General features: G+C 37.0%; 59 protein-coding genes, 1 other RNA gene, 1 pseudogene and 1 other annotated feature (2 of these 62 cut by a window edge). Of the genes and pseudogenes, 9 read left to right on the top strand and 52 right to left on the bottom strand.

The genetic code is table 11. The annotated features are described in order from the left end of the window. Positions 1 to 71 carry the 5' portion of a ComE operon protein 2 gene (locus FG390_RS05180; RefSeq protein WP_141189979.1) on the bottom strand. It extends 505 nt beyond the left edge of the window, so only the first 71 of its 576 coding nucleotides appear in the window; its start codon is at positions 69 to 71; the stop codon falls past the left edge of the window. Between the two features lie 193 nt (positions 72 to 264). Further along, positions 265 to 909, bottom strand: a complete 645-nt coding sequence (locus FG390_RS05185) for a helix-hairpin-helix domain-containing protein (RefSeq protein ID WP_141189980.1) — start codon at positions 907 to 909, stop codon at positions 265 to 267. An 87-nt stretch (positions 910 to 996) separates the two neighbouring features. Between FG390_RS05185 and comER the strand changes: the two genes are divergently transcribed. Next, positions 997 to 1830 (top strand): late competence protein ComER, encoded by an 834-nt coding sequence (gene comER / locus FG390_RS05190; RefSeq protein WP_141189981.1) that lies wholly within the window; start codon positions 997 to 999, stop codon positions 1828 to 1830. Between the two features lie 322 nt (positions 1831 to 2152). On the opposite strand, the gene FG390_RS05195 is transcribed toward comER, so the two are convergent. The 11 genes from FG390_RS05195 to FG390_RS05245 form a co-directional block, all read right to left on the bottom strand. Further along, positions 2153 to 2899 carry a class I SAM-dependent DNA methyltransferase gene (locus FG390_RS05195; RefSeq protein ID WP_141189982.1) on the bottom strand — a complete coding sequence of 249 codons (747 nt, stop codon included), beginning with the start codon at positions 2897 to 2899 and terminating at the stop codon, positions 2153 to 2155. A gap of 9 nt (positions 2900 to 2908) precedes the next feature. Next, positions 2909 to 3262: a ribosome silencing factor gene (rsfS, locus tag FG390_RS05200; RefSeq protein ID WP_141189983.1), complete on the bottom strand. Its 354-nt coding sequence runs from the start codon at positions 3260 to 3262 to the stop codon at positions 2909 to 2911. Beyond that, positions 3252 to 3836, bottom strand: coding sequence for a bis(5'-nucleosyl)-tetraphosphatase (symmetrical) YqeK (gene yqeK / locus FG390_RS05205; RefSeq protein WP_141189984.1), 585 nt, complete (start codon positions 3834 to 3836; stop codon positions 3252 to 3254). Before yqeK ends, rsfS begins: the two co-directional genes overlap by 11 nt. Continuing rightward, the gene (locus FG390_RS05210; RefSeq protein WP_141189985.1) at positions 3826 to 4398 is read right to left on the bottom strand and encodes a nicotinate-nucleotide adenylyltransferase; all 573 of its coding nucleotides are present in this window, start codon (positions 4396 to 4398) and stop codon (positions 3826 to 3828) included. The genes yqeK and FG390_RS05210 overlap by 11 nt, the downstream gene beginning before the upstream one ends. Positions 4399 to 4416: 18 nt before the next feature. Next, positions 4417 to 4713 carry a ribosome assembly RNA-binding protein YhbY gene (yhbY, locus tag FG390_RS05215; protein WP_141189986.1) on the bottom strand — a complete coding sequence of 99 codons (297 nt, stop codon included), beginning with the start codon at positions 4711 to 4713 and terminating at the stop codon, positions 4417 to 4419. After that, a complete protein-coding gene (aroE, locus tag FG390_RS05220) occupies positions 4700 to 5548 on the bottom strand; it encodes a shikimate dehydrogenase (RefSeq protein ID WP_141189987.1) in 849 nt (282 codons plus the stop codon). The genes yhbY and aroE overlap by 14 nt, the downstream gene beginning before the upstream one ends. A gap of 42 nt (positions 5549 to 5590) precedes the next feature. Next, positions 5591 to 6694: a ribosome biogenesis GTPase YqeH gene (yqeH, locus tag FG390_RS05225; protein ID WP_141189988.1), complete on the bottom strand. Its 1104-nt coding sequence runs from the start codon at positions 6692 to 6694 to the stop codon at positions 5591 to 5593. Then, positions 6694 to 7212 carry a YqeG family HAD IIIA-type phosphatase gene (locus FG390_RS05230; RefSeq protein WP_141189989.1) on the bottom strand — a complete coding sequence of 173 codons (519 nt, stop codon included), beginning with the start codon at positions 7210 to 7212 and terminating at the stop codon, positions 6694 to 6696. Before FG390_RS05230 ends, yqeH begins: the two co-directional genes overlap by 1 nt. Positions 7213 to 7501: 289 nt before the next feature. Beyond that, entirely contained in the window at positions 7502 to 8227 is a 726-nt protein-coding gene (locus tag FG390_RS05235) for an amino acid ABC transporter ATP-binding protein (RefSeq protein WP_141189990.1), read from the bottom strand. Beyond that, the gene (locus tag FG390_RS05240) at positions 8220 to 8885 is read right to left on the bottom strand and encodes an amino acid ABC transporter permease (RefSeq protein WP_373681529.1); all 666 of its coding nucleotides are present in this window, start codon (positions 8883 to 8885) and stop codon (positions 8220 to 8222) included. Before FG390_RS05240 ends, FG390_RS05235 begins: the two co-directional genes overlap by 8 nt. Before the next feature lie 31 nt (positions 8886 to 8916). Then, the gene (locus FG390_RS05245; RefSeq protein ID WP_141189991.1) at positions 8917 to 9684 is read right to left on the bottom strand and encodes a transporter substrate-binding domain-containing protein; all 768 of its coding nucleotides are present in this window, start codon (positions 9682 to 9684) and stop codon (positions 8917 to 8919) included. Positions 9685 to 10476: 792 nt separating this feature from the next. On the opposite strand from FG390_RS05245, the gene FG390_RS05250 reads away from it, so the two are divergent. Continuing rightward, complete coding sequence (locus tag FG390_RS05250) at positions 10477 to 10617, top strand: sporulation histidine kinase inhibitor Sda (protein ID WP_141189992.1); 141 nt, start codon at positions 10477 to 10479, stop codon at positions 10615 to 10617. Positions 10618 to 10753: 136 nt separating this feature from the next. Here FG390_RS05250 and FG390_RS05255 read toward each other — a convergent pair whose 3' ends face one another. Further along, positions 10754 to 10849 (bottom strand): YjcZ family sporulation protein, encoded by a 96-nt coding sequence (locus FG390_RS05255; RefSeq protein WP_141189993.1) that lies wholly within the window; start codon positions 10847 to 10849, stop codon positions 10754 to 10756. A 298-nt stretch (positions 10850 to 11147) separates the two neighbouring features. On the opposite strand from FG390_RS05255, the gene sigK reads away from it, so the two are divergent. After that, entirely contained in the window at positions 11148 to 11861 is a 714-nt protein-coding gene (sigK, locus tag FG390_RS05260; RefSeq protein WP_141189994.1) for an RNA polymerase sporulation sigma factor SigK, read from the top strand. Between the two features lie 355 nt (positions 11862 to 12216). On the opposite strand, the gene FG390_RS15725 is transcribed toward sigK, so the two are convergent. The 3 genes from FG390_RS15725 to FG390_RS05270 all read right to left on the bottom strand — a co-directional run bounded on the left by FG390_RS15725 (position 12217) and on the right by FG390_RS05270 (position 13581). After that, positions 12217 to 12369, bottom strand: coding sequence for a hypothetical protein (locus FG390_RS15725; RefSeq protein ID WP_181406383.1), 153 nt, complete (start codon positions 12367 to 12369; stop codon positions 12217 to 12219). Positions 12370 to 12512: 143 nt separating this feature from the next. After that, positions 12513 to 12665 carry a YrzI family small protein gene (locus tag FG390_RS05265; RefSeq protein ID WP_181406384.1) on the bottom strand — a complete coding sequence of 51 codons (153 nt, stop codon included), beginning with the start codon at positions 12663 to 12665 and terminating at the stop codon, positions 12513 to 12515. A gap of 685 nt (positions 12666 to 13350) precedes the next feature. Further along, a complete protein-coding gene (locus FG390_RS05270) occupies positions 13351 to 13581 on the bottom strand; it encodes a YrhC family protein (RefSeq protein ID WP_141189996.1) in 231 nt (76 codons plus the stop codon). Positions 13582 to 14038: 457 nt separating this feature from the next. Between FG390_RS05270 and FG390_RS05275 the strand changes: the two genes are divergently transcribed. Beyond that, positions 14039 to 14449, top strand: coding sequence for a DUF4064 domain-containing protein (locus tag FG390_RS05275; RefSeq protein ID WP_141189997.1), 411 nt, complete (start codon positions 14039 to 14041; stop codon positions 14447 to 14449). 43 nt (positions 14450 to 14492) lie between these two features. Here FG390_RS05275 and FG390_RS05280 read toward each other — a convergent pair whose 3' ends face one another. From FG390_RS05280 to FG390_RS05300, 5 genes are all read right to left on the bottom strand, one after another. Beyond that, positions 14493 to 15626, bottom strand: coding sequence for a bifunctional cystathionine gamma-lyase/homocysteine desulfhydrase (locus tag FG390_RS05280; RefSeq protein ID WP_141189998.1), 1134 nt, complete (start codon positions 15624 to 15626; stop codon positions 14493 to 14495). A gap of 1 nt (position 15627) precedes the next feature. Continuing rightward, positions 15628 to 16551 carry a PLP-dependent cysteine synthase family protein gene (locus FG390_RS05285; RefSeq protein ID WP_141189999.1) on the bottom strand — a complete coding sequence of 308 codons (924 nt, stop codon included), beginning with the start codon at positions 16549 to 16551 and terminating at the stop codon, positions 15628 to 15630. Between the two features lie 19 nt (positions 16552 to 16570). Continuing rightward, complete coding sequence (locus FG390_RS05290) at positions 16571 to 17035, bottom strand: S-ribosylhomocysteine lyase (RefSeq protein ID WP_141190000.1); 465 nt, start codon at positions 17033 to 17035, stop codon at positions 16571 to 16573. Beyond that, complete coding sequence (gene mtnN / locus FG390_RS05295; protein WP_141190001.1) at positions 17028 to 17732, bottom strand: 5'-methylthioadenosine/S-adenosylhomocysteine nucleosidase; 705 nt, start codon at positions 17730 to 17732, stop codon at positions 17028 to 17030. Before mtnN ends, FG390_RS05290 begins: the two co-directional genes overlap by 8 nt. A gap of 236 nt (positions 17733 to 17968) precedes the next feature. Then, positions 17969 to 18547 (bottom strand): YrrS family protein, encoded by a 579-nt coding sequence (locus FG390_RS05300; RefSeq protein ID WP_141190002.1) that lies wholly within the window; start codon positions 18545 to 18547, stop codon positions 17969 to 17971. Between the two features lie 831 nt (positions 18548 to 19378). On the opposite strand from FG390_RS05300, the gene FG390_RS05305 reads away from it, so the two are divergent. Continuing rightward, positions 19379 to 19594 carry a KTSC domain-containing protein gene (locus FG390_RS05305; protein ID WP_181406385.1) on the top strand — a complete coding sequence of 72 codons (216 nt, stop codon included), beginning with the start codon at positions 19379 to 19381 and terminating at the stop codon, positions 19592 to 19594. Positions 19595 to 19944: 350 nt separating this feature from the next. On the opposite strand, the gene greA is transcribed toward FG390_RS05305, so the two are convergent. From greA to FG390_RS05385, 16 genes are all read right to left on the bottom strand, one after another. Next, positions 19945 to 20418 carry a transcription elongation factor GreA gene (greA, locus tag FG390_RS05310; RefSeq protein WP_141190004.1) on the bottom strand — a complete coding sequence of 158 codons (474 nt, stop codon included), beginning with the start codon at positions 20416 to 20418 and terminating at the stop codon, positions 19945 to 19947. 101 nt (positions 20419 to 20519) lie between these two features. Further along, positions 20520 to 21158, bottom strand: coding sequence for a uridine kinase (udk, locus tag FG390_RS05315; RefSeq protein WP_141190005.1), 639 nt, complete (start codon positions 21156 to 21158; stop codon positions 20520 to 20522). Positions 21159 to 21176: 18 nt separating this feature from the next. Then, positions 21177 to 21833 (bottom strand): O-methyltransferase, encoded by a 657-nt coding sequence (locus FG390_RS05320; RefSeq protein ID WP_181406386.1) that lies wholly within the window; start codon positions 21831 to 21833, stop codon positions 21177 to 21179. Between the two features lie 100 nt (positions 21834 to 21933). Continuing rightward, positions 21934 to 23025, bottom strand: coding sequence for an endolytic transglycosylase MltG (gene mltG / locus FG390_RS05325; protein ID WP_181406387.1), 1092 nt, complete (start codon positions 23023 to 23025; stop codon positions 21934 to 21936). A gap of 174 nt (positions 23026 to 23199) precedes the next feature. Next, complete coding sequence (locus tag FG390_RS05330; protein ID WP_141190008.1) at positions 23200 to 23499, bottom strand: DUF1292 domain-containing protein; 300 nt, start codon at positions 23497 to 23499, stop codon at positions 23200 to 23202. 6 nt (positions 23500 to 23505) lie between these two features. Then, on the bottom strand, positions 23506 to 23931 hold the full coding sequence (gene ruvX / locus FG390_RS05335) for a Holliday junction resolvase RuvX (RefSeq protein ID WP_141190009.1): 426 nt from the start codon (positions 23929 to 23931) through the stop codon (positions 23506 to 23508). Between the two features lie 9 nt (positions 23932 to 23940). After that, positions 23941 to 24183: an IreB family regulatory phosphoprotein gene (locus FG390_RS05340; RefSeq protein WP_141190210.1), complete on the bottom strand. Its 243-nt coding sequence runs from the start codon at positions 24181 to 24183 to the stop codon at positions 23941 to 23943. Positions 24184 to 24291: 108 nt separating this feature from the next. Further along, on the bottom strand, positions 24292 to 26949 hold the full coding sequence (alaS, locus tag FG390_RS05345; RefSeq protein ID WP_141190010.1) for an alanine--tRNA ligase: 2658 nt from the start codon (positions 26947 to 26949) through the stop codon (positions 24292 to 24294). Between the two features lie 309 nt (positions 26950 to 27258). Further along, positions 27259 to 28317, bottom strand: coding sequence for an AI-2E family transporter (locus tag FG390_RS05350; RefSeq protein WP_141190011.1), 1059 nt, complete (start codon positions 28315 to 28317; stop codon positions 27259 to 27261). Between the two features lie 457 nt (positions 28318 to 28774). Then, positions 28775 to 28972, bottom strand: a complete 198-nt coding sequence (locus tag FG390_RS05355) for a YrzR-like zinc ribbon domain (RefSeq protein ID WP_141190012.1) — start codon at positions 28970 to 28972, stop codon at positions 28775 to 28777. 219 nt (positions 28973 to 29191) lie between these two features. Continuing rightward, positions 29192 to 31654: an SF1B family DNA helicase RecD2 gene (gene recD2 / locus FG390_RS05360; RefSeq protein WP_141190013.1), complete on the bottom strand. Its 2463-nt coding sequence runs from the start codon at positions 31652 to 31654 to the stop codon at positions 29192 to 29194. Between the two features lie 10 nt (positions 31655 to 31664). Next, a complete protein-coding gene (locus FG390_RS05365; RefSeq protein WP_141190014.1) occupies positions 31665 to 32330 on the bottom strand; it encodes a tetratricopeptide repeat protein in 666 nt (221 codons plus the stop codon). Between the two features lie 353 nt (positions 32331 to 32683). Continuing rightward, positions 32684 to 33817 carry a tRNA 2-thiouridine(34) synthase MnmA gene (mnmA, locus tag FG390_RS05370; RefSeq protein WP_141190015.1) on the bottom strand — a complete coding sequence of 378 codons (1134 nt, stop codon included), beginning with the start codon at positions 33815 to 33817 and terminating at the stop codon, positions 32684 to 32686. 22 nt (positions 33818 to 33839) lie between these two features. Further along, on the bottom strand, positions 33840 to 34985 hold the full coding sequence (locus tag FG390_RS05375; RefSeq protein ID WP_141190016.1) for a cysteine desulfurase family protein: 1146 nt from the start codon (positions 34983 to 34985) through the stop codon (positions 33840 to 33842). A gap of 283 nt (positions 34986 to 35268) precedes the next feature. After that, a complete protein-coding gene (cymR, locus tag FG390_RS05380) occupies positions 35269 to 35691 on the bottom strand; it encodes a cysteine metabolism transcriptional regulator CymR (protein WP_141190017.1) in 423 nt (140 codons plus the stop codon). Next, positions 35636 to 36343 carry a YczE/YyaS/YitT family protein gene (locus FG390_RS05385; RefSeq protein ID WP_258311573.1) on the bottom strand — a complete coding sequence of 236 codons (708 nt, stop codon included), beginning with the start codon at positions 36341 to 36343 and terminating at the stop codon, positions 35636 to 35638. The genes cymR and FG390_RS05385 overlap by 56 nt, the downstream gene beginning before the upstream one ends. 572 nt (positions 36344 to 36915) lie before the next feature. On the opposite strand from FG390_RS05385, the gene FG390_RS05390 reads away from it, so the two are divergent. Both FG390_RS05390 and FG390_RS05395 read left to right on the top strand, forming a co-directional pair. After that, on the top strand, positions 36916 to 38253 hold the full coding sequence (locus tag FG390_RS05390) for an AAA family ATPase (RefSeq protein ID WP_141190018.1): 1338 nt from the start codon (positions 36916 to 36918) through the stop codon (positions 38251 to 38253). Between the two features lie 145 nt (positions 38254 to 38398). Beyond that, positions 38399 to 39115, top strand: a complete 717-nt coding sequence (locus FG390_RS05395) for an RsfA family transcriptional regulator (RefSeq protein ID WP_141190019.1) — start codon at positions 38399 to 38401, stop codon at positions 39113 to 39115. Positions 39116 to 39248: 133 nt separating this feature from the next. On the opposite strand, the gene ssrS is transcribed toward FG390_RS05395, so the two are convergent. From ssrS to FG390_RS05445, 11 genes and pseudogenes are all read right to left on the bottom strand, one after another. After that, a non-coding RNA gene (ssrS, locus tag FG390_RS05400) (6S RNA) lies at positions 39249 to 39436 on the bottom strand. A 108-nt stretch (positions 39437 to 39544) separates the two neighbouring features. After that, complete coding sequence (gene aspS / locus FG390_RS05405; RefSeq protein ID WP_141190020.1) at positions 39545 to 41320, bottom strand: aspartate--tRNA ligase; 1776 nt, start codon at positions 41318 to 41320, stop codon at positions 39545 to 39547. Between the two features lie 15 nt (positions 41321 to 41335). Continuing rightward, on the bottom strand, positions 41336 to 42598 hold the full coding sequence (gene hisS / locus FG390_RS05410) for a histidine--tRNA ligase (RefSeq protein WP_141190021.1): 1263 nt from the start codon (positions 42596 to 42598) through the stop codon (positions 41336 to 41338). A gap of 173 nt (positions 42599 to 42771) precedes the next feature. Continuing rightward, positions 42772 to 42989: a binding site (T-box leader), on the bottom strand. Between the two features lie 273 nt (positions 42990 to 43262). Further along, positions 43263 to 43421 (bottom strand): hypothetical protein, encoded by a 159-nt coding sequence (locus FG390_RS15730; protein ID WP_181406388.1) that lies wholly within the window; start codon positions 43419 to 43421, stop codon positions 43263 to 43265. 56 nt (positions 43422 to 43477) lie between these two features. Next, positions 43478 to 43933 carry a D-aminoacyl-tRNA deacylase gene (gene dtd / locus FG390_RS05415; protein WP_141190022.1) on the bottom strand — a complete coding sequence of 152 codons (456 nt, stop codon included), beginning with the start codon at positions 43931 to 43933 and terminating at the stop codon, positions 43478 to 43480. A gap of 26 nt (positions 43934 to 43959) precedes the next feature. Beyond that, a complete protein-coding gene (locus tag FG390_RS05420; RefSeq protein WP_141190023.1) occupies positions 43960 to 46140 on the bottom strand; it encodes a RelA/SpoT family protein in 2181 nt (726 codons plus the stop codon). A 678-nt stretch (positions 46141 to 46818) separates the two neighbouring features. Continuing rightward, on the bottom strand, positions 46819 to 47331 hold the full coding sequence (locus FG390_RS05425) for an adenine phosphoribosyltransferase (protein ID WP_141190024.1): 513 nt from the start codon (positions 47329 to 47331) through the stop codon (positions 46819 to 46821). Beyond that, the gene (gene recJ, locus FG390_RS05430) at positions 47328 to 49691 is read right to left on the bottom strand and encodes a single-stranded-DNA-specific exonuclease RecJ (RefSeq protein ID WP_181406389.1); all 2364 of its coding nucleotides are present in this window, start codon (positions 49689 to 49691) and stop codon (positions 47328 to 47330) included. The genes FG390_RS05425 and recJ overlap by 4 nt, the downstream gene beginning before the upstream one ends. A gap of 89 nt (positions 49692 to 49780) precedes the next feature. Further along, entirely contained in the window at positions 49781 to 50065 is a 285-nt protein-coding gene (locus FG390_RS05435) for a LapA family protein (protein WP_141190026.1), read from the bottom strand. Positions 50066 to 50278: 213 nt separating this feature from the next. Continuing rightward, a pseudogene (gene secD / locus FG390_RS05440) lies at positions 50279 to 52487 on the bottom strand (protein translocase subunit SecD). Positions 52488 to 52562: 75 nt separating this feature from the next. Beyond that, on the bottom strand, positions 52563 to 52856 hold the full coding sequence (locus tag FG390_RS05445; RefSeq protein WP_141190027.1) for a post-transcriptional regulator: 294 nt from the start codon (positions 52854 to 52856) through the stop codon (positions 52563 to 52565). 395 nt (positions 52857 to 53251) lie between these two features. Here FG390_RS05445 and spoVB point away from each other — a divergent pair, with 395 nt between their 5' ends. Further along, positions 53252 to 54814, top strand: coding sequence for a stage V sporulation protein B (gene spoVB / locus FG390_RS05450; RefSeq protein WP_141190028.1), 1563 nt, complete (start codon positions 53252 to 53254; stop codon positions 54812 to 54814). Here the strand turns inward: spoVB and FG390_RS05455 are convergent. After that, positions 54811 to 55443 carry a YetF domain-containing protein gene (locus FG390_RS05455; RefSeq protein ID WP_141190029.1) on the bottom strand — a complete coding sequence of 211 codons (633 nt, stop codon included), beginning with the start codon at positions 55441 to 55443 and terminating at the stop codon, positions 54811 to 54813. The genes spoVB and FG390_RS05455 overlap by 4 nt on opposite strands. A 390-nt stretch (positions 55444 to 55833) precedes the next feature. Here FG390_RS05455 and FG390_RS05460 point away from each other — a divergent pair, with 390 nt between their 5' ends. Further along, positions 55834 to 56217 (top strand): TIGR04086 family membrane protein, encoded by a 384-nt coding sequence (locus FG390_RS05460; RefSeq protein ID WP_141190030.1) that lies wholly within the window; start codon positions 55834 to 55836, stop codon positions 56215 to 56217. 56 nt (positions 56218 to 56273) lie between these two features. Here FG390_RS05460 and yajC read toward each other — a convergent pair whose 3' ends face one another. Together yajC and tgt are read right to left on the bottom strand one after the other, a co-directional pair. Continuing rightward, positions 56274 to 56585, bottom strand: coding sequence for a preprotein translocase subunit YajC (yajC, locus tag FG390_RS05465; protein WP_141190031.1), 312 nt, complete (start codon positions 56583 to 56585; stop codon positions 56274 to 56276). A gap of 22 nt (positions 56586 to 56607) precedes the next feature. Then, positions 56608 to 57671, bottom strand: the 3' portion of a protein-coding gene (gene tgt / locus FG390_RS05470; protein ID WP_141190032.1) for a tRNA guanosine(34) transglycosylase Tgt. Its footprint extends 76 nt past the window's final position; only the last 1064 of its 1140 coding nucleotides appear in the window; the start codon falls outside the window, past its right edge; it ends in the stop codon at positions 56608 to 56610.

The following is a 57671-nucleotide window of genomic DNA, read 5'->3' on the forward strand; positions in this document are numbered from 1 at the left end:
GGACATGTGCTGCGATTGGCTAATAAATGGCTTTGCGCCATAAAATATTGGTCCCATGATAGTCTCTTCAAATTTCACTCATCACCTTTCTAAATCTCGTTTGTCCAAAAAACCTAGTCTCATGTAGTTCTAAAAAACTACGTTCTATTTTAACATAATCAACGAATGAACTTCTCCCCTTTTTCCGAGATTCGTAGCTTATCATTTGGTGATCTTTTGAACAATCTCTAAAGTCAAAAAATTAACACATCGTAAGATTTCGGCTTACTCCACACAAATGTCTGCTTTTAACTTTTCAAATGACTTTTCACCTATTCCTGTGACATTCGTCAATTCCTCTGGTGCTTTAAACGGCCCATGTTCCTCTCGATACGAAATAATCGCCTCCGCCTTTGACGGACCGATGCCATTTAAATTCTGTAATTCATCAACCGTAGCAGTATTAATGTTAATCAATTTTTTATCCTCTATAGAAGTTGATGTATCACTATTTGAGGTGGGATTGGTTGCTGTCATCACAGCGGAGGAATCCCCTTTTTTTGGAACCAATATCACCATTTCATCCTTAAGTTTTTGTGCAAGATTAATTTTATTTTGATCTGCTTGATTAGTATACCCTCCTGATTTTTGAATCACATCACTCACTCGGCTCCCATTTTCCATTTTATAAACGCCTGGATGTTTCACTTCACCCTTTAAGTCAACAGCCAAACTTGTATCGGTATTTTTATTTTCTTGATTATTAGCTTGAGCTTTAGCCACATTTTTCGTCGTCTCAACAGATTGAAAGGTTTCTTCTTTTAAAGGATCCGGTTCAATAGATGATTCGGGGTGCCTATTGATAAAAAAGATGACGACAAGAATGGTTATCACAAGACAGGCTCCAATGGCTATTTTTATCTTATTCATGGTTTTACACCTCGATTTTTTACGCATAGATTTTTGAATAAAAACATACAGTGGTATAAGGTTGTTAGGATTGGGGGAAGAAAAAAAGTGACAATTGGAGTTATTGGAACAGGCAATATGGGGACGTTACTTATTGAATCCTTTATTCGTTCTAAAGCCATACAGCCATCTGAATTTGTTATTACAAATCGCACGTTATCGAAAGCGGAATCATTAAGTAAGAAATATGAGGGTATTCAGGTCGTCCCCTCTGCTAAATCTGTATTTAAAGAAGCTAAAACAATCTTTATATGTGTTAAGCCATTATCCATTTATCCATTATTAAAAGAAGCGAATGACGTAATTGAGCATAATCATCTTGTCATTTCAATAACGAGTCCAATTCGTGTTGAGCAATTAGAAAGTTCATTGCCATGTCCTGCAGCACGTGTTATTCCAAGTATCGTGAATCAAACATTAAGCGGGTCTACGTTATTAACATTTGGCGAACGTTGTACAGAAGAAGTAAAAACCTCTTTAACCCAATTACTTCAATCGATATCAAACCCGATTGAAATTGAAGAAGAAATTACGAGAGTTTCATCTGATTTATCAAGCTGTGGTCCAGCCTTTCTTTCATATCTCTTTGAACGAATGATATCTGCTGCAGTTTCTACAACGGAGATAACGGAAGAAAAAGCAACTCAATTATTGACGGATATGGTAATAGGAGTTGGTAAACTATTTGAAGAAAAAACCTACACTCTCGACACCTTAAAGAAAAAAGTCATGGTTAAAGGCGGGGTAACTGGCGTTGGAATTCAAATCTTAGAAGATGAATTAGGTGAAGTATTTGAACATTTATTTAAAGCGACTCAAATGAAATTTGTTGAGGATCACAAGGAAGTTGACCCACAATATAGCATTAAACCATCATCATAGAATGTTTACCTCCTTTTTAGGGGTTGTTCAAAAAGTCACCAAATGATATGCTACGAATCTCGGCGCCCGCTTGTTTTTCCGGTCCTCATGTAGCAAAAACCTACATTTCGGTCCTCAAAACTGCGCCGCTTTTAGCCTCCGACGCCCAGGACGGGCTAGTACTGGCGTTTCTTGCAGGATGCCAGCGTACTTAGCCAGTAACCCTTTTCGTTTGTCACCTTTTTGAACACGTACTTTAAGGGCTTTAACTTAAAAATATACTCAATAAAAAAAGAGGGGTGTAACCCTCTTTTAAATATTCGATGCTTTATGAACTTTTCCTTCAACTATTCTTCTTTGCAATGAAAAAAATTCGCTCAGAAGTCTTGGTTGGGGGATCATTTGTGAAATCGGCACAAACCTTTAGACATTGAAAACCGGCTTCTTTTAGAAGGAATGAATAAGTTTCTATGTCAAACGTTCTTTGATAATGCGTTTCATCATGTCTAGTAAAAAGATCTTGACCTGTTTTTGTAAAGAACGTTAGATCATGGTAAACACTATGTTCTTCTTCACCAGGAAATGATTCCCATATATACGCTATATTTTCGTCATTGTATGCAAAGGTATGATTAATAAAAATTGAATGTATTTTATATAGTGAATGAACATCAAACAAAAGGGCTCCCCCTTCATTTAAATGCTCATAGACACGCTGAAATGTTTGTTTGACATCATCTAACGTTTCTAAATAATTTAATGAATCACAAAAAATAAGGATCATGTCAAACGTACTACCTAGTTCAAGTTCTCGCATATCTTGCTGAAAAAGAGGAAAAGACAGTTTCTCATGTTCTGCCTTTTCCTTAGCCATAGCTAACATATTTTCAGAAAGATCGATACCCGTAACGTCAAACTTATCTCTTTTTAATTTAAGTGCAAGTTCGCCTGTTCCACAGCCGATATCTAACACTTTAGCTGAGGGCAATTGATAATCATTTAATGTTCTATAGAAAAAATCCAGCCATTGATCATAAGGTGCATCATTCATCAACTCGTCATATAATTGAGCAAAATAATCGTAAGCCATCAATAATGCCTATAAGGGGCGTTTTTCAAGAGAAAATACGGGTGCATCTCCCCAAAGTTTTTCCAATTGATAGTAGTTTCTTTCATCTTTATGGAAAACATGAGCGATAATATCACCTAGATCAACAAGCACCCATCTTGCTTTGTCAAAGCCTTCCATTCGTTTGACTTCAATATTTTTCTCTTGAGCAGCTTCTTTTAATGCACGGGCAATAGCTTGGACTTGTTTTTCTGAATTTCCGTGGCAGATGATGAAGTAATCAGACATAATTGAAATTCCAGTCATTTTTAGCATCACAAGATCTTGAGCTTTTTTATCATCTGCAACTTCAGCGAAATATTTTACAAGTTCTTCATTGTTCATTCAAACAGCTCCTTAAGTTTTTGATATAAGTATTATATGCATAAATTGTATCAGGATAGACTTGCTGATGACGTTCAACTAAAAATATCACCGTATTTTGCAAAGACTTCCCAACTGCAGCATCTAAATTTTTTTTTGCTAAATGACGAACTTCATCTACTCCTGGAAATTCACGGCCAGGTTCAATGTAATCCGCTAAGAAGACAATCTTGTCTAGAAGCGACATATCTTGTCTCCCGGTCGTGTGATAACGTACAGCATCCAATACTTCTTTGTCCGTAATATGATACTTTTCTTCTATATAGGCAGCACCAACAGGGGCATGCCATAAAGAGTGATGAAATGTTAGAATTTCGTTAGTTATATCATGTCTTCTTTTTATGATGTCTGATAACTCTTCTTTTGAAAAATATTTTGCAATATCATGTAACATCGCAGCAAGTTTGGCTTGCTCAATATTTGCATCATATCGCTCGGCTAATTTCTCTGCTGTTTCTACAACGCCAAGAGTATGAATATATCGTTTCTTTGGTAAGATTGCTTGCACAGCCTCATTTGCTTCTTCAATCCTCATATAAAAGATTCTCCTTTATATAATCCTTGACTTCCTTATTTAATAAATACATACATGAGCGATGATGTTTCAAGCGATTTCGGATGTCACTTGATGAGATTTCTATTTGAGGCATATCAATCATGTGAACTTGAGCCTGTAATGGATGTTCAGCTATATATCCAGGTCTTCTAAATCCAATAAATGAAGTCAGTTGACACAATTCATCGATTTTATGCCAATTAGGTAGATCACGTATCATATCAGCCCCAATAATAAAGAAAAATTGGTATTCAGGATAAGCGTCTTTAAGCTGCCTTAAAGTATCTACCGTATATGATTTTCCCCTTCGTTCAATTTCAATTAGTGAAATTTGAAAGTAAGGATTTGTATTAATCGCTTTATTTACCATTTCAATACGATGATGGCTATCTGTCACTATTCGATTTTTATGCGGTGGAATATAACTTGGAAGAAACCATATTTGATCAAGTTCACATCTTTCAAGTGCTTCTTGTGCTATAAGCAAGTGACCAAGATGTGGTGGATCAAACGTACCACCTAATAGTCCAATTCGTTTCATTCTCTTTTTAGTCCTATCCTATGCTCTTGGTAATTCGATTGTCTTATTATTTTCGGATTCTTTATATAATACAAGAACATTACCGATCACTTGAACGACTTCAGCACCTATTTTTTCTGCCACTTGTTCCCCTGCTTCTTTTGGATCTTCAAGCGTATTTTGCAAGAAATTAACTTTAATTAATTCTCTTGCTTCCAAAACGGCATTTAATTCTTCGATGACGGTATGATGTAAACCACTCTTACCTATTTGAAATACAGGCTTAAGATGATGAGCTTCCTTTTTTAAAAATTTTTTTTGTTTACTTGTTAGCATGTCTTTCCTCCAATTTATTTCTTAAAAATGCGTCAATACCATTTAGTTTCGGCAAATGACCTAGCCAATGCTTATAGCTGATCGCTCCTTGAAAAATTAACATAGGTAAGCCATCTAAGGTCCTCTTTCCTTGTTGTTTGGCTAGACGAAGCCACTTTGTTTCAAAGTTATAAATAATATCAACAAAAATCGCACTAGATTTACTGTTTTCAATTGGAATTGGAATTAAAGAATCGTGTTCTGATAAACCAATTGAAGTTGCATTTACAATCACGTCATATTTTTCTAATCCATTTTCTGCTTCAGTAAGACTGATTCCATTTGATTCACAAAAAGCTTGACATGAGCGACTTAACTTTACAGCTTTTTCTATGGTCCTATTCGTAATATCTACACAACTTGCTCCGTACTTCGCCATCGTTAAAGCAATCGCTTGTCCAGCTCCACCTGCACCTATAACCAAAACTTTCGGATGGTCAGGTAAGTGTTCTTTTTGATGATGTTCCAAACTTTTTAAAAAACCAAGACCATCTGTATTATAACCGATCAATTTTCCATTTTGATTAACAACTGTATTAACAGCCCCCAGCATTCTCGCTTCATCATCAAGGTCGTCTAGAAATGGAATAATCGCTACCTTGTGCGGAATGGTGACATTACAACCACTGATGCCCAGTGCTTTAATACCCTGAACGGCCGTTTCAAGTTGATCTTTCGTCACATGAAATACGTGATAATGGTGAGCTACGTGATCCTGATGATACCAAAATTGATGCATATCAGGTGAAAGAGTGTGTTCGATTGGATCCCCTATTATGCCATACAAACGCTTCATTTCTCATTCTCCTTCTCCATAAATGCTTCTCTCTATGATTAATTATTGGATAATCGTCTTTCTAATCATCACACCGATGCCATCAGGGGCGTATGCAGTTACATGAGCATCTGTGCCTTTAACCGTTATCCACCCTAGACCTGAAAAAACAATATCCATTTCTTTATCTTTGATCACAAAGTCATGTCGTTTCATCTCTGGTAATTTATACGATGGATCACTCGGAGGTTTTAGAAGTTCTCCATATTGATTTTCATATAGTCTATCAGCATTCTCCTGCTTTGTCCGGTGAATATTTAGGTCATTTGACACGTAAACAACCAGGGATCTTCTCCCACCACGAACATAGTCTAAACGAGCCAAACCACCAAGAAATAATGTTTGTGCCTCATTCAATTGAAACACTTTTGGTTTAATTTCTTTTTTGGGCATCACGATCTTATATTCTTTATCTTGAATATAGTGGGCGACCTGATGTTGATTTACAACTCCGGGTGTATCATAAAGAGTACAACCGTCCTCTAATGGAATATCAATAAAGTTTAAAGTAGTTCCTGGAAAATTCGAGGTTGTAATGACTTCTTCCTCGCCCGTTATTTGATGAATAAGTTGATTGATAAATGTTGATTTCCCAACATTTGTACAACCGACAATATAAACATCTTTTCCTTGACGATAGTAGTCAATCGCTTCAGCGACTTCTTGAATTCCGATCTTTTTTTCTGCACTCATCAGTAAAACATCTAAAGGCTTTAAACCCAACTCTTTTACTTCGTGCCGCATCCAATTTGTTAATTTATTTTTATTTGTTGACTTCGGTAATAAGTCGACTTTATTGCCCACCATAAGAATTGGGTTCTTACCAACTAGACGTTGAAGTCCAGGAACCCAACTTCCGCTAAAGTCAAAAATATCAACAATATTAACAACGAGGGCATTCGTTTGTCCAATCTTAGATAACATCTTTAAAAAATCATCATCTGTAAGCGAAACATCTTGGATCTCATGATAATGTTTTAATCGAAAACAACGCTGACAAATGACTGTTTCCCGCATGAGAGCCGATTGTGGAGCATAGCCTAATTGATTTTTATCCAATGTTTGAATGGGTATTCCACAACCTGCGCAAAAAATAGTTTCCGACATTATTTTTCCTCCCAAGTAATCCAACCTCTACGTCGCATCTTTGTTAGTATAAATCGTTCAATAAGACGATTAAATCGCGTGGCAAGTCCATCTGATTTAGCAACAGGTACTACAAGGATGGTATAAATGCCGAGTCGATTTCCACCAAAAATATCCGTGAGTAATTGGTCTCCTATAACAACAACTTCATCATTTTTTAGATTCATGGTTTGAATAGCACGTGTAAATGAATGAGTCATTGGTTTTCGCGCACGGAATATATAAGGTGTCGTAATGGGATCGGCAAACGCCTTTACTCGAAGTTCACTATTATTGGAAACGATGGTAATTTTAATTCCGTATTCTTCCATATTCTTAAACCATTCAATGAGTTCAGGCGTTGCATCAGGTGTATCCCAAGACACCAAGGTATTATCTAAATCTGTAATAATTCCTTTTATTCCACGTTGTTTTAATTCATTAGGATGAATATCAAAAACACTATTTACATGTTCATTCGGTAGAAATTGTTTTAACAATAAAGACACCCCATATCTTCATCTATTTTCTCATATAACCATAACTTTACCAAGTCAAAAAATTTTACGTTGAAAGTACCTAACCTTCTTTTGTAGTATAACCGATCACTCAATTTTTGCCGAAACAGGTTTATGACAAATTATAGATATATATTCACCCTATAGAATGAAGTGAAACTTTTAACAAAGGAGTTACTTATTTCATCTCTCGTTTGACTATTTGGAAATTATAGCATGTGTTCTAAGTTCATATTGTTATGTAAAAAGAGGTTGATAAGAAAATCAACCTCTACAATACCTTCTCTAAAAATTCTTTTGCTCGATCAGTTTCTGGATGACTAAAAAATTCATTTGGTGGAGCAACTTCGAGAATTTGACCATGATCCATGAAGATCACTTTATCTGCAACCATTTTTGCAAATCCCATTTCGTGAGTGACCACAGCCATCGTCATGCCCTGTTTAGCTAATGACATCATAACATCAAGCACTTCTTTAACCATTTCTGGATCAAGCGCAGAGGTAGGTTCGTCAAAAAGTAAATACTGTGGATCCATGGCTAACGCTCTCGCAATCGCCACACGTTGTTTTTGTCCACCTGATAGACGACTTGGATAACTATCGGCTTTATCAGATAACCCAACTCGTTTAAGTAATTCAATCGCTTTTCTATGAGCTTCATCTTTTGAATTCTGCTTTACTTTTATCGGTGCATACGTCAAATTATCTATCGCGGTTTTATGAGGGAATAAATGAAAGTGTTGAAAGACCATACCCACTTTTTCCCGGATTTTTATGACATTCCGTTGATTTAATGTTGTGATATCATCATTATCAATATAAATTTTTCCTTTTGATGGGACTTCTAATAAGTTAATACATCTTAAGAGCGTTGATTTCCCAGAACCAGAAGGACCAATAATAGCCACAACATCGCCTTTATTTATTTCTAATGAAATATCTGATAAAACTTCATTATTACCAAAGGATTTATATAAATGATCAACCTTAATCACTTCTGCTCATCCTCCTCTCAAAGAGACGTCCCAGTATGGTTAGAATCATAACAAGCACATAGTATATGGCGAACGAAACGATGAGTGGCGGGAAATAGAGACTATTTTCTGCAGCAACAACTTGAGCACGACGCATGAGATCGAGTACGCCAATGGTTGAAACAATCGCCGATTCCTTGGTGAGTGTAATAAATTCATTCATCATAGCGGGAAGGATTTTCTTAATAGCTTGAGGTAAGATGATATCCTTCATCATTGACCAATATGGAACCCCTAGTGCCCCAGCTGCTTCAAATTGACCTTTGTCTACTGCATTAATTCCAGATCGGATGATTTCAGACATATAAGCTCCAGAGTTAAAACCAAATGTTATGATAGCAGCTAAGAAAGCTGAAATATCATAGCCTATAAGCTGAGGCGTCGCAAAATAAACAAGCGTTAACTGTAAAATTAACGGTGTTCCTCTGAAAATGGACGTGTAAAAATCAGACATCCAAGCTAAAATTTTTATATTTCCAATTTTGAACAAAGACAAAATAACCCCAAGGACAAACCCTATTATTGCTGAAACAAGGGCAATCTCCAAGGTTGTCCATACACCATTGATGATGTATGGGATAGAGGAGGCAATTAATGAAAACCCACTAAATATGCCCAAAACCTACATCCTTTCTATTAAAAACCATTCATTATTTATTGTTCTCAAACCATTTTTTCTCAAGTTCAGCCATTTTTCCATTTTCTTTCATTTTTTTGATTTCTTTATCAAATTTTGCCCTTAGTTTGCTGTCTTTTGGAAATGCAATCGCTACATCACTTGGAGCTTCAAAAGGTACATCGAATTCTACTAAGTTGGGATTATTAACTACATAACCTCTCGCTACCGTATTTTCTGATAGAACGGCGTTGACACGATTTGATTTTAATAACTCAACAAGCTCATTTAATTTATTCAATTGTTTTTGCTCAATCTTTGTTTTTTTATTGATTTCGTCAGCTATTTTTTGTTGTACTGAGCCTAGTTGAACACCAACTGTTTTTCCTTTCAAATCCTCAATTGTTTTTATATTATTATTTTTCGTTGTGAGTACAACTTGTTTTGTGCTGTAATAAGGGACTGAAAAGTCGACCACTTTTTTACGTTTTTCATTCGGTGTCATTCCTGAAATGACAAAGTCTGTACGATTTGTATTTAAAGAGGCGATAAGCCCGTCGAAATCCATATTTTTAATTTCTAATTTGTAACCAAGTTGTTTCGTTATATATTTAGCAACATCAACATCAAAGCCTTGAACGCCATTTTCACCTTCCTTTGAATTAACAAATTCAAATGGTGGATAATCTGCACTCGTCCCCATTGTTAATGTTTTCTTTTTTGTTGCATCTGTATTTGATTGACCACAAGCACTTAATACAAGAAGCATCATGATTATTGCAAAAACCATTGTCTTTTTCATGTTGTATATCTCTCCTTTAGGATTTTACTATTAATATGGTTTCATAAATCTATATTATGACGAATTTCGAGTAATTTTTCAATGATTATTTGATAAAAGTGATGAGATGAATACATTTTAGAGACAATTTGTACAACAGGAAAAAAATACACTATGAATGGGATCTCTGATTCAAGGCATCTCTTATAAAGGTTGTTCAAAAAGTCACCAAATGATAAGCTGCGAACCTCGGCGCCCGCTTGTTTTTCCGGTTCTCATGTAGCGGATACAAAGGTCCTCTAGCTAAAATCGCTCACGCTGGCGCCTGAAACTACCAGAAAGCGAGGAATGACGGTATTAAGGAGCTGTGCCGCTCTTTGCCTCCCGACGCCCAGGATGGGCTAGTACTGGCGTTTCTTGCAGGATGCCAGCGTACTTAGCCAGTAACCCTTTTCATTTGTCATCTTTTTGAACACACCTTTATACTCTTTTATATCCTTTAGAACAAAAATCGTTCGACAAATTTAGACACAACTTTTTTTGTGGATAACTTTATTCACATATCATTTAGTCATATTTCATTCTTTTTAGCAACTTATCAACAAAATAATCACATGATATCCACTTTTCCTGTGGATATCAGAACGGTTGTTCCATAAACTATTTCGTGATAAAGTCAAAGAGTGATAAATAATAAAAAGAAAGCCTAACTCTTGCAAGACACCACAGACAGGCTGACTCTTTAACTTTTTAACCTTTTAAACTTTTTTGGAGTGAAATTAAAAGGAGGTGCGGCTGGAAACCAGCATATGTATGGAAAAATTATCAGATGATCTCCTTATTGAATCTTATTGGAAAGCCATTGAACTTGAACTTAGTGTAGAATTTATAAAGCTTATTGAACAAGAAATCCATAGACGCTCAATTGAACAGAAAGTTAAATTCATTAACTGAAAGAAAGTTATTTAGTCAGAAACCAAACCATGTAATTGCGCTTGTCTTGAACCTAGGATAACTTATATTTTTGTGGGAAGATGAAGAAGGCCTTTCTAAATGAAAGGCCTTCTTCAACCTATTTACATCGTAAATATTAATAAACGTATGCTGCACCAACAATAATTAAGAGGATAAACAAGACAACGATTAACGCGAAGCCTGCTCCATATCCGCCAGCTCCATAACCCATGATATCAGCTCCTTAAGTTTTATTTCTAACTACATATTTAATATATGAATCATCCTCTTAAGTGACTGGGCTAATGTATTAAATGAGATTAAAAAACCATTCAATCGTTAATGATTTGACCTAGTTTGCCCAGGAACAGGGTTATATCACCAGACATGTTCATTCTATTTCCATTCTATTTTTCTCCCTCTATTTGATAGAACTTTGTTGATAAAAATTCACTTGGACAGACACCGTACAGCCCCTCAGACACATATTATTAAAGAGAAGTGCCTAAGCCCAGAAAAGGGGGGAGAACATGCTATCCTTGTTTGGAGGTATAGTGTACTTATTTAAAGAATTTTGGTTGTTTGTTTCTTATGTAAAGAATAATGCCTTTCCTCATCCTCTTTCTGAACAGGAGGAAAGAGAGTGCCTTGAAAGAATGGCACATGGGGACCCAGAGGCAAGAAATAAGCTTATTGAACATAATCTTCGTCTTGTTGCTCATATTGTTAAGAAATTTGAGAATACAAAGGAAGATAGCGAAGATCTCATCTCCATTGGCACTATTGGCTTGATCAAAGCGATCGAAAGTTATTCTTCTGGTAAAGGCACAAAACTTGCGACTTACGCTGCTCGTTGTATTGAAAATGAGATACTTATGCATCTTCGAGGTTTAAAGAAAACAAGAAAAGACGTTTCTTTAAATGATCCAATTGGACAGGATAAAGAGGGTAATGAGATTTCGCTCATTGATATCCTAAAATCTCAAAATAAAGATATTGTGGATGAAATCACGCTCAATATGGAAAAGAAAAAAGTATATGAATATCTTCATATTTTAGATGAAAGAGAAAAAGAAGTTGTGATTGCTAGATTTGGTCTTGACCACCAAGATGAACTTACCCAACGCGAAATTGCTAAAAAATTAAATATTTCAAGGAGTTATGTTTCACGTATCGAGAAAAGAGCGTTGATGAAGCTATTTAATGAATTCTATCGTCAACCACATAAAAGATCAAAAACATAAGAAATCCGGGATTGGCTTGAACCTAATTTTCAAGCAATCCCTATTTTTTATTCGTTTTTCATATATTTGGCTTGTCATTCATTAAAACCATTTTTAGGACGTTAAATAAGGTCATGTCATTATGACTTAAAGAGGTTGAACACACACTTAAAGATGAGTGTAAATAAAAAAAGTCTTACTGTACTTTTATATGAAGCACAACAAGACTTTTTTATATGGTTACTTTTATGGATGACGTTTCGTCATAACCTTTTTCAGCTCATGCATGATAACCTATAGACAATTAATTATTTAACCGTTTCTATTATGATGATATAAGCCAAAAAGTTAGATCAACGACCATCCAAAAAAATTTTTAATAAAAATTTTGGAACCCATTTCTCAATTGTTTCTGAAGAACCTCTTCTTTCAATTCTTTCATTCTTTTCTCATCTTGATATCGTTCTACAGCGTTACGGTGCTTTATAGAAATGGTAAGGGTAACGATAAATAAGTGAAGTTTAAACATACCGATCCCTCCCTTCTTTACTTTGATTTAGTCATAAAAAATGTGTATCCTCTACAAACCAAGGTTTCATCCCTTTGTTTAGTTCGTTTAATTTCATCATTTCATGATTTCCTCCTTTTTATCTCGATAGAATGACGGTCAAATTAAATATGTGGCATTTGTTTTAAACGTTTTTGAAGCATTTCTTCTTTTAACTGTTTGACACGTTGGTCATGATGATACTTCTTCGTTAGATCAGTCTTTTGTTTATTCACTGTTACCGTGAGGGTGATCGCAAATAGCTGGATTTTATACAACGAAATCCCCTTCCTTCTTATTAATTTGTTACAAGAATGATTGTTTACCTTTTTTTACTTTAGTCGATAGTCTTGTTACAATTGGGTCCATAGTTATGTCCGCTCCTTTTATGAAGATTTATATATTTATATAAAAGGAAGGCCGGCTAGGGCTACTCCACTTTATATACTCGGGTAAGAAAAAAACGATCAACGAGAAGTACAACCTCATTGATCGTCTTTTATTAAAAAAGGCGTAAAAAGACCGCAGGCGTACTACGCGACCTGCGGCTTTTATTTAACAGTTAAATGACTGTTGGTTACCGTTCAGTTTGATCACAAACAATAGCCATCCGCGAGGTGGTCAATGAAAAATGATATTCAGTTGCTAAAAGTATAGACATTCTGTTTACATTATTTAATAACATTTTCATTACCTCCTTTAGATGAATTAGTGATCTTTCAATTAAAGTATACCTTTGTCATTTTCGAATGTAAAGCCCATAAATCGATTTTTCCCATTTTTTTCTGAAACCTGCTTTCTAATAACATCATGTTTGGTTATAGACTAAAGAAACTTGCCTACTTAGGAGCCGATAAGGCGCAGACAGCGGCCTAAGCCCGCACTCATACTTTGTACCCTTAAATTTTTATACTTTCTTAAAGTGCAAAAAGCACTTACTCTCTAGCAGTAAAGTAAGTGCTTTTAGATTTCATTTAATTTATTTTTAGCGACTCTCATACGCCAATATGTGAAAAGGGCCAATATAATGCCGACTAGACTGCTAACCATTAATATTTCAACTTTACCTTCGGTCTTCCCTTCAAATGGGATAACAGTTCCCGAATATAAAAATGCACTGAGAAAGGTAAAGATAAAACTTAGACGTTGGTAATCTAATACTTTTAATTCTAAATTTCGACGCTCTATATTCATATCTCTATCCCTCCAGACCTACTTTAACATGATTTTGAAAAGGTTAAAACTAGTAAATGTTACTAGCTTGTGTTCCAAACTTTTTAGAATCATGGTAACATGAGATTGAAGTTCAATAATTTGCATACATAACATATGAATAGTTATAAGGTCATTTTATAAGAGGTTGTTCAAAAAGTCACCAAATGATAACTTACGAATCTCGGCGCCCGCTTATTCTTCCAGTCCTCATGTAGCGAATACAAGAGGATCGCAAGCTACAAACGTTTACGTCCTGTTGCTGGCGCCGAAGCTACCACAACGCGAGGAATGTCAGTCCTAAGAAAAACTTGTGCCGCTCTGCCTAGACGCCCAGGACGGGCTAGTACTGGCGTTCTGGCAGGATGCCAGCTTACTTAGCCAGTAACCCTTTTCATTTGTCACCATTTTGAACACGCACTATAAAGGAGGTTATAATATGATCAAGAGAACAGGTGAATTGACGCTAACGATACTGGGCATGATTATCGCCCTTATGATCTTTATTTTTGGTATTTTTGCTAAAACACTTAAAAACACACAAGAATTACAAGACCTGATCAAACAGAGTAATGCGACAAACAATGCATCCATTACAGCTGACGATATGGTTCAAGCTGTACACATGCTAGGTACTTCATTAATTCTATCAGGTATTCTTGGGTTTATTATCGCACTTGTTGCTATTTTCTTTATTAAAGGTAATAAAAAACCAAAATTGGCAGGAACACTACTTATTATCGCCGCTCTTATTACAGTCATCTTGTCTGTTGGTATTGGGCTATTGGTTGGAATCTTATTTTTGATTGCGGCTATTATGTGTTTTGTTCGGAAACCAAAAACAATTTAAGTTTAATCCTTCCTTCATTTGAAGGAAGGATTGCTTTTAAATTTTAATCAAGTGCTTTGGAGAGATCTTCAATTAAATCATCCCCATCTTCAATGCCGACTGATATCCGGATGAGACCATCAGTTATTCCGAGTTTATGGCGAATATTTTTTGGAATAGAAGCATGAGTCATTTTTGCTGGAACTGAAATTAAACTTTCAACTGCACCAAGACTTTCAGCTAATGTGAAATATTTAAGTCGTTTTAATACATGATTAACATGCTCCTCGGATCCAACATCGAAACTGATCATACCTCCATACCCCTGGGCCTGTTTAGTCTGTATATCGTGACCTATATGATTTTCCAAACCTGGATAATACACTTTACTCACTCGTGGATGTTGGTCAAGGTATGTGGCCAATTTTTTTGCATTCGCTTCAATGGCTTCCATTCGAATGCCAAGTGTTTTGATACCTCGAATAAGGAGCCAGGCATCTTGAGGACCTAAGATGCCTCCAACTGAATTTTGAATAAAATGAAGATCCTGTGCAAGTTTCTCTGAATTGACAACGACTAATCCTGCAACAACGTCACTATGGCCTCCAAGGTATTTAGTCGCACTATGAACAACAATATCTGCTCCGTGAACTAGCGGTTGCTGCCAGTATGGTGTACTAAATGTATTGTCTACAATTAACAGTAAATCTCGTTCATGAGCGAGATTAGAGACTGCTTTTATATCTGTAATTTTTAGTAACGGATTCGTCGGTGTTTCAAGATAAATGGCCTTCGTATTTACCTGAATGGCTGAAATAATGGCTTTTCTATCACTTGTATTAACAAATGTTGCATCGATGCCGAATTGACTAAATACTTTTGAGATCACCCTATAGGTTCCTCCATAAACATCATCCGTTAAAATAATATGGTCGCCACTCTTAAAAAGCATCATTACGGCACTTATGGCTGCCATTCCAGATGCAAAAGCATAACCCGCACTGCCACCTTCAAGGTCTTTTATTAAAGTTTCTAAAGCAAAACGTGTGGGATTTTGTGTACGAGAATACTCATAGCCTTTATGCCTTCCAACTGCTTCTTGTTCATATGTGCTCACTTGATAGATAGGTACGGATACAGCCCCAGTTAATTTATCTCCTGTAATTCCTGCATGAATCATTTTCGTTTTAGGTCTCATTTTATTTTTCTCCTCGATAAATATTTTGACTTAAATAACGTTCACTTGAGTCTGGAAAAACAGTGACAATGTTTGTTCCTTTAGGAGACACTTGTGCTTCTTTCAAAGCAGCATGAAATGCAGCACCTGATGAACTTCCCACGAGCAATCCCTCTTTATTAGCTAAATCCTGTACACGTTTGAATGCTTCATCATCTTTAATCGTATAAATTTTATCGAAATAGTTGGTTTTAAGATATGGGGGTATAAATTCCATTCCAATGCCTTCTGTTCGGTGGCTACCTTTTGGTCCGCCATTCAATATAGACCCTTCTGGTTCGACGATCATCGTCTTAATGCTTGGATTTCTCTCTTTAAGATATTCTGCTACACCCATGAATGTACCCCCGGTTCCACCACCAGCTATAAAAATATTTATTTTTCCATTTAGATCATTCCATAACTCTGGACCTAAAGTATCGTAATAGGCTTTTGGATTGGCAAAATTAGAGAATTGCTGCGGAGAATAAGAATTAGGTATATCTTTCAATAATTCATTTACTTTGTTAATGGCACCTTGCATGCCTTCTGAGGTCGGAGTATGAACAATTTTTGCACCAAGAGCTTGCATAAGTTCTTGCTTTTCAACACTAAATTTCTCTGGAACACAGAAGATAACGTGAAGACCTTGACCGATGGCGGCTAGCGCAATACCGATACCTGTATTTCCAGCCGTAGGTTCGATTATTGTACCTCCAGGCTGTACTTTACCATTCTTTATAGCATCATTTATAAATGCCAAACCAAGACGATCTTTAATACTACCACCGGGGTTAAACATTTCAAGTTTCGCGTAAATATGAACATCTTTTGGAAGTGGAAACGCCGTTATTTTTAGCAACGGCGTATGTCCAATCAGCTCATGTACACGATGATAGACTGTCATTTTCCCTCATCCTACTTTTTTAAGCGAACACTTCCGTCCACTCAGATTTATGTTCAAGCATTTTTTTTGCAATGGCTTGTGCTCCTTCTAAACTATGGCTCGCAGCCCAACCGCATTGAATTTCATTACAAGCAGGTACCTCTGTAGCTGTTAGAACGTCATTTAACGTTTTCTCTAAAGCTTGAAGGATAGCTTCATAACTATCATTATTGAGAATTGAAACATAGAATCCTGTTTGACATCCCATTGGACCCACATCGAATATATTATCAATATGATTACGAATAAACTCCGCCATTAAATGTTCAAGTGAATGAAGTCCTGGCATATCCATGTGCTCTTTGTTAGGTTGGCAAAAGCGAACATCGTACTTATAGATCTTATCCCCATGTTCACCTTGAGTCACTCCAACAAGCCTGACATAAGGCGCTTTAACTTTTGTATGATCTAAATTGAAGCTTTCTACATTCATTTTTTTAGGCATGTTCTTTCAACTCCTCTAACATAGATAATATTAATTCTGCTGAATGTTTAGCTGCAGTTACTAAATATTGATCAAACGAGATATTAGCATCTTTTCCTGCAATATCTGAAAGGGATCGAATAATAACAAAAGGAACATGAAACTGGTAACAAACCTGTGCAATGGCTGCCGCTTCCATCTCACAAGCTTGAATCGATGGAAATTTGGATTTTATAAAGTCTACGCGTTCTCCGTCAGACATGAATGAATCTCCAGTTGCGATTAATCCCTTTATAGCTTGAATGGTGTGATTGTGCTTAGCTGCTTTCTCTGCTATCGATACAAGAAAAGGATGAGGTTCAAAGCTGGGTGGCATTTGAGGTATCTGCCCATATTCATAACCGAAGACTGTTGCATCAGCATCATGATAACGAACTTCTGATGATATCACAACATCGCCAACGTTTAGTGTCTGATTAAAACCGCCCGCTGAACCCGTATTAATAATGTAATCTGGCTTCTCTTCGTGTATAAGTAATGTTGTACCAATGGCTGCGTTTACCTTGCCGATACCTGATTGTAATAATACAATATCAAAAGGTCCGATCTGGCCTGTATATCGTTTGTTACCTAATATCTCTTTTTCCATCCGATTTTCAAGTTTTTGTTTTAGTATTTCAATTTCTTCTTCCATTGCTCCAATAAGTCCTATTTTCATTACAAACCTCTTTCTATGATTATTATATTACTATGATTCATTCATTATATGGTTACATCCACCTAACATCAAGTTGTAGGATTTATCGACATTGATAAAATATCCTTTTTCAAAGTCCATGTGACTTTTCCTGGATTGGATAAAGAATAGATTCAAAAATATCCTGATCACCCCTTCAAAATAAATTAAGACTTAATATAAATAAAGATGCCCTCAAAAAAAGGCATCTTTTTCGATTATTCAGAAGGTTTTTTTACACTCTCAGCTTCCCATTTTCCTTTTTTATACTCAAGGTGTACAACATATTTTTGACTTGGGGCATCTTTAGGTGCCACTCGACCAAGTGAACTATTTGGACCTCCTCCATTACCAAGCCAGTATACTGTCATATTTGATTCAGGTATTCCAGTAGCCTCTGACATGGCTTTAATCTGAGCATTCCAGTCCGCCGTCCCTTCATCGTATGATGTTACATGTTCTTCTGAAGATTTATCATTTGTTTCTTCATTTGATTCTTCATTGGTGGTGTCTGAACTATTTATTGTACTTTCATCTGGATTATTTGATACTCGATTGTCATCATTTTTACTTGATGAGTCATTTTTTGTATCTTTATTATTAGAGCTAATGTGTTTATCATTCACTTGTTGGTGTGTAGGTGCAGCTTCTTCACTTGATGTTTTTAATAACATGGCTACGAATATACAACCTACAGCAAGAATTAAGATTGAAACAATGGAAATCGACCATTTTAATGCTCGATCAGACGTTCTTTTATGTCTAGAAGAACGCGATGGAGACTTGTCCGTTCTCATAAACGATGTCCTCCTTGAATCGTAATAATCTTATTGTACCACTTCATAAGGGTACAGACTTAAGATTAATAGTTTAGAATATTAATGAAATAAAGTAATCCTTTTGATCGATGATTAACTATCGATGAAATACTTATAAGTTTTTCGTCTCATTAGAGAGAATCATGACCGCCTAACATAGAAAAATTCTTTTAATTCTAAATTGACCATAACTAATACTCTTAATATATGCAAATGAGTTCACTACATTCAAGTTTTTACATCTCTTTATTATAGCGCGTGGTTAAAAAAGTGACAATTAGAAGGGTTACTGGCTAAGTACGCTGGCATCCTGCAAGAAACGCCAGAACTAGCCCGTCCTGGGCGTCGGAAGGCTAAGAATAAGAACGGCGCAGTTCCTTAGGACCGGCATTCCACATGATGTGGTAGCTTCAGGCGCCAGCGTGAGCGATTTTAGCCAGCGATTCTCTTGTATCCACTACATGAGGACATGAAAAACAAGAGGGCGTCGAGATTCGCAGCTTATCATTTGGTGACTTTTTGAACAACTTCTTAAAGTACGTGTTCAAAAAGGTGACAAATTAGAAGCAAGAAGATCAAGGCGGCGCTGTTTTGAGGACCGGAATGTAGGTTTTTACTACATGAGGACCGGAAAAACAAGCTAACGCCGAGATTCGCAGCTTATCATTTGGTGACTTTTTGAACAACTTCTTATTATAGCGATTAAATAGAAAAATATAAAATTATTGTCTAATAAACACTTTTTTTGGCATATAGCAGGAAATAAAGCATATGATCTATAATATGTTATGTACAGGGAGGGAAATGGTTATGAATTATACCACTTTTAATCGAGCACTTTCCGAATTGACGAGCTTCGATACCATTGGTTATGATCGGAAAACGATGCAATTAAAGGTTTTATTTTTCGATGGGTCAACAAAGACTTTCACAGAAGTCGCTGAGAAAATCATCTATGAATTTCTAATAACAGATGATAAAGAAAATTACTATCAAACAACCCTGAGCCAATTTCCAATGTTATGATGCTTTGTGGTGACTAAATTCATTTAATTTTTCATACAGAGGCTAAACTCTTATGGGACGATTCGACAACTATACTAAATAGAAAAGATCCGTTTAGACTGAATGACCTTCTTTCGTCATTCAATGTTAACGGATCTTCTTTATTAATAAGTGATAATGGAAAAGTTCATTTCTAGCTCATTCGTGCAGAGCAAGACTTTACTCGACTGATCAACTGCCTGTAAAGGTCCGATTGGTTCAAGCTTTCCATCAGTGGGGGATAACGTAGGCTAAAAACGCGACGTCCTGTCGTAACGCCTGCACTAGCACATCCTGTGCGTCGAAAAACCCCTACTTATGGAAGTTTGACTTTATTTGACTGAAACAATTTTCACACGAATGTCGCCACCAGGAGTTGAAACGCTCACTTCTTCACCGACAGAAAGTCCAATTAAACTTTTCGCCATTGGTGAATCATTAGAAATTTTACCTTCAAAAGGATCAGATTCAGCACTACCAACGATCGTGTATGTTTCTTCATCCCCATCAGGTAATTCTTTAAATGTAACTGATTTACCTATCTTCACAACATCTGTTGATTCATCATCTTCAATAATAACCGAATCGCGAATCATTTGTTCAAGTTGTGCAATACGTGATTCAACAAAGGCTTGTTCATCTTTTGCCGCATCATATTCAGAGTTCTCTGAGAGATCACCAAAACTACGAGCGATTTTAATTCTTTCAACAACTTCTTTTCTTTTTTCGGTGATTAAATGTTCTAATTCCTGTTCAAGTTTTGCTTTACCTTCAGCTGTCATATAGTGCATTTTTTTTTCAGCCATAATGAAATCCCCTCTCAATCTTCTAAATAACACAGTTATCGTTAAGTTTGTTTAAATGAACCTCTTAATTGAATATTGAATGTCTATTTAGTGTAAATCCTTTATGAAAAGGAATCAACTGATTCAAGCACAGATCTTATTTTGGTCACCATTAAGTCAATCGCAACCAAGTTTTGGCCACCTTCTGGAATGATGATATCCGCATAACGTTTGGTTGGCTCAACAAATTGAAGATGCATCGGTCTAACGACATTTAAATATTGGTTAATAACCGATTGTAATGTCCGCCCACGCTCCTCCGTATCACGAAGTATTCGTCTGATGATCCGTAAATCGGAATCCGTATCAACAAAAACCTTGATATCCATTAAGTTACGGAGTCTCTCATCTTCAAGAATGAGAAAGCCCTCCAAAATGATGACATCTTTTGGTTCGACAGGAATAATTTTATCAGATCTTGTGTGTACTGTATAGTCATATACTGGCTTTTCAATGGACTTGAATTGAAGGAGCTTCTGAATATGTTCAATAAGGAGGTCATTATCGAAGGCAAATGGATGATCATAGTTGGTTAGAAGACGTTCCTCCATAGATTTTTCATCCTGTGCTTTATAATAAGCATCCTGTTCCAGAACAGCGACGGATTGCTTAGGAAAGCTTCGGCATATCTCCCTTGCTACGGTTGTTTTACCTGAACCAGATCCTCCAGCAACACCTATAATAATCGGCTTTCTATCCATTCCGTCCTTCCTTTCTAATTAAGCTTTAACTTTAAACTCTTTGCCGCTCTTTTTTGTACTAATTGCAAGTCCATCTCCCAATGTAAGAAAAACAGTTGAATACTCATCCTGTTTGCTTAACCATTGATTAAATTGATCCATCTTTCGCCCAAGCCGTTTTGCACGTCTATTTTCCAAGTTGTCAGGCTCAATCACAAGACCATGAAATAAGATATTATCGGAAACGATGGTCCCCCCATCAGCTAAAAGTGGGGAATATAAATCAAAAAACTTTTGGTACTGAACTTTTGCAGCATCAATAAAAATTAAATCGAAAGGTCCGTTATTTTTTATTTCACTGAATAGTTCAACTGCATCACCAAAAATAGGGTGTATAGCTTCTTCAAGTTTTAAATTCTTCACATTTTCACAAGCTTCTTGGTACATCGCCTCATCTCGCTCAATCGTGTAAATAATAGGCTCTCTATTAGATAAATGCATTTTAATGGCTGAGAAACCTACCGCAGTACCAATTTCCAAAATACGTTTTGGCCCTAACCAACGAATCAATTGTTGTAAAAAAGCCATGGATTCACGCTGCATAATGGGGATGCCACGCTCTCTTGCCTCTTTCTCAATTCTTTCAATAGCTACATCATCGCCTGGTACAAAGGAGGCAATGTAGCTTGATAGCACTTCATAATCCAGTTTTCACTCGCCCCTTTCAGGCATAATGGTTAATTTATCCCGCTTAAAAGGGCAGATAAACCATATACCCTCTGATTGAAATTTCACCTTATTGAGATTCCCATTCATGTTTGTACTTGTTAACTATAGCTTCATGATCCTTGTAAGAGTTTGCAAATAGAATTTGGCCATTCGGTCTAGCATAAAAGAACAACGCCTTTGTATTTATTGGATTTAGAACAGCCTTTAATGATTTTTCACCCGGATTATTGATAGGACCAATAGGAAGACCTTTAATGTGATACGTGTTATAAGGAGACTCTATTTCTAATTGATGATAAAACACTCGATTCAGGTGATCTTGGTATGCATATGCTACTGTTACATCACTTTGTAAGTGCATATTTTTTTTAATTCGATTTTCAAAAACACTAGAAATTTGTTGCTGCGCTTTATAATCTCCTGCTTCTGCTTCGACGACTGATGCAAGAGTTAAGGCTTTATGCAAGGAACCTAGATCGCTTTTCTTAATTTGGTCTATGTATGGTTCATAAACAGTCTTTGATGCTGACAGCATTTTATTAATGACATCATCGAGTGTGACTTTGTCTTTCTGAAACCGATAAGTCGCAGGAAATAGGTATCCTTCAAGTGGATATTTAATCCCCTTTCGTAGAATATCTTGTGATAAAAATGGATACTTCGTCATATAATGTGTCTTAATATACCTTTTATCACTCATTAAACGAAGAATATGTTTGCTGCTTTCACCTGTAACTTGAGCAATTCTAGGTGCGATATCTTTTAACCACAAACCTTCAGGTATAACCAGAACGTGTTTATATTTTTGCCTCCCTTGGTGGATATCTGAAATGATTTGTCTAGATGTCATAGAAGGTGACAGAAAATAAGAGCCTGCAATAAAACCGTTCACATGTTCATATTTCACATAATACTTGAATAACCACGCATGACGAATAAGACCTTCTTTTTCTAGGATTTTACCAATGTCTTGTGTTGTTGCCCCGGGTGGGATGGTAATTAATTTTTCCTTTTTATTCGATACTTGCACAGGTTTCATTGAATGATAAAAATAGGCCATTCCTGATCCGAGAAGGACTGCAATAACAAAGAAACACGAAAGAATGATAATAAACTTTTTACGATATCGATTTTTTGAATTTTGATCGGCATTCGACAAAACTTGAACTCCTTTCAGCCATACAAGGTAACGAATAGATGTATAAAAAATTAAACCAAGAGAAAAGGCTCCTGTGAGCTACACAAGGATGCCTTCCCCTAACGTTAAATTTGCACAAGAAGGATTATAATGGGGCTTTGTCATGATCATGCTCCCCGTATGATCCTCTTCGCTCTATTCAGAGAATGTATTAATCATTTCTTCGACCATTTCCCATTCAGCGTCAGTTTCTATTGGAAATAGTTTAAAATCATCATCTTTCTCTTCATACCTAAAACCAAAAACTTCTTGTTCATCATCTTCATCATCTGCTGCTTCAGAAGGTGTAACAACCATATATGATTTATTCGTTTCATTTACGTCAAACGTAAAAAGAATATCAAAAAGATGGTCTTCTCCTGTGTCTGGGTCTGGAATTATAATTCTTTCTAGTTCTTCTTCGTGTCCATGTTCGTGATTATGGTGTTCATGCATTGTTATTCATCCTTTCATGCCATGCCGATCAAGATAACTTTGCAGAATCAAGACCGCCGCCATTTTGTCAATTACTTTTTTTCTTTTTTTTCGACTCACGTCTGCTGTTATTAGCATTCGCTCAGCCGCCATTGTCGTTAAACGTTCATCCCAAAGCTCAACTGGTAAGTGGTATTTTTTTCTGATTCGTTCTGCAAAAGTTTGACATGCTTCACCAGTGGGGCCAATCGTTCCATTCATATTTTTTGGTAATCCAACAACCACCTTGTTGACTTCATACGTTTTGATTAAACTCGTTAATCTTTCGTCAATGACGTGTTTATTATGTTGTTCATAATGTATTGTTTCAATTCCTTGAGCTGTAAAACCAAGAGCATCGCTAATCGCTACACCTATGGTCTTACTGCCGAAATCAAGACCCATCGTTCTCATTGATATATCTTAGTCCTCTCGTTTTTCATTAAGATACGCTGTAACCAGTTCCTCTATAATCTCATCTCTTTCAATCAAACGTATAAGTTTTCTTGCATCTTTATGCCTTGGGATATAGGCTGGATCACCGGAAAGTAAATAACCTACAATTTGATTAATTGGATTGTATCCTTTTTCTTGAAGGGCATTGTACACTTGAAATAATACTTCACGCGCATCATGTTTATCTTCTTCATTAAAATTGAACTTCATGGTTTTGTCCAATTCATCATCCCCCAGGTGAAACAATTTTTATTAATCCTACCGTACCCAATCATGTTTTTATCATTAGATGGTTTTCACCACAATGATTAGAAACTATTACTTGATTTTGGCCGCGTCCTTAATGGATTCTGAGACACTATTTAAAGCTTCTTGTATTTTATCCGGGTTTTTACCGCCTGCTTGTGCCATATCAGGACGACCTCCTCCGCCACCACCGCAACGGGAAGCTGCTTCTTTTATAATTTTACCAGCATGGAAACCTTTTTCGATTAGATCTTTGGATACGCCACATACAAGACTAACTTTACCTTCGTGGCTTGCAGCAAGCAGGATAATACCCGATTGTAATTTGTTTTTTAGTTGATCCACCATCGTTCTAAGTTGGTTCATATCTGAAACCGACACTTGCTTAGCAAGATATGGAATACCATCTTGCTCTGTGACAGAATGAATTAAATCACCAGCTTGAGATTGACTGATTTTTGCTGATAATGCATTATTTTCTTTTTCCAGCTCTTTCATTTGTCTCTGAAGAAGTGTGATTCTATCTGGAACATGCTCCCGATTCGTTTTCAAGAGCTTAGCACCTTCATCAAGCGTGTAAATCTCCTTATTTACAAATTCATAGGCTGCTTGTCCTGTTACAGCTTCAATTCTTCTAGTCCCTGCACCAATGCCGCTTTCGGACACGATCTTAAATTGACCGATGAAGGCTGTATTTGTAACATGACAGCCTCCACATAGTTCTAAGCTGTAATCCCCTACTTGTACGACTCGGACAATGTCTCCATATTTTTCCCCGAAGAGAGCCATTGCCCCCATTGCCTTAGCTTCTTCAATCGGTTTCTCAGAAATGTTAACCTGAAGTTGATCCCAAATTTTTTCATTAACGATTCGTTCAATCGTTTGTAATTCTTCTTCAGTAATTTGTCCAAAATGAGAGAAGTCAAAACGAAGTCGGTCAGGTGTCACAAGAGACCCCGCTTGATTCACATGAGTTCCTAAGGTATCTTTCAATGCTTGATGAAGCAAATGTGTTGATGTATGGTTTTTTTCTGTATTTAAACGTTTTTTCCTGTCAACGACAGCCTTAAAAACATCCCCAGTGTGAACAGAACCTTGTTTCACAAGGAGCGTATGCATATTTTGACCATTCGGTGCTTTGTGCACAGATTTAACTTCTAATATTGCTGAATCATTGACAAATTGACCTTGATCCGCAACTTGACCACCACTTTCTGCATAAAACGGTGTTTGATCGAAGAAAGTGAGAATTTCTTCACCTTGTTCCGCTGAGTCTACTTTCTGATCGCCTTGAATAAGAACATTTAATGTCGAAGAGGTAGTCAAATGATCATATCCTACAAACTGGCTAGGTACATTAATTGACCCAAGAAGTTCACTTTGGACATGCATAGACCCTTGATCTTGTCTAGCTTCTCTGGCGCGAGATCTTTGTTGGGCCATTTCTTTTTCAAATCCTTCATGATCCACCTCTAGGCCTTTTTCTCTAGCATATTCTTCCGTAAGCTCGACAGGAAATCCAAAGGTATCATATAAACGAAAGATATTTTTTCCAGAAAGCTTTGTTTCGTTATTTTCTTTTGCTGTATCAATCATACCTTCTAAAATAGTTATACCTTCAGTAAGGGTTTCATGGAAACGTTCCTCTTCAGTACGTACCACTTTTTGAATGAACTCGGCATTTTTTTCGACTTCAGGGTAGAATGATTTCATAATACGACCAACGATTGGGACTAACTTGTACATAAACGGATCCTTAATATTCAACTGAAGGGCATATCGCACAGCTCTTCTGAGTAACCGTCGAAGTACATATCCTCTTCCTTCATTAGACGGGAGCGCCCCATCACTAATGGCAAATGTCACGGTTCGAATATGGTCAGCAATAACTTTGAAGGCCATGTCATCCGCTTTATTTCCAGTGCGATATTTTGTTTTCGACAGACGTTCAACTTCATGAATGATGGGCATGAATAAATCACTATCATAGTTGGTATCGGCCTCTTGAAGAACACATACCATACGTTCGAATCCCATTCCTGTATCAATATTCTTTTTAGGTAATTCAGGGTATTCATTTCTTGGAAGGGATGGGATCGCATTAAATTGAGACAATACAATATTCCAGATTTCAATATAGCGATCATTTTCTATATCTTCTTGTAACAGTCTGATCCCTAAATTTTCTGGATCATAGGCTGTTCCACGGTCGAAAAAGATTTCTGTGTCAGGTCCAGAAGGGCCTTCTCCGATTTCCCAAAAATTATCATCCAATAGAATAATATGATCTGGTGAAACGCCAAGTTTAATCCAACAATTATACGAATCTTTGTCCTCAGGATAGACCGTAACAAATAATTTGTCTTTTGGCATGCTGAACCACTGATCTGAAGTTAATAATTCCCAAGCCCATGCAATAGCTTCTTCACGGAAATAATCACCAATAGAAAAGTTTCCAAGCATCTCGAAAAACGTATGATGTCTTGCCGTTTTCCCAACATTTTCAATGTCATTTGTTCTAATCGCTTTTTGAGCATTGACGATTCTCGGATTTTCAGGTATAACGGTCCCATCAAAATACTTTTTTAATGTTGCAACACCGCTATTAATCCAAAGTAGGGATGGATCATTTACAGGAATCAAAGATGCACTCGGTTCAACTTTATGACCTTTTTGTTTAAAAAAATCGAGATACATTTGTCTAATTTTTGCCGAACTAAAATGTTTCATTTAAAATACCTCCAAAACCTATTTAACACTACATGACGCGGGGTCAGTCTCCATATTTTTATCATCAAGGAATAATAGTAAAAAAGCCTTCATCCCGTTCTCCAATGAAGGGACGAAAGCATTCGCTTACGCCTTATCACCTTAAATGTTTTCAACAAACAGAGAATTTTTTGGTTCCTCTTTTTGACAGTAACGAACTTTTGTTTGACAACATTTCTATCTATGATATACTCATTCATTCTCTACATATAGTGCCATTCTATCATAATTCAACAAGAGTATCCAAACGATATTATAGGTGAGTCGAATTTATTTTGTCAACGCTCTCGTTTGCCTGTAACTTTTAATTATGACACGAAGAACAATGAAAGCTGGAACTGCAAACAACATTCCAACAACTCCACCTATTTCTCCGCCAATAATTAGCGAAAGCACAATCAGTAACGGATGAACTTCAACACTCTTCCCCACGACGAGAGGTTCAATCACATTCCCTTCTAATAACTGAATGATACCGATTAATAGTAAAACAAAGATCACTTTCTTAACTGAAATCATTGTAGCCATAAAGACAACTGGAATAGCGCCTATTAATGGGCCAAAATACGGAATGATATCGGTTATACCAACAAATGCTCCAAAAACCATTGGATACGGTATTTTTAAAATCCATAGACCAAAGAACGCAATCAATGCAAGTATCGCACAAACATAAAGTTGTCCTCGAATATATTTTCCTAAGGAATCGTCAATTTCAAACAGTATTTTTTTTGAAGAATGAGCCAATCGTTCAGGCAAAAGCTCCTTACATACTTTACCAATCTGTTCAATATCTTTTAGAAAATAGAAGGATAAAAAAGGTATAATCAATAACGTAAGAAATGAATGAAAAAACCAAGATAATGCCGATAACGCTCTTTTAACAAAACCATCTAGCTCATGTTCGAGGTTAGCCACAAAATGATTAACATGATGATGAACAGCTTCTGGCGTTGAGTCATAGACGTGATCCACTTGATGATGGTACATCGTTCCGTATTGGGATAATTCGTAATCATATCCCCTTAATTCTTTAATTAATATTGGAAATCCTTTGTATAATCCAAGACCTACTAAACCAAAAAAAACCACATATATTAAAAGAATCGCCACGGTCTTTGGTATACCATTCCTATGTAGTAATTTAACAATGGGGTGCAATAAATAACTAATTAGGGCGGCTACGACAAATGGAAAAAGTATTTTAGTTATAAAGTGAAAAATATCGGATAGAAACGGTATTAAACGATAAAATACATAGCAATTTAAAAATATAAAGAGTAAAATAGCGAGACGTTTGAGCCATTCTAGCGATGACCATTTTACCATAGTTGATCCCCTCCATAGTTTATTTTTGCCAAAAGACGCCTTTATATGTACAAAACAAAAATAAGTTTCCACTCATGTACGGAGGATAGCTTCCACTTCTTAAAAAAGAAGATGATGTTTTACTCCGAGTGATGCGATCAATTAACATCCTTTAAAGAGGTTGTTCAAAAAGGCACCAAATGATAAGCTACGAATCTCGGCGCCCGCTCGTTTTTCCGGTCCTCATGTAGTGGATACAAGAGGATCTTCAACTAAAATCGCTCACGTCCTGTGAGCAACGTTGAAGCTACCACATCATGTGGAATGCCGGTCCTCAAAACAGCGCCGCCTTGATCTTCTTGCTTCTAATTTGTCACCTTTTTGAACACGCACTTAAATTAAAGACACAAACGATGGGCAAGCAAAAAAATCGGTGTTCACACACCGATTTTTTTCCATACTATGTTATTCCCTTTATTTAAAAACCATTATTCTCTGCTTTCAATTGATTCTCATCAAACAAATCGTCAAGTGTGGTAAGTGATCCATCTTCCTCGACTTGGTTGAGTGATAGATTTCCTCCGATCAGTGTTAGTTCTATAAAACAATTCCAGCAGTAATATTGGTTCATGCCTATTTTCCCAAGATTAGAACTTGAACAGTTTGGACATTTCATCTTGCGATCCACCTCTTTATCCCGCCTTAACGGGCAGTAAGACCCCACCTCAAGATTATGAGTAGTCAAAGAAGATAGGTGGGAGATCAACTGCCCGTAAAGGTCCGATTGGTTCAAACTTTCTATCAGCGGAGGATGATGAACCCCCCCACTGGTGGAAGTTTCACTTTATCTAACGGTACGACGATAGTAATCACAGGATGTCCAATTTACTTAAATTTATACATGTTTTGATTTTACTTCAGCAGATAAAACGGAAGATTCAATGTCTTCTATTTTGGATGATGATGATTCATTCCTATTTTCATCAGGAAGTGGAAATGGAATATCATCTTCTTCTATAGGAAAAGGTAGGTCATCGTCTTCCTTAATGACGATGTCAGTGTCATTTGACACGTTTAATCTTTCTTTTAATTTATCAGCCAGATGTGAGTTTCTATTCTCATTGGTTCGCTTTTCGATGGCATACGTAAAAGCCTCGATATCTCCGCAAAGGATTAAAAATTCTTTACTTCGCGTGACTGCCGTGTAAAGTAAATTCCTTTTCAACATGCGCCGATAACTTTTAACAACAGGAAGAATGACGATTGGAAACTCACTACCTTGTGATTTATGAATTGAACAACAATAGGCAAGTGTCAATTGACCAAGATCTCGTTTTAAATACGAAACCTCAATACCATCAAACGAAACGACAACAGTTTCTTCATGATCAGTTGTTTCCTTCGCTGTGAAAATAGCGACAATCTCACCAATATCACCATTAAAAACTTGATCATCCGGATTATTTACAAGTTGAAGCACTTTATCACCGATACGAAATAGTCGGTCCCCAAATTGAAGCGTTCGCTTTTGTTCAGAAGGAGGATTAAATAATTCTTGGAGTGACTCATTAATGGCTTCAATACCCGCATTTCCCCGATACATTGGCGCTAAAACTTGGATATCCTTAGTCGTATATCCTTTTTTAATCGCACTCTCACAAACTTGACGAATGGCATTCACGATTTGAGATGGTGGACATGAGAAAAAGCTTCTGTCCTCCCTTTGTTTTCCTATATCTTTTGGAACATGTCCTTGTTTAATGGTATGCGCAAGATCGATGATGGAAGATCCTTCAGATTGACGATAAATATCGGTTAATCGAACAATTGGAATGGCTCCTGATTTTAATAAATCCTTTAAAACTTGACCGGGTCCGACTGATGGCAACTGATCTTCGTCTCCAACGATGACAAGTTGAATTTTATCTGGCAATGATTTTAACAATTGATTAGCAAGCCAGATATCAACCATGGACATTTCGTCGACAATAATGAGTTTTCCTTGGATAGGGTTATTTTCATCTCGCTCATATCCCGATCCACCTTTCCATCCTAGCAACCGGTGAATCGTAACTGCAGGTAATTGCGTCGATTCACTCATTCGTTTCGCTGCACGACCTGTTGGCGCAACTAATAATACAGGAAAAGGATTCTCCTCATCGTAATCTTTTGGATTTAAAGAAACGCCATGTAAATCTGCATAAGTATCGACAATACCTTGGATGACCGTTGTTTTTCCCGTACCCGGGCCACCTGTTAATAACAAGATAGGAGATTGAATCGCTTTTTGGATGGCATCCTTTTGGCTAGATGCATATTGCATGCCTAATTTTTCTTCAATGCGACCTAATGCAGAGAAAAATTCAGCTTCCGAAAATTCATTTTGATAGTCGGTTTGTTCTGAAAGACGTTTTATATTGGATACAATACCTTTCTCCGCATAATATAATTCTGGTAAATAGGTATTTTCATCCTCTATTACGAGTCGACCTTCTTCTTCTAAAATACGAATTTCATGCCTCAGATCTGAGTCTTCAATTTGATGGCCTTGTGTTGATAGTAATCCTTTAACTGAGTCAACTAAATCATTCTCATTTAAGAAAACGTGCCCCTCATTCATCGCATTTTCATTCAGCCAGTAAAGACATCCCGCCTGTAATCTATAGGGGTGATTTCCAGAAATGCCAAGACTTTTCGCTAATTCATCTGCCCTTTGGAACCCAATTCCCTCAATGTCTTGAATGAGTTGATAGGGATTATCCTGGACAATATCTAACGTGACATCTCCATACGCTTGATAGATTTTCATTGCCAGTTGTGAACCAAAACCGTAATCGGAAAGAGCAATCAGGATTTTTTCAAGTCCTTGATTTTTCATTAACGTTTCATAGATGAACATCGCTTTATCTTCAGGTAATTTAGGCACTTGTCTCAAACAATCAGGATTTTCCAGAATCATCGATATGGTATTTTCACCGAGTGTATCGACGACCTTTTCTGCCGTTTTTGTGCCAATCCCTGGAAATAGATCACTGGATAGATATTGAATGATTCCCGCTTTCGTTTGAGGCAGACATTTTCGGAAATGCTGAATTTCATATTGTTTCCCGTATCGAGGATGATTCTTTATTTTTCCAACAAATTGATAGCGTTCATAGAGATGGACAGACGGAAAATATCCAACGACACCGATCTCTTTTTCCTGAATCGGTTCATTTGTCTCAATAATTTTAACAATAAGTACAGTGTAACCATTTTCACTATTTTGAAAGATTAAGCGTATCGGCTCACCGATGATATATTTTTGATCTTCGGAGAATAGATCCAATGCGGGTTGATGATTATTTTCTACCTTCATGAAAAGCCGTCTATCCCTTCTTCATCTCATTCTCTAATTGTTTCAATCCATATGCTGCAAGCATATGATCTTTATTATTTTCTATAGCTTGTTTAAAATAGGTCATCGCCTCTAGTTGACGTCCCTTTCGATTAGCCACAACACCGAGATTATAGTAAGCATCTGAATGAGTGGAATCATCATGAACCACTTGTTCAAATTGCTTCCGTGCTAAATCAAGTTGATTCATTTGAGCGAGCAGCAGACCATATTGAAATCTAGCATCCGTGTCTTTTGGATTAAGTTCTATTGCACGCAAAAACGCAGCTAGGGCTTTTCCATCCTGATCGATATGATGATATGAAAGACCTAGCATATAATAGAGATCACCTTCATGGATCCCATTTTGGTTCGCACGTTCGAACAAGAGGGTCGCTTCACGGTACTTTTCTAATTCAAATAAAGCATTTCCCAACCCAAAAGCCGCTGATGCATAATTTTCGTCTATTAATAAAGCTTTATGAAAAAAGGACACAGATTGTTCTGGCTGTTTTGCCGCAAGTAACAGATTTCCAAAATTAGTATAACCAATCGGGTCTTTAGGGTTTTTCTCAATAAAATCATTAAATGTAGAAGCGGCCTCTTCGAATTGATGGTTTTTCATCAACTCTAAACCCTCTAATATTTTATCATCCATTCGTTGGACCTCCTAACTTACCGTTCAAGTGTCTTTTTTCAGTATAACAAATATGAGGTTAAGATTTCATGGAATTTACTGCAAATGATGTCGATTAAAAGAAAAATTCGAGGCAATTTAAACCTTCATTCATTCGATAAAAGTGTATATATTAAGTCGTTTGAATGACGAAGGCTGACCATATGTGAATAATTAAAGGAAGCTTGCCGATTGCGGGGCCAAAAGGTACAGACAGAGGGCTAGAATGTGTCACTACGGCTTCCCTTCGCGACAACTTGATGCTTAATCGAAGAAGATTATGCTAGTTGCACCTAAATTTTTCTACTTTCTAAAAGTGTTAAAAAACTCAACAATCAAATGACTGTTGAGTTCACAAAATCAATATTAACTTTTGTTTCTTGATTTAATACTGTACTAATCGTTCCACCACCGAGACATTTTTCCCCATCATAGAAAACAACGGCTTGACCAGGTGTAATTGCCCACTCTGGTTGATCAAAAATAACTTTAACTTCCGTATCCGATGTCATGATAACTCGTACAGGATGGTCTTCTTGCCTGTAACGAAATTTAGCCGTACACTTTAATTCCTTCTCTTTTGGAATACCATTAATCCAGTTCATTTGTTCGGCTAGCAGCCCTTCTGATTTTAATGAGGGATGGTCAATTCCTTCAGCTACATATAATATATTATTTTTTAAATCCTTGCCCGATACAAACCATGGACCTCCAGGACCTCCAATACCAAGACCTTGACGTTGACCATTCGTGTAATACATTAAACCATCATGCATGCCTTTGTATTCCCCATCAACGGTCCGAATTTCACCTTTTTGTGCCGGTAAGTATTGGCTCAAAAATTCTTTGAAGTTACGTTCGCCAATAAAACAAATCCCTGTACTATCTTTTTTACCTGCCGTAGCAAGATGATGTTCTCTAGCAATTTCTCGAACTTCAGGTTTTGTTAAACCACCTAACGGGAAGAGAGTTTTTGATAGTTGTTTTTGTGTTAATTGATTAAGAAAATAGGTTTGATCCTTGTTTCGATCAATACCCCTTAACATATTTACACCATTTTCAGTACGTTCAACTCGCGCATAATGTCCTGTAGCTACATAGTCTGCACCTAAGTTCATCGCATGGTCAAGAAAAGCTTTGAACTTAATTTCCTTATTACACATGACATCTGGATTTGGCGTTCTACCTGCTTTGTATTCATCTAAAAAGTACGTAAATACTTTATCCCAATACTCTTTTTCGAAGTTAACCGAGTAATACGGAATATCAAGTTGACTCGCTACTTTGGCTACATCTTCATAATCTTCAGTAGCTGTACATACCCCATTTTCATCCGTATCATCCCAATTTTTCATAAAGATACCAACTACATCGTATCCTTGTTGTTTCAGTAAGAGTGCAGTGACAGAGGAATCAACGCCACCAGACATTCCTACAATAACCCTTGTTTCACTGGGTGATTTCTCCAAAAGTTAAACACCGCCTTAACTCTTAATTTTTCACAAGATCTCTGACTGATTTAACAATCATTTGTCCTGCTTCTTTTACTTGTTCTAGTGATAAGTCACGACCGAAACTAATTCTAATCGAGTGACGACTTTCATCAGCATTTTTTCCAAACATGGCACTTAATACATGTGAAGGTTCTATTGATCCTGCCGTACACGCCGATCCGCTTGAAACAGCGACACCTGCAAGATCAAGTTTTGTTAATAACGTTTCTACATTAGCACCAGGAAAATAGACGTTCAGGATATGCGGGAGAAAATATTTCGGATCCCCATTTACCTTATATTCTATGCCGGATTCGTCAAATATATCTAAAAGACATTGACGAAAATGCATGTATTTCTCTGTACGAGGTGCTAAATCCTCTTTAGATAGGAGTACTGCTTTAGCTAAACCCACAATACCAGGTACATTTTGCGTTCCAGCACGTCGTTTACGCTCCTGTTCACCACCGTGTTGATAGACATCGAGTTGAACGCCTTTTCGAATATATAAAAATCCAATTCCTTTCGGTCCATTGATTTTATGTGCTGTCATCGAAAGTAAATCAATTGGTGTGTCTTGAACATCAATATCGATTGACCCATAAGCTTGTACAGCGTCAGTATGGAAAACCGCTTGATGGGATTCCAGTAAATTAGCGATATCTCGTATTGGTTGAATGGAACCAACTTCATTATTACCATACATGATAGAAACAAGAATTGTATCATCTCTGAGCGCATTCTTCAAATCTTCCATACTGATAACGCCATGTTCATTGACGTTCAAATAATCGACTTCAAATCCTAAGGTTTCCAAATACTCACACGTTTTTAATACAGCATGATGTTCAATCTTTGTTGTAATAATATGCTTTCCTTTATCTTTTCTTGAAAAAGCTGTACCAATAATCGCCATATTATCAGCTTCTGTTCCCCCACTGGTAAATACAATTTGTTTACTCTCTGTACCTAGATCTTTTGCAACAAGATCACGAGAACGCTCAATTAATTTTCTCGCATCCCGACCAAATCGATGAATACTTGATGGATTACCTGGCGTTGTTTCGTAGGCACGGATCATTTCTTCAAGTACCTTAGGATGAATGGGGGTTGTAGCTGCGTGATCAAGATAAATGGGTTCCATTTCGACACTTCCTTATAATAAGCAATATTAAATCGACTGCCTGCTAACTATGATTCATTATTCGTATGTTTCATTAAATTGAAAAGAGCTAACAACAGATTTTTAATATGGGCATGATTATTTAATGTAACCATAACTAAACTAAATACTATATCAAGTTAATTTTTTTCTCAACGTAAAGCATCATAACCTGCCATTTTATTAATGACAGGTTTCATGGTTTGCTTAATTATATATTGTATATGGATAAGTTTCGATAATCCAGTGACTCGACTTTTGACGCTTAAATATAAAACATGTAAGGATCCTGTACATGAGGATCATCATCAAAATGAATCAAATCATCTAAAGACGTTCCTTCAAGGACTCCTTTTACCGCATCTCTGATTCGAACCCACAACTCTTTCTTAGCAGGATCATCATCGTCCATAACTTCAACAGGTTGTATTGGTCCTTCGAGAACACGAATCACATCAGCCGCTGTGATTTCTTTTGGATCTTTTGTCAATACATACCCGCCATAAGCACCTCGAATACTTTTTACTAAACCCGCATTCCTAAGCGGTGCGATGAGTTGTTCTAAGTAATGTTCTGATAAATGATTCGCTTCTGCGATAGCTTTGAGAGAAAGGGGGCCTTGGCCTACATTTCTACCTAAAGCCATCATAATGGTCAGCCCGTATCGGCCTTTTGTGGATATTTTCAATGTGTGCACCTCTTCCTAAGATATGTTTAACTATATTTTCGCATATCGGAAGAATTTTTCCTACTACCGACCCAATAAACAAACCGAAAAGAATCGTTCCTATAGATACTGGGCCACCTAAAAACCACCCGATAATTAATACAAAGAGTTCCATTAGTCTACGTGTTGTTGAAAGCTTTAGACCTGTAACCTCTGTTAAGTATAACATTAAAGTATCTCTAGGACCTGCCCCGCGCTTCGCCGATATATAAATACTAATACCAATACCATTAAACGCTAAGGCTACAATAAGCATGGCTATTTGCTCACTTAAGAGAGACGGAGTTTTCATAAAAGGTAAGGACAGGAAGAAATCTAGCATAACCCCTCCTATAAACATATTGGCGAAAGCTCCAATTTGGGGTCTCTCCTTTTTCAAAATAGCAGTAAGCCCAAGAATAAACAAACCGACGATAATCGACCATGTGCCAATAGTAAGACCTAAATTCTGAAATAATCCAATATGAAAAACATCCCATGGGGCGCTTCCTAAGCTCGCAGTGATCATAAGTGCAATTCCAAAGTTCATAATAACAATACCGACAAAGAAAACAATCCAATAGACCAATTGTTCATACAAGAAACGATGACGAGCAATAAAACGAGCTTCCAATTAAAGATGCGCCTCCATTAATAATGTTATAGAATGAAATAATGAGTGAGCTTTCATCCGTTAGAATTTTTATCATATCTACCAACAATGAGCTTAAATCTTATACATCATTGGTTAACCCCACATGATCTTTCCCAAGAAATTTTTGAGGTTGACTTACTCTTCCTAGTGCATGTATAAAAGGGTGACAAATTAGAAGCAAGAAGATCGATCCTCTTGTATCCGCCACATGAGGACCAGAAAAACAAGAGAGCGCCGAGATTCGTAGCTTATCATTTGATGACTTCTAAACATCCTCTTCCTAGGATAAACTTTTGCTATTATAGCATGAAAGAATAGGAACGTATATGGGAAAAGAAAACTTTAACAAAAAAGTTCAATCGTCATCTATTGAATTAAAAAAGTTGATTATATTCACACAATATCAGATGAATTTATAAACAAAGGATGACGAACCTCTAAAAAGAACATTTAGACTAATATAATGGCAAATGATAGATAATCTACTTAACTTCACTATGAATTCCCATAAAATTAACTCCACCAAAACAACAGATTGAAAGGTTGATAATATGGATTTATTTGATTTTTCTGACAGTCAAAAAACGAATCGTGGACCTAGACCACTTGCTAGCCGTATGCGTCCAAGATCCTTAGATGAATTTATTGGACAAGAACATATCATTGGTCAGGGGCGGTTACTTCGTCGGGCGATACAAGCCGACAAACTTACACCGATGATTTTCTTTGGACCCCCTGGAACGGGAAAGACGACATTAGCTCAAATTATTGCCGCATCAACAAAAGCGTATTTCACAAAATTAAACGCTGTGACGTCGGGAGTCAATGATATCCGAAAAATAATTAACGAGGCAAAAGACCGACTTAAATATGATGAGCAACGAACCATCTTATTTATCGATGAAATTCACCGTTTTAATAAAAGTCAGCAAGATGCACTTCTACCTTCTGTAGAAGAAGGCACCATCATCTTAATTGGTGCGACGACAGAGAGCCCGATGTTTGAAATTAATGCTGCGTTACTCTCGAGATCACGATTGTTTCGTTTTTTACCTTTAAGTCATGACGATATAAAACAAATACTTAAGAATACCCTTGAAGACAAAGAAAGAGGCTATGGCCATTATCATATTAAAGTGGATGAGAATGCGATGGATCATATTGTTCAAGTTGCGGGTGGTGACAGTCGGACAGCATTACATGCACTAGAATTAGCTGTATTAACGACTCCACCTAACTCTGACGGAACCATTCATATCAATAAGGAAGTAGCTGAGGAATCGATTCAAGAGAAGATGCTTCAATATGATAAAAATGGTGATAATCATTATGATACCGTTTCTGCTTTTATTAAGAGCATGCGTGGATCAGATCCTGATGCGACGTTATATTGGCTTGCAAAAATGATCGTTGCCGGCGAGGACCCTAACTTTATTGCACGAAGAATTTATGTCCATGCCGCCGAAGATGTTGGACTAGCTGATCCAAATGCTCTTCTTATTGCACAAGCCGCTGCGTACGCAGTTCAATATGTCGGTTTTCCTGAAGCTCGTATCCCTCTTAGTGAAGCTGCTCTTTACATTGCTACTGCCCCAAAAAGTAACAGTGTGATCACGGGGATCGATCAAGCTATACAATCTGTAAAAAATGAAAAAAATGGTGAAGTGCCCCTTCATTTAAGAGATGCTCACTACAAAGGGGCCAAAAAATTAGGTCATGGTGTAGATTATCAATATCCTCATAATTTTAAAGACGGGTATGTTCCACAAGACTATTTACCTCCACATCTTAAGAACCGAAGCTTTTATAAACCAGTCAATAGAGGTTATGAGAAAACGATACAAAAACGACTTGACTATTTTACCCAACGAAAAAACGAAAAAAAATGAGGAAGAAAAGAACATCTAAAAGCTCATTGACTTCTTCAAATCTTGTTTATTAGACTCTTTTAAACACCAAATTTACTAATACGGTGTATAAAACTCTCTTCTTTTGTCAATATTTCTAGCAAAGACAACAGAAGGAGCGGTCAGAATGACAAAAGTAAGACAAGATGCATGGTCACATGAGGATGACCTCTTATTAGCAGAAACCGTATTAAGACATATCCGAGAAGGCGGGACTCAACTTGAAGCTTTTGAAGAGGTTGGCGACCAACTTAATCGTACTGGAGCCGCTTGTGGTTTCCGATGGAATGCTATTGTTAGAAGAAAATATGAGCAAGCCATTGCTATTGCAAAAAAACAAAGAAAACAGATGAAGCGAGCTGAACTAAAGCAGGCTAAAACCACTCGTAAATCATCTGGTCTTCGTCATCAACCTGAATTTTATACTGAAAGTCTTGACCTCGACGTTGAAAATAAAAGTCTTTCAACTCAAAATACATTTACAGATTCTCAAGTAGTAGAAACGGAGTCTTATCCTGTTGAGCCTACATCAATACAATTACATGATGTGATCCATTATCTACAATCACTAGATTTACATGGCCAATCAAGTGATAGACTAACAAAAGAAAATCAGCAATTAAAAGAAGAAAATGGTAAGCTAATAAACAAGATAAAAGACTTAGAAACTCAAATCGTCAAATTAAAAGAAAAACAGTTAACCATAGAAGAAGATTATCAATCACTCATTGGTATTATGGATCGTGCAAGACGAATGGTTGCGTTGAAAGATGATGAGGATGAGTTAATGGGATCCACTTTTAAAATGGATAAAAACGGGAATCTTGAAAAAATCGCCCGTTAATAAATCTTTATTAAAAATAACTCATATTAAAAGCTTTACAAGTACGTTTGGCATTAAAAAAACTCCCTTGTTTGGGAGCTTTTTAATGTATTCATATCTTTGAAGTTTAAGTATTTATAAGTCATAGAAAAACAAAAGTCCCATTATGTGCCGTCTTCAACAACCGTTGTTTTGAAACCCGCACTCAGCAGGTGGGTGCCCTGTCCCATCATTCATACGTCCTCGTAGTTAAGGCATGTATTCCTGATGAAAACACAAGCTCCCGGATCAAAATATGTTCGGTCAAAACATAGCGGTCTCCAGCGAACACTACAGGACTCTTGTTATTTGAATAAATCATAGCACATGCTATTTAGCATATCAAGGGAACACACTTAGGAAAAATTGGCTATTTTTATGGATTCACTTGATACTCATTTAATGAAATGATCACTTGGTTACTTTAGGTTTGTCTATGTCTAGGCTCAATTCTTTGAGTTGATCTGAACTCACTTCACTTGGTGCATTGGTCAATAAGCAGGATGCGCTTGCTGTTTTTGGGAAAGCAATCGTGTCGCGCAAGTTCGAACGACCAGATAAAATCATCACTAGACGGTCTAGACCCAAGGCAATGCCGCCATGTGGAGGTGTCCCATATTCAAAAGCATCGAGCAAGAAACCAAATTGTTCAGTTGCTCTTTCTTTCGTAAAGCCAAGTGTTTTAAACATTAATTCTTGAATGTCACGTTGATAAATCCGCTGTGAGCCTCCGCCAAGTTCGTAACCATTTAAGACAAGGTCATACGCTTGTGCGCGTACTTCACCAGGTTTTGATTCTAATTTTTCGATGTCTTCCAACATTGGCATTGTAAACGGATGATGTTCAGCAACGTAACGTCCCGCCTCTTCATCATACGATAGCAACGGGAATTCTGTTATCCAAAGGAAACTTAAAACCGATTCGTCGATAAGATCAAGATCTTTCGCTAATTTCACCCGAAGAGCACCAAGGCTGTCAGCAACGACTTTTGCCTTATCTGCAACAAATAATAAAAGGTCGCCATTTTCTGCTTGAGTTTCAGTAGCTATCTTCTCAGCCGTTGATTCATCAAAGAATTTAATGATAGGTCCTTTGAATCCTCCTTCTTCTACTTTGAGCCAAGCAAGTCCTTTCGCTCCGTAAGTGCTAACGAATACCTGAAGTTCGTCTATTGCTTTTCTAGAATAGGCCGCTGCCTGCCCTTTTACATTTATGGCTTTTACTTGCCCTCCTCCGAGTACCGCTTGCTGAAAGACTTTGAATGAGGAATCTTTGACGATATCTGATAGATCCTTCAATTCCATATCAAAGCGAATATCTGGTTTATCACTACCATATCGCGCCATGGCCTCTCTGTGAGTCATTCTTAAGAATGGGGAAGTCACTTTTACCCCTTTAACTTCATCAACGAGTTCAACCATCAGTTGTTCCATCATCGACATAAATGGTTCTTGTTCAAAGAAGGACATCTCGATATCGACCTGAGTAAATTCTGGTTGACGGTCAGCACGCAAATCTTCATCACGGAAACAACGAGCAATTTGATAGTATTTTTCCATGCCTGATACCATGAGTAATTGTTTAAATAGCTGTGGTGATTGAGGAAGGGCATAAAACTCTCCAGGATGTACGCGACTTGGTACTAAGTAATCCCGTGCCCCCTCAGGCGTACTTTTTGTCAAAATAGGCGTTTCAATGTCTAGAAATCCTTTTTCATCAAGATATTTACGGATTTTCTGTGTGATCCGATGTCTCATTTTAAACGTTTCAATCATTTCTGGACGGCGTAGATCCAAATAACGATATTTCAATCGGACATCATCAGCCGTATCGACATGGTCTTTAATAGCAAATGGTGGGGTCTTCGCTTTGTTAATGACCGTCATCTCTTCCACTAGAAGTTCGATCGTCCCTGTGGACATTTTTTCATTAACAGATTGTGGATCGCGTTTAACAATATGTCCTGAAACAGATATGACATACTCACTTCTGACTGTATCAGCAATGATAAAGGCATCCGGAGCCGTCTCAGTATTAATGACAATTTGAACAAGCCCAGAACGATCTCTTAAATCAATAAAGATGACGCCGCCTAAATCTCTTCTTTTCTGAACCCACCCCGCTAATTTAACTGACTTTCCAACATGTGCTTCGGTTAACTCACCGCAATTCTCTGTACGATACATTTATGTCCACCTCATTTAAGAAATATGTTCTTTTATATAGCTCGCTAATTGCTGAATCTCAACTTCCTGTTGATTTCCAGTTTCCATTGTTTTCACGTTAACAACGCCTTTTTCAATTTCTTCATCACCCATAACAACAACGAAAGGCACGTTTAATCGGTCGGCTTGTTTAAACTGTGCTTTGATTTTCCGATCCATGTAATCTTGATCACAAGATATTCCTGATCGTCTCAAGTTATTTAAAATGACGGGAACTTCTTGTTTTGCCCGCTCGCCTATCGTGGTTATAAAGCAATCGATTGGTTTCGGTTGACCAATTTCTACCTTTTCTGCTTGAAGAGCAAGAATAAGTCGTTCGATACTAAGTGCAAAACCAATTCCTGGAGACTCTGGACCACCTAGCTCGCTAACAAGACCATTGTAACGTCCACCGCCCATTAATGTTGTAATGGCACCAAAACCTTCACCCATGACTTCAAACGTTGTGTGATTGTAATAATCAAGACCTCTGACAAGAGTTGGATCAACCACATAACTAATTTCCATGGCATCAAGATATTGACGCACCTTCGCAAAATAGTCTTTAGATTCATCATTTAAAAAATCTAAGATGGATGGTGCCGTACCCATTAGTGGATGATCGTGATCGACTTTACAGTCCAAAATTCGCAGTGGGTTTTTCTCTAATCGAGCTTGACAATCACTGCAAAATTCATTTATCGATGGTTTGAAGTGATTGATTAAGGCTTCTTTATGGGCCTTGCGACTTTCCGGATCACCTAAACTGTTGATCACTAATTTTAATTTTTTTAAACCAAGGCCTTGATAGAATTGCATCGCAAGTGAGATGACTTCAGCATCAATGGCTGGATCCTTACTTCCGATCGCTTCAACGCCAAATTGTGTAAATTGACGCATTCTGCCTGACTGAGGACGTTCATAACGAAACATTGGGCCGTTGTAGAAGAATTTAGCCGGTTGATCAGGAAGACCGTAGCGCTTATTCTCAACAAAAGAACGAACGACTGATGCTGTTCCTTCTGGCCGTAACGTTAGACTTCGCCCACCTCGATCTTCAAATGTATACATTTCTTTTTGTACTATGTCAGTGGTGTCTCCAACGCCTCTTTGAAATAAATCCGTTGATTCAAAAATAGGTGTCCGAATTTCTTGATAGTTGAATAAGTGGCATAATGCTTTAGCGTGTTCTTCAATCTTATGCCATAATTCGACTTGTTCAGGTAATATATCTTGCGTACCTCGTGGGATTTGAATCATCTATTATTTCCTCCTTCATGACTTAAAAAAATAAACATCACCTAGGGTCATAGAAAAGTGAAACTATCTTGACTGCTTGCTAGCTAAAACAACTAGCCACCATTTCTTAGAAAAGAGCCGACCGAAAAAATCTCTTAAATTAAAAAATCCCTTGCTTATCACATCTGTGACAAACAAGGGACGAAAAGTCGATTCGTGGTACCACCCTAATTCAAAGCTTTTAGCTTCCTTCCTCAGTTAACGCCTGATCACGACTCCCCCTACTTTATTCAGGAAAGCACCTCAAAGAGTGTCTTTTCACTAGAACCGATCGGATATGCTCTCAACCTATGACATTCCTCTCTTGTGATCAGTTTAACCCCTAGTTACTTTTCTCTATCATCGGTATTCAGTGTTGTCTTAAAGAGGTTGTTCAAAAATTCACCAAATGATAAGCTGCGAATCTCGGCGCCCGCTTGTTTTTCCGGTCCTCATGTAGTAAAAACCTATATTCCGGTCCTCAAAACAACGCCGCCTTGATCTTCTTGCTTCTAATTTGTTATCTTTTTGAACACGCACTTAAAATAAGTCATTTTTTTTATCATACGAATGTTAACGAGTCTTGTCAAGGGGGGATTAAAATTATCTCCCCTGAAAAAATACCATTTTTATATATTGAATGCCGTTAAAAACGATGACTTTTTCTTTTTATCGCTCTGATATCCTCATATTTATGCTGACATGGATCTATGGTGACGGCGTTATTCTCAACAAATAGGGCCATTTTTTCTATTAGGGAGCCATTGATCCCCATATGATTCATTTGTTTGTCATTACATCGCATAAAAAACGATCCCTTCTTCATTACTTGATAATAAATTAGGATCGCCAAATCAACGGTTATTTAACCACTTTTTCTTTACTTTCAACAATTAACGTAATAGGACCCGAATTAGTAAACGAAACATCCATCATAGCGCCAAAGATACCTGTTTCAACAGGAATCTTTTTCCCTCTTAAGTAATCATTAAAGGCATCATAGAGAGGTTCTGCAACGTTTGGTTTTGCAGCTTCCATAAAATTTGGACGTCTTCCCTTCCGTGTATCTCCATATAATGTAAACTGAGATACTGACAGAATGCTCCCTTTAATATCCATCACGGAATGATTCATTCGCTCATCTTGGTCTTCAAAAATACGTAAACCTGCAATCTTATCTGCTACATACTTTATATCATCTAACGTATCGTCTTGTTTTATACCAACAAGAAGGAGTAAGCCTTCTTGAATTTGGCCAACTGTTTCTTGATTTACGGTTACCTTGGCTTCCGTTACTCGTTGTACTACCACTCGCACGCTTGTCACCTCATAAATCTTTCTCTTTACTGCATCATCCGTTTAACTGAATAAATTTCAGGTATCCGCTTAATTCTTTCAACAACACGTCTTAAGTGACTCGTATTATTGATCGCAATCGTCATATGAATATAAGCGACTTTGTTTTTATCTGCTTTTCCAGATACGGCATTAATCAATGTGTGGGTCTCTGAAACCGTTTGAAGAACCTCATTTAATAACCCATTTTTATCAAAACCGATAATTTCAATATCCACATTATATTGTTTTGATTTCTCGTTAGCAATTTCCCATTCAACTTCGATTAAGCGCTGATTATTCTCTTCGCCATTCACAATGTTTGCACAGTCCACTCGATGAATTGAAACACCTCGACCCTTTGTGATATAGCCAACAATCGCATCACCTGGAACTGGATTGCAGCACTTTGATAATCGAATGAGGACATTGTCTACCCCTTTAACCTTAACACCGGATGTTGTTCTGCGATGATTATTTGTATACGTGCTGACATCCGGAAATGATTTTAGGATTTCCTCAGGATTTGTCTCTTTCTCTTTACGTTCTTTCTCTGTCAAACGTGAGACCAATTGCTTTAAAGGTACGCCATTATAACCGACAGCAGCATAAACTTCATCTTCCGTTGTAAAGCTATATTTACTTGCTACGTCTAATACATTTTCTTCGGTTAAAATTGTTTTAGGATTAAATCCTTGTCCTTTTAGTTCCTTTTCAATCAGTTCTTTCCCTTTGATGACATTTTCTTCACGTCGCTGTCGTTTAAACCATTGTTTAATTTTTGCTTTTGCTTGTGAACTTTGTGCAATCTTGATCCAGTCTTGACTTGGACCATAAGAGTGCTTTGAAGTTAAAACTTCAACAATGTCACCTGTTTTAAACTTGTAATCTAAAGGAACCATTTTTCCATTAACTTTAGCTCCTACCATTTGATTTCCGATTTCTGTATGAATACGGTAAGCAAAATCAATGGGAACAGATCCTGCTGGTAATTCAAAGACGTCGCCTTTTGGTGTAAATACAAACACCGTATCTGAAAAGAGATCAACTTTTAATGATTCCATAAATTCACGGGCATCAACCGTTTCATTTTGCCACTCGAGAATTTCTCGGAACCATGTTAATTTATCCTCAAAATTGTTATTGACGTTCTTTGTCTTACCTTCTTTGTAGGCCCAGTGAGCTGCAATCCCATATTCTGCAATTTCATGCATCTCTTCTGTTCTAATTTGGACTTCTAAAGGATCACCTTTTGGACCAATTACTGTCGTATGAAGTGATTGATACATATTAGCTTTAGGCATCGCGATATAATCTTTAAATCGTCCAGGCATTGGTTTCCAATGTGTATGAATAATTCCTAAAACAGCATAACAATCTTTGATACTTTTAACCACAATTCTTACGGCTAACAGATCATAAATCTCATTAAATTGTTTATGTTGATGAACCATTTTCCGATAAATACTATAAATATGCTTTGGACGTCCCGAAATGTCAGCTTCAATATGAACATCTTTCACCATTTTTCTGACATCTTTGATGACTTCTACAACATAAGCTTCCCGTTCATTTCTTTTTTGCTTCATGAGATTGACAATTTTATAATATTGTTGAGGATTTAAATAGCGTAAAGAGATATCTTCAAGTTCCCACTTTATAGCAGAAATTCCTAATCGATTTGCAAGTGGAGCAAAAATTTCTAACGTTTCATTTGCTTTTTGAATCTGTTTTTCTTTTCTCATGTACTTTAACGTCCGCATATTGTGCAAGCGATCCGCAAGTTTAATAAGGACACAGCGCAAATCACGTGCCATGGCTACGAACATTTTCCGATGGTTTTCCGCCTGTTGATCTTCTTTTGATGTAAATTCAAAATGTCTAAGTTTTGTTACACCGTCGACAAGAAGAGCTACTTCATCACCAAATCGTGCTTTTATATCATCAAGCGTTACAGCTGTATCTTCAACCACATCATGGAGAAATCCTCCAATAATTGTTTTTACATCCATGTTCAGTCCAACTAAAATTCCAGCCACTTCTACTGGATGATAAATGTAAGGTTCACCAGACTTTCGATATTGTCCAGTGTGCGCTTTATTTGCATATTGATAAGCCTCTTCTATTTCATCCACATTTTTTTGACTTAAATAGGTTTTGGCCTTATCTAATATTTCTTCAATTGTCATATACACATCACCTTATAGGAAACTTTGGAAAAACATCATTTTTCTGTCTTATTATTTACTGTATAATAAGAATCTTAATTGCTTAGTGAACCACTTCATCGAATAGATGGTTTTATTTAAAGAGGTTGTTCAAAAAGTCACCAAATGATAAGCCACGAACCTCGGCGCCCTCTTGTTTTTCCGGTCCTCATGTAGCGGATACAAGAGGGTCGCTGGCTAAAATCGCTCACGTCCTGTGGCTGGCGCCTGAAGCTACCACATCATGTGGAATGCCGGTCCTCAAAACAGCGCCGCCTTGATCTTCCGACGCCCAGGACGGGCAAGTAACCCTTTTCGTTTGTCGCCTTTTTGAACATGCACTTAAAGCAAGAAGATTCAATAAAAATTTAATTAAAACTATGGATTGCTATGATCAACTAAAAATCATAGAAAAGAGTCAAATGATAAATGGACTTCCTCTTTCAGTCGCTATCAAAAAAACAGACTTCATTAAAAATTTGATAATATATTGTTTATATTATCAGAGAAAATAGTATAATTGTAAAGTTTTTTCCTTGATATTGCTTTATAATATTTTCCAGGAATGAATTAGACAACCTTTTAACAAATACTCATCAAATGAGTAAAATAGTGCCGAAAAGAGTGCTCTAAGTTAGAGCACTCTTTTTGCTTTACGACTTAATTTTCCATTAAAGTAAATATATCATAATTTTGAAGTTTTTCTCTACCATTTAAATCGGTTAATTCGATTAAAAAGCAAAGACCAACCACAATACCACCTAATTTCTCGACAAGTTCAATCGTTGCTGAGATGGTGCCACCTGTTGCTAATAAATCGTCAGCAATAACCACTTTTTGGCCAGGTTTTATAGCGTCTCGATGAAGACATAACACATCTTCACCGTATTCTTTCCCATATGTAGCTTCAACTGTTTCTCGAGGTAACTTCCCTTTTTTTCTAACTGGTACAAAGCCAATCTTTAATGATGTTGCAATTGGACACCCTACAACAAATCCTCTTGCTTCTGGTCCAACAATGACATCCGCATGTAAACGATTAGCGTAAGTCGCAAATTCTTCGATAGCAGATTGATAAGCTGGGCCATCTTGAAGCAATGGGGTAATATCTTTGAAAATTATGCCTTCCTTCGGAAAATCTTTAACAATCGCAATATAATCCCTATAATTCATATGTTTATGGTCTCCTTTTCGGAACTATCTTGACAAAGTCTACTATCAAACCAGTCTTTCAACGATATATATGAAGAATAGCTAAAGAGTTCTTCTACTTTGATTAGTTCACTATGACGCTGATAATATTTAGACTCCGTTAGAGGTTTCTTTTGAGGTTCCTTGTTTTTTGTTAGGAAGCCTTTTTCTATTTTAACAAAATCTAAATCAAAAAACACGTTGATCATGAATTTCAATGTGGAAAGTGACCAACCTTTATATTTTGCCATTCGTTCTATCGTACCATTCAATGGAAACCGTTCTTCTTGACTGATATAAGCATATAGCCATTTAAACTGATCACGCGAAGGTAAAGCTGAAAAATAATGTTCCTCTTTGTGATGAAAAACAGCATATATTCTTTCTACACCGTTTGCCCAAAGGACTAAATCTTCCATTTGCTTTTGGCTGTCAGGAAGGTCAAGTATTACTAAGTACTTCCCTTGTTTCGAGGGCGTCTCTTTCTCAGCTAATATATCAGTCATCGTGATAATTTCTTCTGAATAATCCTGCAAGCCCATTTCATTTATTGATTTTTTATCAAAAACCAAACAGATTCGCTTTTCAGTAGGTAATTCTTGGAGACGCTGATGGATTCGTTGTTCATTACGCCAATCAAACAGTTGCCATTCATCAATCTTCAAGTCACGAATCATAAACTGTGGTTTTCTAAACCCGTTCCATTCATTAATGGTTAATTCACCGATGGCAGATACATCGGCGATCGGTGAGATCTCAGTCGAAATTTCGCCTAATCCGAAACCAATCCCATCTAGATTTGCCTCGACTCCATTAAAAACACATTTTAAATGATTTTTTGCCTTACCAATGGTTCTCAATTGTGCTATTTTCGTTTGCTCAAGTTGAAAAAAAGGTTTGGGATTACTAACACCAAAAGGACTTAGTTTATCGATCAACGTAATTAAGTCAATATTAATATCCTCTACTCGAAGACAACAATCAATATCTACCTGTGGAATTAACATGTCACTTGTTAAGACTTGCTCTGCAAAATCATTCATTTTACGCATGAGCTCATTTATTCGGCATGCTTGAATCGTCATCCCTGCCGCCATTTCATGACCACCAAACTTTTCAAAGAGGTCACCACAAGAACTTAGTGCTTCGTACAGATTGAATCCAGGAATACTTCGAGCTGACCCTTTTGCTAATCCTGTTGTTTCATCGATACTAAGGACTAGAGTTGGACGATAAAATTTCTCCACCATTCTTGATGCAGCAATACCTATAACACCTTCATGCCAGCCTTTCCCTGCTATGACAAATACCTGTTGATGTTTTGCCTGCTGCTTAATAGCCTCTATTTCTGCCTGAACTGTAATTTCATCAACGGCTGCTTTTCTTTCGATATTTAATTCATCTAATTTATGAGCTATCTCATCCGCCTCAGTTGCTTTATCTGAAAGCAATAGTTCAACGGCTATTTTGGCATGTGCCATTCGACCAGCCGCATTTAACCTTGGCCCAATGCCAAAACCAATGCTGTCACTATCACATCCATCTTCAAACCCACAGACTGACCTGAGAGACTCGATCCCATGAAATGTCCCGCCATTGATCTGTTTAATCCCTTCCTTAACAATCCATCGATTTTCATCGGTTAATGGAACAAGATCACTAACCGTTCCAACGGCCGCCAAGCTAAGCAAATTCTCTGGAAGTCGTCCATATAGCCCATGTACAAGTTTTAAAGCAACCCCAACTCCTGCAAGTGACGAAAAAGGATAAGTACATGTTGTTTTTTTAGGATTAAGAATACAATAGGCTTCAGGTAAAACTTCTGGAGGTTCATGGTGATCTGTGACGATATAATCAAGACCAAGTGATTTTGCAAAGAGAGCTTCATCACAAGCCGCAACTCCTGTATCTACCGTGATGATGAGTTTGATTCCATCTTTAGCAGCTTTTTGTATAGCCGGTTTATTGGGTCCATAACCTTCTCGAAAACGATCAGGTACATAATACGAAACATGAGCCCCTAATTGTTTCAAGCCTCTAACTAAAAGGGCTGTTGAAGTCACCCCATCCGCATCATAGTCGCCAAAGACTAAAATAGGCTCTTCTTCTTTAATGGATTGATGGATTCGATCAACAGCCTCTTTCATACCGTTCATCAAGAATGGGTCATGGTACATTGAAGCTGGATTATCAAGAAATCGTTTTGCTGCATCGACTTCTGTCATTCCACGAGCAAATAACAACTGTCCAATAATCGCAGGTACCTGTAATTCATTAGCAAGCTTATTTGCTTTGATTTTATCGACTGTTTTGATATTCCATTTTGCACGTGAAATAAGCACGTTTTCATCCACCTTTACTTCCAAATAACAAGTTTCATAAATAACCATTCTAAAAGAGGTTGTTAAACACTTTTACGCGTGAAACATTCTTAATCTTCTTGATCCTCGACTGGTTCATCAGTCTTGTCTTGAGATAAATATGATCTATTCTTTAACTGTCGAATCTTTTTTTGCAATTGAATAATTCGAAGAGAACTGATGATGCCAACGAGTAAGGCCCCAATAAGTAAAGAGCCGATGATCACAACAATCAATGGTAAGTCGACCATACCAAATAGATAGTTTACAGAAACAGGATCAACATTTGCAACTGACAAGAGCGCGATGATTAATACAAGAATTAATACAAATAAAATCCGCCATTGTTTATTCATTGTATCACGACCTTTCGGCATATTAGTGATAATTAAATTGTAATATTTACTTGATTCATTTCTAAATACAAGTATCTCTAAATAGATGATAAATTGTGGAATAGTTATGATTTACTTAATTTATTTCTAATCCAAAGTTTACTAAAATGGGAAAACAAAAAAGCGGTAAAATACATGCCGCCTTTTTGTCCATATCTTTCCTCTACTTTTTACTTAAGATTGAGGTTGAATGGTTCTTTTTTTCTTTCTTTTTGCGAGATGTTTTACTTTAAGCACGGCCCATAGTGGACAAGCAATAAAGATTGAAGAATACACACCACATAGAAGACCAACAAATAAAGCAATCGTAAAGGTACGAATCGATTCACTGCCAAAAATTAGCAAAGTAATAACCGGGAAAAGAACCGTTAAGACCGTGTTAATGGATCGAGTAATGGTTTGGTGAATACTTTGGTTTACAATATGACCAAAGTCTTCGAGTGTCGACAACCTTTTCTTACTTAACTTTATGTTTTCTCGCACACGGTCAAATGTAACGATCGTATCATTGATAGAATAACCAATGATTGTTAACACGGCTGAAATAAACAAGATATTCACTTCAATGTGCAATAAACTAAATACCGTAATAATAAAGAAGGCATCATGTATCAACGCAATGACAGCCGTTAAGCCTTGTAAAAATTCAAAGCGAATCCATACATAGGCAATAATGAACAACGAAGCTATAATCACCGCATAAAGCGCTTTTTTCGCAAGATCACGTCCAACTTGAGGTGATACGGTACTCATACTAACATCCACATTCCCAAAGTCTTGTTTTAAGCGATCGCTAATGCTCGCTGATTGTGTCCGGTTTAATTCCTTATTTAATCGAATCGTTGTTACTTGATTATTTTGTCCAGATTGAACCGTTTGTTCAGTCTGATATCCCAAATCTGACATTGTTTGTTCAACTTTTGTCAGTGGTAAAGCTTTGTTTGCTGTTACATCAATACGTGTTCCACTTGTAAAATCAATGCTTAAATTTAATTTAAATATGAACAAGGAAAGAATCCCAAGTAACGTTAAAACAATTGATATCGTAAAAAATATGTTGCGGTGTTTAATAAAATCAAAATGTTTAAGCATCATGAACATCACCCTTTTTTACACCGAGTAATCCTGGTTTTTTATCTAACGCACGTCCATGAACCCATAGACCTAATAACCATCTTGCGCCAAATACTGACGTAATAAATGTAACGACGTTACTGATGATGAGCATGATGGCGAAACCTCTAACCGCACTTGTTCCAAATACAAATAACACAGCAGCGGCAATGATGGTTGTTAAGTTGGAGTCTAGAACCGTACTGAATGAACGGTGATTCCCCGCTCTAAACGCAGATAGGACGCTCTTACCACTCCGAAGTTCATCCTTTATCCGCTCGAGAGTGATGATATTGGCATCAACAGCCATCCCTATCCCAAGGATCAAAGCTGCTATACCAGGTAACGTTAATACAGCTTGAAGCCCGACAAAAACAGCGATAACGGCATAAATATATGCACACAATGTAATATTAGCTATTAACCCGCCAAAACGGTAAAAAACGAGCATGAAAAGGAAAATAATAGCTACCCCTATTGTTCCTCCATACAGAGTTTGAACCATTGAGTCTTTACCAAATTGTGGACCTACAGATTGTGAATAAATTTCATCCATTTTAACTGGTAATGAACCAGCATTTAATAGTTCCGCTAAATTTTTAGCTTCTTGTGTTGTGAAATCACCTTGGATCATCACATTTTTCCCTAGTTCCTCATCTACTCGGGGAGCGGAAATATAGGCTGGTTTCGCCTTTTTCGATTCTTCTTTATAGGTTTGACCCTTGTGCCAATCAAGCCAAATAACAAGAACATTATCCGGGATTGTTTTTTTCATTATTGTACGTGTGACTTGTTCCATTTTTTTAGAACTCTTCAATTGCAACGTAACAATGGGCTGGTTGGTCGTATTCTGAAATTCCATTTTGGCTTTTCCAGGCTCTAGTTCTGACCCATCAATCATCAATTTGTCATTTGAATCTCTAAATGTAAGATTGGCTGTTGTTGACAACAATTTTCTTGCACTTTTTTCATCTTTAACGCCTGGTAGCGCAACACGAATACGGTCATTGCCTTCAATTGAAATGCTTGGCTCACTAACGCCAATCACATTAATCCGCTTTTCAATAGCGGTAACCGCATTATGTAATGTACCTGATGTAATTTTATCTCCCTGTTTTAATGGTTTTACTTGATAAAGAACTTCAAAACCGCCTTTTAAATCTAGTCCAAGTTTAATATTATTGACAATAGGTTTAGCTGTGAGCCCAATAACAATCGCCAATACGACTAGAATTACAAAAAAGGAAATGATCCTTCCTTTTTTAACCATGCTTCACTTACTCCCTTCTCAATAAACCATCTCGTACTTTTTTATAAACATTCACCATGTTATTAACATAGCCAATTAATTAAATGACGAAAATAAATCATCATTCAATTGGATCTCTGTTCCTTTAAACATATCGATACGTAGTTTATTCATGTAATCATTTACAGACAAAGACATCACATGATTGACTAATTGATATAGTCTTGAAGGCTTGTCCGCTTTTTTCTTTTCAATAGTAAATAGGACAAAGTCCCATAGATCATCTATTGATAAGCGTTCTATTCCTAATAATTGAAATTCCTCATGCTTGCTTTTAAGAAATGGTTCTATGTATTCACGCATCTCGACATAATTAAAGTTCTCAGACATCGTTCTATCACTCCCATAAAACCTATCATAGCATAATACGACATGTTAATAAAACAGAAAATAGGGAACATAAGGGAAAAACATTTATCCCGCCTTAACGGGCTGTAAGACCCCCACCTTAAGTTTCTGGGTATTCAAAGGAGATTGGCGTGGGATCAACTGCCCGTAAAGGTCCGATTGGTTCAGGCTTTCAATCAGTGGGGGATGACGCAGGCTAAAAACCAGGCGTCCTGTCACAACGCCTGCACTAGCACATCCTGTGCGTCGAAAACCCCCACTGATGGAAGTTTCACTTTATCAAACAATGCTTGTCATGCTTTGTCCACCCTTTTGCATATATATCTAATTAATAGACACTAACTTTGATGGGATCATTATGTAAAGGCGGGAAAAGCATGTCAAAACAATCCTTCTTAAAAGGTTCATTCATACTCATGCTAGCAGGTTTGGTTACGAAAATTCTTGGAATGATAAATAAAATTATACTCGCTCGTGTTATTGGGAATGAAGGCGTTGGAATTTATATGATGGCTTACCCAACACTTTTATTAACTGTAACACTCACTCAATTGGGACTCCCAGTTGCTATTTCAAAAATGGTAGCAGAAGCAGATGTACTAGGAGATAAGCAGAAAATAAAGCGAATCCTAGTCGTTTCGTTTACCATCGTAACCGTTCTCTCTATCGTACTCGCTACCGTCATGGTTATTCTTGGACCATTGCTCTCACACACAGTCTTTACTGACTCACGTACCCTGTATCCATTAATCGCTATTAGCCCAGTTATTCCAATCGTGGGGATAGCTTCTGTTTTAAGAGGTTACTTCCAAGGGATACGCCATATGACTCCTTTTGCTTTCTCTGAAGTGATCGAACAAATTGTCCGTATTTCTCTTGTTGCATTTCTAGCGACTATTCTGTTGCCATATGGCATTGAGTATGCGGCAGGTGGTGCGATGATTTCAGGTGTTATTGGCGAATTAGTCTCACTTCTTTATATGCTTTCGATGTTTAAAAAAAATATTGGTAAACCAATCAAGATTGACTATATCAAAACATTAAAAAGTGGAAAAAAAACTTGTCGAGAGTTAATGGACATTGCTTTACCGTCTATGGGAAGTAGACTTATTGGTTCCATTTCAAGTTTTCTAGATCCGATTATTACCGCACAAAGTTTATTTATAGCGGGAGTGTCAACCGTAGTCGCAACAAAGCAATATGGTGAGCTTGCAGGTTATGTCATTCCATTTTTAACATTACCAAGTTTTATCACCCATGCCCTCTATGTGTCATTAATTCCGACCATTAGCGAGGAACACGCAAAAAAAAATTACCATATTATTCATTTCAGATTGAATCAAGCGTTAAAAATGTCGATGTTATCCGGAGGCATTTCAATTGTTATTTGTTATGTATTTGCTGAACCACTCATGGCCCTTTTGTATCATTCACCTGAGTCGAGTCATTATGTCTATCTTATGGCACCCTTTTTCATTGTCTTTTACCTTCAGGGGCCTCTCCAAGCTGTCTTACAAGCCTTAAATCTTGCCAGAGCCGCGTTAATTAATAGCTTTATAGGTGCAGTTGTTAAGCTTGTCATGATTTGGGCTCTTGCATCAAAACCCGAGTTTGGAATTAATGGAGTTGCTCTTGGGATCGTCATTAGTATGCTTCTTGTTACCTTATTACATTTGGCTACAGTCATCAAAGTCATTGGTTTTTCACTCGAAACGATGGATTTTATCAAAGAAATGTCGATTATTATTGCGTCGGGAATGCTGGCAACTTATCTGTTAAATTCCGTTTTTACAGATTGGTCCATGCTACCGCGGACATTAACCTTGATCTTTATTGTATTTGCTTTTTATCTCTTATTGGCATTTTGGCTAGAGCTTATATCAAGAGAAGAGTTATCCAATCTGCCTATCATCGGCAAATGGATTAAAATTGAGGATTAATCGGGATTAAGATCCATATAAAAAGTCCCTTTGTCATCCATAACTAGATAGGCTATTTCCTTTATATCTCTATAACCAAGTTTTCTAAGTTCTTGCCTGAGCCATAAAGGGGTCTGATGTATCTTTTTCAAATTGTCTTCTTGAACTTTTCCATTGATAATGAGAGGAAAAGGCATTGTATCTTGCTGTTTATTGGATGATTGATGAGTATTTGGAGTAATCAATAATTGACCATTTGGTTCAAGTATAGCAAATTCAACATCTTGAATATTTCTGATATTATGACGTTGCAATTGAGTCATTAAATCGTCAAAAGTCATTTTCCGACGTGAAAGTTCTTTCGAATTAACTTCTCCATGATCAATTAGAACAGTTTCTTTAAAAACTATTTTTTTTGAGAAAACGAAAAGGATCACACTGTGTAAAAGAATAATGATAAAAATAGGTACAATCATCGTGAGAAGGGGTTGTAATGGGTTTGTTATGGAGATGATGGCAAGTTCTGCAATCATTAAAATCATAACTAGATCCAACAATGAGCAATCTTTTAACTGTTTTTTACCTGAAAAACGAATCACAATAGCGATCATAATAAACATAAAAACAGTTCTTAAAATGATTGTAGGCATGTTAGATCTCCTTTCTCTTAACTCGATGATATTCAAACATTAGTATGAGCAAGTTATGAGTGATTCATGTACGCATTTTGTCTTGAAACATTTTGTCCTCATTAATTTTTGTTTAAGATTCTATTTATGACAAGCTAGAAATAAGATGTAATAAAGTGAAACTTCAATGAGTGGGGGTTTTTCGACGCACAGGATGGCAAGTAGCAGGCGTTGCGACAGGACGTCGCGTTTTTAGCCTGCGTCATCCCTTACTCATTGTTAGTTGAACCAATCGGGCTTTTACGGGCAGTTATCCCCCACCTAGGAATGCTCGTTTACACTCATTACCTTGAGGTGGGGGGTCTTACTGCCCGTTAATGCGGGATAAAACTTGTTTCGAGGTGAAGTTAAATGTCAAAACGTTTTATTACTGCCGCTAGCTACGGAACCATTGGATCATTCATTGTTATCCTATTTTGTGCCCTAGGATTATCGACTATACTTAGATTTACATCGGCTACAGAAGAATCCATTTCAATGGCTCCAATGATTATTTCATTTGCAGCATTATTTATTGGCGGCGTTATTGCAGGGACTAAAATGCAGGAAAAGGGCTTAATTATTGGCGTAGTTACAGGAGTTAGTTATTGTGTGCTCGTCCTTTTAATCCAGTTTCTTGGATATAATCACACGGGATGGGCAGGTAAATTTCTTTATTATGGTGAAAATATTATTGCGTCAACCATTGGTGGAATTATAGGAGTGAATTTTTTCTCGCGTAGCTATAAAAAATAACCTTATTTAAAAAAAGGGCTGCCTTTTATCAACTTTCGATAGGCAGCCCTTTTACATTACTTTTCTGATTTATCTTCTTTTTTTTCTTCGACTTTTTCAACAACTTCTTTCTTAGCTGTTGATTTAGAAACTTCGCGAATGGCTCCACGGTCGAATGTAAGACGTGTATTTCCTGCTTTAAGTACAATTTCAGCGTCAGTAATGGAATCAATTGTTCCATGTAAGCCGCCAATGGTGACGATTTTGTCTCCTTTTTGTAAGCTTGATTGCATTTGACGCGTTTCTTTTGTTCGTTTCATCTGTGGTCTGATTAATAGAAAATAAAAAATCGCAACAAACACAATTAACATAATAATTTGTGTAGGCATAGCCTTAATTCCTCCTTATGTATTAAAAGTTTTTGGCATTTGGTTTATTAAAGCCGTATGATTCAAAGAATTCCTCCTTAAAATCAAGCAGGCGATCTTCCCAAATAGCAGCGCGTACACGCTCCATTAATTTTATCAGAAAGTAGAGGTTATGGTAAGAGGTTAAACGAAATCCAAATGTTTCGTTTGCCTTTACCAGGTGTCTGATATATGCTCTTGTATACGTTTTACAAACATGGCAATCACAGTTGTGATCGAGCGGTGTAAAATCTTTTGCATATTTAGCATTACGAATAACAAGTCGCCCACTGCTTGTCATGCAAGTCCCGTTACGTGCAATACGCGTTGGTAAAACGCAATCAAACATATCGATTCCTCGTATAGCCCCGTCTATCAGTGAGTCTGGCGATCCAACTCCCATAAGATAACGCGGTTTATCTGAAGGTAATAATGGAGTGGTATATTCAAGTATACGATTCATAATGTCTTTAGGTTCCCCAACAGATAAACCACCGATCGCATAACCAGGAAAATCAAGAGAGGTAAGTTCAGATGCAGATTGTTTACGTAAGGCTTCAAACTCCCCACCTTGAACAATACCAAATAATGCTTGCCTATCAGGATTTTTATTCGCTGCAAGACATCTTTCGGCCCACCTGCTCGTCCGTTCAACAGAATCTTTCATATAATCATATGTTGCTGGGTATGGTGGACATTCATCAAATGCCATCATAATATCTGATCCTAATGAATTCTGAATAGCAATGGATTTTTCAGGACTTAAGAAAAGTTTTTCGCCATTTAAGTGGTTACGAAAATGAACGCCTTCTTCTTTTATTTCACGTAAATCACTCAAACTAAAAACCTGGAATCCACCAGAATCTGTTAAAATACCTTGATCCCAATTCATAAATTGATGAAGACCACCCGCTTCTTCAACAATATCTTCCCCCGGCCGTAGCCAGAGATGATATGTATTACTTAAGATGACACCTGCTCCCATCTCTTTTAGTTCTTCAGGGCTCATTGTTTTAACGGTTGCTAGAGTTCCAACCGGCATAAACATCGGTGTATCAAATGTACCAT

The organism is Terrilactibacillus laevilacticus, from assembly GCF_006517395.1.
Classification (GTDB): domain Bacteria; phylum Bacillota; class Bacilli; order Bacillales; family Sporolactobacillaceae; genus Terrilactibacillus; species Terrilactibacillus laevilacticus.

Bases quoted from the DNA above. Each gene is read 5' to 3' on its own strand.
- FG390_RS05185 (WP_141189980.1), bottom strand. From the start codon at position 909: ATGAATAAGATAAAAATAGCCATTGGAGCCTGTCTTGTGATAACCATT.
- FG390_RS05195 (WP_141189982.1), bottom strand. From the start codon at position 2,899: ATGGCTTACGATTATTTTGCTCAATTATATGACGAGTTGATGAATGAT.
- rsfS (WP_141189983.1), bottom strand. From the start codon at position 3,262: ATGAACAATGAAGAACTTGTAAAATATTTCGCTGAAGTTGCAGATGAT.
- yqeK (WP_141189984.1), bottom strand. From the start codon at position 3,836: ATGAGGATTGAAGAAGCAAATGAGGCTGTGCAAGCAATCTTACCAAAG.
- FG390_RS05210 (WP_141189985.1), bottom strand. From the start codon at position 4,398: ATGAAACGAATTGGACTATTAGGTGGTACGTTTGATCCACCACATCTT.
- yhbY (WP_141189986.1), bottom strand. From the start codon at position 4,713: ATGCTAACAAGTAAACAAAAAAAATTTTTAAAAAAGGAAGCTCATCAT.
- aroE (WP_141189987.1), bottom strand. From the start codon at position 5,548: ATGAAGCGTTTGTATGGCATAATAGGGGATCCAATCGAACACACTCTT.
- yqeH (WP_141189988.1), bottom strand. From the start codon at position 6,694: ATGTCGGAAACTATTTTTTGCGCAGGTTGTGGAATACCCATTCAAACA.
- FG390_RS05245 (WP_141189991.1), bottom strand. From the start codon at position 9,684: ATGAAAAAGACAATGGTTTTTGCAATAATCATGATGCTTCTTGTATTA.
- FG390_RS05250 (WP_141189992.1), top strand. From the start codon at position 10,477: ATGGAAAAATTATCAGATGATCTCCTTATTGAATCTTATTGGAAAGCC.
- FG390_RS05255 (WP_141189993.1), bottom strand. From the start codon at position 10,849: ATGGGTTATGGAGCTGGCGGATATGGAGCAGGCTTCGCGTTAATCGTT.
- sigK (WP_141189994.1), top strand. From the start codon at position 11,148: ATGCTATCCTTGTTTGGAGGTATAGTGTACTTATTTAAAGAATTTTGG.
- FG390_RS15725 (WP_181406383.1), bottom strand. From the start codon at position 12,369: ATGTTTAAACTTCACTTATTTATCGTTACCCTTACCATTTCTATAAAG.
- FG390_RS05270 (WP_141189996.1), bottom strand. From the start codon at position 13,581: ATGAATATAGAGCGTCGAAATTTAGAATTAAAAGTATTAGATTACCAA.
- FG390_RS05275 (WP_141189997.1), top strand. From the start codon at position 14,039: ATGATCAAGAGAACAGGTGAATTGACGCTAACGATACTGGGCATGATT.
- FG390_RS05280 (WP_141189998.1), bottom strand. From the start codon at position 15,626: ATGAGACCTAAAACGAAAATGATTCATGCAGGAATTACAGGAGATAAA.
- FG390_RS05285 (WP_141189999.1), bottom strand. From the start codon at position 16,551: ATGACAGTCTATCATCGTGTACATGAGCTGATTGGACATACGCCGTTG.
- FG390_RS05290 (WP_141190000.1), bottom strand. From the start codon at position 17,035: ATGCCTAAAAAAATGAATGTAGAAAGCTTCAATTTAGATCATACAAAA.
- mtnN (WP_141190001.1), bottom strand. From the start codon at position 17,732: ATGAAAATAGGACTTATTGGAGCAATGGAAGAAGAAATTGAAATACTA.
- FG390_RS05300 (WP_141190002.1), bottom strand. From the start codon at position 18,547: ATGAGAACGGACAAGTCTCCATCGCGTTCTTCTAGACATAAAAGAACG.
- FG390_RS05305 (WP_181406385.1), top strand. From the start codon at position 19,379: ATGAATTATACCACTTTTAATCGAGCACTTTCCGAATTGACGAGCTTC.
- greA (WP_141190004.1), bottom strand. From the start codon at position 20,418: ATGGCTGAAAAAAAAATGCACTATATGACAGCTGAAGGTAAAGCAAAA.
- udk (WP_141190005.1), bottom strand. From the start codon at position 21,158: ATGGATAGAAAGCCGATTATTATAGGTGTTGCTGGAGGATCTGGTTCA.
- FG390_RS05330 (WP_141190008.1), bottom strand. From the start codon at position 23,499: ATGCATGAACACCATAATCACGAACATGGACACGAAGAAGAACTAGAA.
- ruvX (WP_141190009.1), bottom strand. From the start codon at position 23,931: ATGAGAACGATGGGTCTTGATTTCGGCAGTAAGACCATAGGTGTAGCG.
- FG390_RS05340 (WP_141190210.1), bottom strand. From the start codon at position 24,183: ATGAAGTTCAATTTTAATGAAGAAGATAAACATGATGCGCGTGAAGTA.
- alaS (WP_141190010.1), bottom strand. From the start codon at position 26,949: ATGAAACATTTTAGTTCGGCAAAAATTAGACAAATGTATCTCGATTTT.
- FG390_RS05350 (WP_141190011.1), bottom strand. From the start codon at position 28,317: ATGGTAAAATGGTCATCGCTAGAATGGCTCAAACGTCTCGCTATTTTA.
- FG390_RS05355 (WP_141190012.1), bottom strand. From the start codon at position 28,972: ATGAAATGTCCAAACTGTTCAAGTTCTAATCTTGGGAAAATAGGCATG.
- recD2 (WP_141190013.1), bottom strand. From the start codon at position 31,654: ATGAAGGTAGAAAATAATCATCAACCCGCATTGGATCTATTCTCCGAA.
- FG390_RS05365 (WP_141190014.1), bottom strand. From the start codon at position 32,330: ATGGATGATAAAATATTAGAGGGTTTAGAGTTGATGAAAAACCATCAA.
- FG390_RS05375 (WP_141190016.1), bottom strand. From the start codon at position 34,985: ATGGAACCCATTTATCTTGATCACGCAGCTACAACCCCCATTCATCCT.
- FG390_RS05390 (WP_141190018.1), top strand. From the start codon at position 36,916: ATGGATTTATTTGATTTTTCTGACAGTCAAAAAACGAATCGTGGACCT.
- FG390_RS05395 (WP_141190019.1), top strand. From the start codon at position 38,399: ATGACAAAAGTAAGACAAGATGCATGGTCACATGAGGATGACCTCTTA.
- aspS (WP_141190020.1), bottom strand. From the start codon at position 41,320: ATGTATCGTACAGAGAATTGCGGTGAGTTAACCGAAGCACATGTTGGA.
- hisS (WP_141190021.1), bottom strand. From the start codon at position 42,598: ATGATTCAAATCCCACGAGGTACGCAAGATATATTACCTGAACAAGTC.
- FG390_RS15730 (WP_181406388.1), bottom strand. From the start codon at position 43,421: ATGCGATGTAATGACAAACAAATGAATCATATGGGGATCAATGGCTCC.
- FG390_RS05420 (WP_141190023.1), bottom strand. From the start codon at position 46,140: ATGACAATTGAAGAAATATTAGATAAGGCCAAAACCTATTTAAGTCAA.
- FG390_RS05425 (WP_141190024.1), bottom strand. From the start codon at position 47,331: ATGAATTATAGGGATTATATTGCGATTGTTAAAGATTTTCCGAAGGAA.
- FG390_RS05435 (WP_141190026.1), bottom strand. From the start codon at position 50,065: ATGAATAAACAATGGCGGATTTTATTTGTATTAATTCTTGTATTAATC.
- FG390_RS05445 (WP_141190027.1), bottom strand. From the start codon at position 52,856: ATGTCTGAGAACTTTAATTATGTCGAGATGCGTGAATACATAGAACCA.
- spoVB (WP_141190028.1), top strand. From the start codon at position 53,252: ATGTCAAAACAATCCTTCTTAAAAGGTTCATTCATACTCATGCTAGCA.
- FG390_RS05455 (WP_141190029.1), bottom strand. From the start codon at position 55,443: ATGCCTACAATCATTTTAAGAACTGTTTTTATGTTTATTATGATCGCT.
- FG390_RS05460 (WP_141190030.1), top strand. From the start codon at position 55,834: ATGTCAAAACGTTTTATTACTGCCGCTAGCTACGGAACCATTGGATCA.
- yajC (WP_141190031.1), bottom strand. From the start codon at position 56,585: ATGCCTACACAAATTATTATGTTAATTGTGTTTGTTGCGATTTTTTAT.